This is a genomic window from Geodermatophilus tzadiensis, assembly GCF_003002915.1.
Classification (GTDB): domain Bacteria; phylum Actinomycetota; class Actinomycetes; order Mycobacteriales; family Geodermatophilaceae; genus Geodermatophilus; species Geodermatophilus tzadiensis.
This window is the reverse complement of sequence record NZ_PVTG01000012.1, coordinates 1-57412: the sequence shown is the minus strand read 5'-3', so window position 1 is coordinate 57412 and position 57412 is coordinate 1. Positions and strand designations below refer to the sequence as shown.

The window sequence follows — 57412 nt, the reverse complement described above, 5'->3', positions numbered from 1 at the left end:
TAGCGCTTGTCGGTGTTCCAGGCCAGCACGGCGGCGGGGTTGTGCAGCGCGGTGACCGCCTCCACGCGGCGCGCCCAGGTCAGGAACTCTCCCCGGCGCGGCGCGTAGTCCCAGGTCGAGCGGACGACGACCAGCCGCGCGGCGCCCCAGTCGACGCCGTCGTCGGCCCAGTCGGCGGCCTCGGCGGTGAGACCCTCGGCGGCGAGCGCGGCCACCAGCAGCGGCTCGTCCTCGTCCGCCCCGGCGGCGGGGGCACAGCTGGCGAGGAGCACGTCGGGCACGCGCCGATCCTGCCCGACGGCGTCTGCTGGGATGACGCGGTGCCCCGACCCCTGGTGATCGACACCGACCCCGGCATCGACGACGCGCTGGCGATCCTGCTGGCGCTGGCCAGCCCGGAGGTGGACCTGCAGCTGGTCACCACCGTGCACGGCAACGTGGAGCTGCCGCAGACGACGGACAACGCGCTGCGGGTGCTGCACCTCGCCGGCCGCTCCGACGTCCCGGTGGCCGCCGGCGCCGCCGAGTCGCTGGTGTACCCGCAGCCCGAGCGCGCCGGGCACGTGCACGGGTCGGCGGGCCTGGGCGGGGTGGTGCTGCCGCCGTCGCCCGCCGTCGTCGACCCGCGCCCGGCGGTCGTGGCGCTGGCCGAGCTGCTCGTGGCCGCCGAGCAACCGGTGACGGTGGCCGCGATCGGGCCGTGGACCAACGTCGCGCTGCTGCTGGCCACCTACCCGCAGGCGGCCGAGCGGATCGGCCGGCTGGTCCTCATGGGCGGCTCGGCCTCCCGCGGCGGCAACGTGACGGCGGCCGCGGAGTTCAACGTGTGGGCCGACCCGGAGGCCGCCGCGCGGGTGCTGGGCTCGACGGTGCCCACGGTGCTCGTCGGCCTCGACGTCACCGTGCCGACGGTGCTCGGCGAGGAGGGCATCGCCCGCTTCGCCGCGGCCGGTCCGGTGGGTGCGGCCGCGGCGGCGATCCTGCAGCAGTACGTCGACCACGCGCGCTCCTCGTACGGCGCCACCGGCGTCGTGCTGCACGACGCGCTGGCGCTGACCGAGGCGATCGTCCCCGGGACGCTGGGCACGGTGCGCCGCGACGTCGTCGTCGACACCACCCGCGGCGCGGGGCGCGGGCAGACGCTGGTGGACCGCCGCTCGGTGTCGGACTCCCCCACCGCGGTCGACGTCGCCGAGACCGTCGACAGCCCGGCCGCCGTCGAGTTCCTGGTCAGCCGGCTAGCCGGCCTGGCCGCGCGGGTGGGCTGAGCCGGCTCAGCGCGGCTGCTCGTGGGTGGAGGCGACGACGCCGGCGGCGATGTCGCGCAGCTTGCGGTTGTAGCGCTGGGAGGCGTCGCGCAGCAGGTCGAAGGCGGCCTCGGCGTCGACCCGGCGCTGCGCCATGAGCACCCCCTTGGCCTGCTCGATCACCGCCCGCGACTCCATCGCCCGCTGCATGTTGCGGGCGTGCTCAGTCAGCTGGGCGTGCGCGTCGGCGTTGGCCACCGCGATGGCCACGGCCTCGGCCACCTCGTGGGCCGCCTCGGCCGAGGCGTCGGAGGCGAAGGCCGCCGGCCGGGTCGAGTACATGTTGAGGGCGCCGATCGAGGTGCCCTGGTAGGGCAGCGGCGTGGACAGCGAGCTGCGGACGCCGACCCCGACCACCCGCGCCGTGTAGTCGGGCCACCGCTGCTCGGTGGTCATGTCGTCGACCCGCAGGACGACCCCGGCGCGGCCGGCGTCCAGGCAGGGACCGTAGCCGCGGTCGTACTGCATCTCGTCGGCGGCCAGCGACATGTCGCCGTGGTACGCCGCGGTGACCGCCGTGTCGCCGCGGACGAGGGTGATCGACGTCGACTCCGCGCCGGGGACGTGCTCGTCGGCCAGCCGGGTGATCTCACCGAGGACGTCCTCGAGCTCGCGGTCGGCGAGCCGCAGCCGGCTCAGTGCTCGCCACAGGGCCTCCACGGCTCCAGTCTGCCCAACGGAGCACGCGACGGGGGGGGGGGGCGCCGCCCGCCCCCGAGGGGGCTGCCGCTGCAGCGCCGACGGGCTTCGGTCAGGATGGGTGCGGTCGGCGTGGGTGTCGCGGAGCAGACGCGAGGGGTGGCGATGGGCCAGGAGGCGTGGCCGAGCGTGCCCGTGCCGTCGGTGGCCGGCGACGTCTGGCACTGGCAGCTGGAGGCCATGCACGTCGTGTCCCGGGTCCGGGCCGACCTGCGCGCCCGGATCGCGCACCCCTCGGTGAGCTCGTCGTCCACCGACGACGCCCGCGACGGGTTGCTGCTGGTGTTCGAGGAGCTCGCCTCCAACGCCCTGCGACACGGCGGCGGCGACGTCCGGGCCCTCGTGGTGGCCAGCCCCGCCGGGTGGCTGCTCGACCTCAGCGACGAGGCGCCCGAGAAGCCGCCGGTGCCCGCCGTCGACCGCGACCCCTCCCTGGGCGGGATGGGCCTGCACCTGGTGGCGCAGCTGTCGGTGGACTACGGCTGGGAGCGGCGTCCGGGCCGCAAGCACGTGTGGGCGCAGCTGCCCTCGGGGCTGCAGCCGATCGAGGGCTTCTCCACGCAGGTGCCCGAGCCGCGGGCGCCGGAGCTGCCGGCGGACTGACCGCCCTCAGGCGGAGTCGGCCACCGCCGCGCCGTCGTGCTCGGCGCGGGCGCAGTGCGCGCAGCAGTAGAACTGCCCCTCGACGGTCATCCCGTGGCCGACCACCTTCACGCCGCAGTGCTCGCAGATCGGCGCCATCCGGTGGATCGCGCACTCGAAGCTGTCGAAGGTGTGCGTGGCGCCCTGGGCCACCACCTCGAAGCTCATCGCATAGTCGTTGCCGCAGACCTCGCAGACCGCCATGGCCCCTCCCTTCCCCGGGGAGGGCCGGCGGACACGGGGCGGGGCCCGCGGACACCGCCGCGGGCGGGTCAGCCGTTGCGGCGGGCGCTCCAGGTGGAGACGAAGTCGCGCAGGCTGCGGGTGGGCCGCAGCCACGCGCCGTCGGGCGGCAGCGCGTCGAGCCGGACCCGGTCCAGCGGCGCGGCGAAGGCGCCGGGCACGTCCTCGATGTCGATGAACTCGATGAGCTCCGAGCCGATCGCGTAGCCGGCGACCTCGCTGAACGCGACCACGACGACCTGCGTGCCGGCGCGGGCGAGCTCCTCCAGCGGCTCGGCGAAGTTGCGCCCGTCGCCGGAGAACACGACCAGCCGCCGCAGCCGGTGGCTGTGCGTCCGGACGTCGATGTGGTCGAGCATGGACTGGTCGATGTCGTCGTCGGGCTGCTGCTTGGGCCGGGCGAAGACGGCGTAGCCGAAGCCGCGCAGCGCCTCGACCCAGCCGCGCATGCTGCCCACCACCGGCGGGATGTTGGCGAAGACGCAGGCCTCGACCTCGGGTGCGTCCGGGGCGCCCGGGTCGCCGGCGCCGTCGACGAACCACGCGGCGATCGCGTCGAAGCGCGGCCGGGAGGCGGCGGTGGGCCGCGCGCCGATGACCGTCGACAGGGTCATGTCGATGTTGGGCGCGTCCCAGATGAGCAGGTCCAGCGCCGGCCGGCCGCGGCCGCGGTCGGGGTCGGGGCCGGTGAGGACGGCCGTACCGGTGGTCTCGGTCACGGGGGCAGTCTGCCCGGTCGGCTCCCCGTCCGTGACCGGGGCGGGAACGGTGTCGGGGACGGCCACCGGGAGGTCGGCGGGCGGGTCGGGGGGCGGCCCGCCCGGGGACGACGCCCGGCGGACGGCGCGCCGGCGGACCCGCCCGACCACCTCAGCGCAGCTGCCCGGACAGGGCGAGCGCGCAGGAGTCACCGCCGCCGGCCCGCACCCGGTCGGTCCAGCGGGGGACCTCGCCCGAGGCCATCGGGCGGGCGAGCAGGTAGCCCTGGGCGAGGTCGCAGCCGGCCTCGCGGACCATCCGCAGGTGCTCGGCGGTCTCCACGCCCTCGGCGACCGACCGGATGCCCAGGCTGTGCGCCAGTCCGACGATCGCGCCGAGCACCGCACCGGTGCCCCCCGCGGCCAGCCGCTCGGCCGCGCTGATCAGCGACCGGTCGATCTTCAGGGTGCCGATCGGCAGCGCCATGAGCTGGGCCAGCGACGACCAGCCGGTGCCGAAGTCGTCGATCGCCACCCGGACGCCGAAGCCGCGCAGGATGGCCAGCTGGTCCTCGGCGCGGGTCGGGTCCTCGGCCACCGTCGTCTCGGTCAGCTCGAGCATCAGCTGCTCGGGGGCCAGCCCCGACTCGCGCAGCGCCGTCCGGACGTCGCGGACCAGCGTCTCGGCGGAGAAGTGGCGGGCGCTGATGTTGACCGCCATCCGCAGCGACAGGCCCTCCTGCGCCCACTCCGCGGCCTGCCGGGTGGTCTCGTGCAGCAGCCAGCGGGTGATCGGGATGAGGTGGCCGGTCTCCTCGGCCACGGAGAGGAAGGCGTCGGGGGCGAGCAGCCCGCGCTCGGGGTGCTGCCAGCGCAGCAGCGCCTCCACGCCCTCGACCGCGCCGGTGTCCAGGCGCACCACCGGCTGGTAGTGGACGACGAACTGGTCCAGCGCCCCGTCGCGCAGCCGGGTGGCGACGTCCATCCGCCAGCGGGCGGCGTCGCGCAGGCCGGGGGAGAACAGGTGCACGCGGTCGCGGCCGGCCGCCTTGGCCTCGTACCCGGCGGCGTCGGCGTCGCTGAGCAGCTGGTGGGCGTGCCGCAGGCCGGGCTGGGCGACGGCGACGCCGATGCTCGCCGACACCGGCACCGACAGGCCGCCGGCGACGAACGGGCGGCCGAAGGAGCGCTGCAGCCGGAAGGCCAGCGAGGCGGCCTCGGGGGTGTCGCAGGACCGGGCCAGGACGACGAACTGGTCGCTGCCGAGCCGGCCGACCGCGTCCCCGGGGCGGACCTGCGTGGCGAGCCGGGTGCCGACCTGCCGCAGCAGCTCGTCGCCGACGGCGTGGCCCAGGGAGTCGTTGACGGTCTTGAAGCCGTCGAGGTCGAGGAACAGCAGCGCCGTCCGGCTGCTCTGGTCCTCCAGCGCCTCGCCGATCAGCTGCAGCAGCCGGGCGCGGTTGGGCAGGCCGGTGAGGTCGTCGTGGTTGGCCTGCCAGGCCAGCAGCTCCTCGCCGCGGGCCCGCTCGGTGAGGTCGGTGTGGGTGATGACGACGTGGCCGGTGTCGTCCACGCGGGCCGCCTGCAGCCGCCACCAGGTCGCCTCGTCGCCGAGGCGGTGGGAGTAGTCGTGGGCGAAGGTGCGGGGGAGGCCGTCGTCGGGCTGGGCGCGCAGCTGCCGCAGCCCCGCGGCGATCCGGTCGACGTCCTCCGGCCGCAGGCCCTGGGCGATGCGGGCCAGGTAGTCGTCGCCGACCTCGGCCGGCTCCCAGCCGCTGGCCCGCACCCGGTCGGCGTTGCCCGCCCACACGCGGTTGGCGGTGCGGATCCGGCCGGCCTCGTCGAGCAGCACCGTCGGGGAGGGCAGGGCGTCGAGGACCGCCGCGGTCCGCTGCAGCGCGCGGGCCTGCGCGGCCTGGGCGCGGTGCCGGGAGTCGACGTCGCGCAGGAAGACGACCACGCCGCCCAGCGCGTCGGCCGTCGCCCGCACCTCGAACCAGCGGTCGGCCGGTCCGTAGAGGTACTCGAACACGCGCGGCTCGCCGTCGGCGAGGACGGCGTGCACATGCCGCTGCAGCTCGGAGCCGAGGACGTCGGGGAAGCACTCGCGCACCGGACGGCCGACCAGCCGTTCGGGCGGGCGCCGCAGGAGCCGGGCGAGGGCGGCGTTGACCCACGTGAAGCGCCAGTCGGAGTCCAGACGGCAGACGGCGTCCGGGACGCCGGACAGCAGGTCCGGCGGCGCCGGCAGACCGGCGTGGTGGGTCTGGTGCACGCGTTATCTCTCCCCCTGGCGCCGCACGTCGGGTCCCGTCGGGCAGTCCACCGGCGAACGGACCGGGGCGAGTGGGAAGTCGGTCCGTGCGCGACGCCTACCCGAGGGTAGTGGAGCGCCGGAGGATCAGACAGCCGTGACCGTGGACCGCGCGACGAGACGGGCGGCGGGGACCCCGGCCGGCAGCGTGCCGAGGACGGTGCCCCAGTCCCCGCCCAGGCGGGAGGCGCAGAAGGCGTCGGCGACCTCCGCCGGGGCGTGCCGCAGCAGCAGCGAGCCCTGGAGGCAGAGCGCGAGCCGGCCGGCGACCCGGCGGGCCCGCACCGGCAGGTCGGCGGGGTCGCCGAGCTCGGCGGCGAGGCGCTCCACGGCGTCGTCGAACCGCCGGTCGGCGCCGCGGGCGAGCTCGATCTCGGCGGTGACCGCGGCCAGCGACTCGCTGCTGCGGTGCAGCGCGCGCAGCACGTCGAGGGCGATGACGTTGCCCGAGCCCTCCCAGATGCTGTTGAGCGGCGCCTGGCGGTAGAGACGCGGCAGGCCGGACTCCTCGACGTAGCCGTTGCCGCCGAGGACCTCCACGGCCTCGGCGACGGCGGTCGGCGTGCGCTTGCAGACGAGGAACTTGGCCGCGGCACCGGCCAGCCGGAGGAAGGCGGTCTCGCCGGCGTCGACGGCGGCCGCCAGCCGGACGGCGAGCGCGGTGGCGGCCTCGCTCTCGACGGCGAGGTCGGCGAGGACGTTCTGCATCAGCGGCTGCTCGGCGAGCGGGGCGCCGAAGGCCCGGCGGTGGCGGGCGTGGTGCAGGGCCTGGGTGAGCGCGGCGCGGACGGTGGCCGCCGAGCCGACGACGCAGTCCAGGCGGGTGGCGTTGACCATCTCGAGGATGGCCGGGACGCCGCGGCCGGGTTCCCCGACCAGCCAGCCGGTGGTGCCGTCGAACTCGACCTCGGCAGAGGCGTTGGCGCGGTCGCCGAGCTTGTCCTTGAGGCGCTGGAGGCGGAAGACGTTGCGGCTGCCGTCGGGGAGCACCCGGGGCACGAGGAAGCAGGACACGCCCTCGTCGAGCCGGGCGAGGACGAGGAACAGGTCGCTCATCGGGGCGCTGGTGAACCACTTGTGCCCGGTGAGCGCGTACGTGCCGTCGGCGTCCGCGACCGCGCGGGTGGTGTTGCTGCGGACGTCGGAGCCGCCCTGCTTCTCGGTCATGCCCATGCCGGCGACGAGTCCGGGCTTGGCCGCGGGGTCGGTGAGGCCGAACGCGTAGCCGGTGCCGGTGAGGCCGGGCTCGTAGCGGGCGGCGAGCTCCGGGGCGGCGCGCAGGGCGGGGACGGCGGCGTAGGTCATGGTGACCGGGCAGCCGTGGCCGGCCTCCACCTGCGTCCAGCCGAGGTAGCCGACGGCGCGCCGGACGTGGGCGTGCCGGTCGCCCGCGTCGGCCGCGGCCCAGGGGGCGCCCGCGAGGCCGTGCGCGAACGCCGTCCGCACGAGCTCGTGCCAGGCCGGGTGGAACTCGACCTCGTCGATCCGGTGCCCGTAGCGGTCGTGGGTGCGCAGGACCGGGCGGTGCTCGTCGGCCAGGCGGCCCCACTCGCGGGCCTGCTCGCTGCCGGCGAGGGCGCCGAGTTCGGTCAGTGACGCGAGCGCGGCCTCGTCCGCGTGCCGCAGACACGCCTCGCGCAGTGCGGCGTCGCCGGCGATCGGGTCGTGACCGGCCAGCGGCGGGACCTGGTTGGTGACCTCGTGCGTCGCGCTCACGGCGGGCACCGTACGACCTGGGGCCCGACGGGCAGCCGTGACGCAGCGGTGACGGGGACCCGCTGTACTGGGCTCGCGCACTCCGACCCAGGACCCGGCGGAGCGGCCGCCCGCCGTCCCGCGTCCCGACCCGCTGCGCGGAGGTCCCGATGCCCGTCTTCCACATCACCGCCCACGGGGTCGGCCGCGAGGCGATGGCCGACCTGGTGCGGGTCCACGGCGTGCGGGTCCTCCCGCAGACCCTCCACGAGGACGGCGACAGAGCCCGGGTCGACGCCCTGGCCGACGAGGCCGCCATCGAGCGCCTGGTCGGCGCGGGCTACCAGGTGGACCGGCACGAGGACGTCGACGAGGCCGCCCGGGAGGACGTCTCGCAGGTGGGGCAGGGCAACCGGTTCGCCGCCGAGCTGGCCGCGGCGGTGCAGGCAGGGGCCGGGCAGACGGGCAGCACGCAGGCGGAGGAGGACCGGTCGTGAGCTACCTCAACGTCGCGGAGGTCGAGACCGCCCTCGCGCTGGCCGCGCGGCCGGAGAACGCCGCGTTCACCGAGCTGACCACGCTGCCCCACCGGACGTGGGAGGGGCGGACCTCCTCGGCCCTGCGGATCGGGACGCGCCGGGCCGCGCGCGCCGGGGTTTACCTGCTCGGCGGGGTGCACGCCCGCGAGTGGGGCAGTCCCGACATCCTGGTCAACCTCGCGCGCCTGCTGACCGACGCCTACCGCACCGGCACCGGCATCACCCAGGGCGGGGCGAGCACCACCGCCGCGGAGGTCCGGCGGATCGTGACCACCCTGGACGTGGTCGTCCTCCCCCAGGCCAACCCGGACGGCCGGCACCACTCCATGACCCGCGACCCGATGTGGCGCAAGAACCGCCGCCCGGCCGGTCCCGGGCACCCGCGCTGCCCCGGCGGCGGCGGGCGGGGGCCGGGGGTCGACCTCAACCGCAACCACGACTTCCTCTGGGACCACACCACCGCGTTCAGCCCGCAGGCGCCCGTGGCGACCTCCGCCGACCCCTGCGACGAGGTCTACCGCGGACCCGCGGCCGCCTCCGAGCCGGAGACCGCCAACGTCACCTGGCTGCTCGACCGGTACCCGTCGGTGACCCACTTCGTCGACGTGCACTCCTTCGGCGAGTTGATCCTCTACAACTGGGGCGACGACGACGACCAGACGACCGACCCGTCGATGAACTTCGCCAACCCGGCGTGGAACGGCAAGCGCGGCATCCCGGACGCCACCCCCGGCGGCGACCCGCACCAGTACCGGGAGTACCTGCCGGCTGCCGACCTGGACGAGGCCGTCGCGCTGTCCGGCGTCATGCGCGACGCCATCCGGGCCGCGCACGGCCGGCAGTACTCGGTGAGCAGCGCCGTCGGGCTCTACCCCACCTCGGGCACCTCCGACGACTGGGCCTTCTCCCGCCACTTCACCGACTCGACCGACCGCAGGGTGCTGGGCTTCACGATCGAGTGGGGGCGGCAGCGCTCGTCGATCCCGAAGAGCTTCCACCCCGACTACCCGGACATGGTGCCCGTCATCGAGGAGGTCACCGCCGCGCTGCTGGCCCTGTGCTCCACCGTCGCCGGCCGCGCCGCCGACTCCACGCCGGGCGACAGCGCCCCGGCCGTGCCCGGACAGCGGTCACACGCCGGCACGACAGCGGACACCTCCCTGACGGACACCACCGGTCAGCGCGGGTAGCAGCAGTCCCGAACACCGGAGGCCACCCGCCTGCCCTCCTCTCGTTCCACGTGGAACGGGAGGAGGGACGCGACTCCGGGCCGGGCTCGGTCGGTGGGATCACAGGCGGCGGGTTGCCGCAGCGGTGGTCCGGTGCGGATCTCGGTGCCGTCGGGTCGCCAGGTGCACCAGGTGCCGTCGGGTTGGCGCTCGACCCGGAAGCCGTGGTGCACCTGGGTGTGGTGCCGCTCGCACAGCAGGGCGGAGTTGCTAACGCATCCCTAACGCCCCCTGACCCCCACCGCCAAGCGGTCGGAGCGGCAGTTACGTGGCGTATTCCTGCCGCAGCCCCGCCCCACCATTGCGCGCGCGAGTCGCGATCACGAGCTCCAATTCATCGAACCCCGACGGGTCAAATTCCGCCTCTAGTCGCTCAACGATGGCGGGACGCCCATCGGGAAACAGTGCTCCTGCTCGACGAACGCGCCCTACGGCCGAAAGCACGACATTCGTATCGATGGTCCCACTCACCGTGGCCAAATACGGCCTATCCATATGCATCACCTGAGTCGCCGGGACCTCAACGACCGGCCGCCCGTTGGGCGAAAAGTCGGTGTCACTGCCGACGACTGGCGCCGCGTCATCCGTCAGGGCCAAGGACAGGCCGCTCGTCACTTCGTTGATCATTAGCTTGAAAGCCTCCGGCGTGAGTCCGCCCCTATGGGAGAAATGTGAGCCGAAGACTGCCTTTGCGATGTCGAGGTACATGCGCGCATATCGCAGTTTGGCCTCCGCGACAGCGGACCGAGCGCTCTGGTCCTGTGGGAGGAGAACCCGGCGGCCTGCCTTCCCGTGGAAGGTGGCCGTTCGGATGTTCCGATATAACTCCTGAAAGACGGCGTCGATTGGGTCCGAAGCTGGCGTGGAGAGGTAGTCCGGGAGGTTCACCATCTTCGATGCCCCGGTAAGGGCTCGCCTGAGCCAAACGCCTTCGCCCTCACCTTTTCGCCAGGGCGCTACAGAGTCAAGAATTGACTCAAGCGCCAAGTAAACGTTCCGAAATGCATCGAATAAGTCATCAGTGACCTGTGACATTCGGAAGTAGCGCATGCTCTCTTGCCACGCAGGGGGCGGAGGGGGAGTCGCTTTTCCGCCGCCAAGCCCAACGGTCGTTCCTGTCATCGTTAGGGTCGCCAGGGACCACACGCGAGCCACGCGCGACAGGGCACCCTGCCACCAGGCGATATGGAAGCCGAGGGGATCGTCGATGGCTCCACTCACAAAGCCGCGCATAGCGATGAGGTCCAAGGCTCTATTCGCCATCTCCGGCGCTTCGTCCATGACCGCGTCGGGTCCGGCGCCCGTCAGGCCGCGGACCACGATGAGGCGCTCTCCGGCGAGCACCTCAACTTCTACACCGGGTGCGACAAGCTCCGTCGCGCCTACTTCGGAGCCGTGCCTAAGCAGCATGACAGCTCCCGCCGGACCCCCACCCCCGGCCATGGACACACTGCCGAAGCTAGGCATGCACGGAACCTAGGGGATGGCTCAAAGACTGGCCGCTTTCCTCGGGCAAGTGCGCCGGGCGGCTCGTCAGGCCCTGCTACCGGCCGGGAAGCCAGGTAGACGGCGCTGGCGACTTGTCCGTGAACATGGACAAGCACTGATCGCAGCGGAACACGTCGTCGCGGCGTTGGTCCCGGAGGAAGTGCGGCCCCGGCTTGTCGCAGCGAAGGCAGTCCTCCATCGAGTAGAGGTGGCCGTCCGCTGTCATCCCCCTGGTCACCCTGCCGACCGTAGGGCAGCGGGCTCAGGACTCATGGGGCGTTCACCCGTTGGCATGGGGAGTGACTGACAAAGTGCCAGGTTGGCCAGGTCGGTCTCGCCGCCGTCCAGCCAGTGCACCAGGTGGTGCACCTCCGCCCACCACGACTTCAGTCCGTCGTCCTCGGCGGCCTGCCGGTGCTCCGCGGCCCGCACCCGGCGGGCCAGTGCGGCGTCGATCCGGTTGCGCCCGGCGACCAGCGCGGCGACGTCCCCCAACAGGTCACCGGTCGACCAGCCACCCGGACACGTGTACGAAGTCCGGCCGAGCGGACGGGTCCCGGCACCGTGGATCCGCAGCTCAGCAGCTCGTCCACAGGTGCCGGGAGTGTCGTGACACGGCCGCCACGGCGCTCAGTCGAGCGGGCGGACCAGGCGGCTGATCGCCAGCTGCGCCAGCGGGGCGTAGGCCACCACGACCGGCAGCGGGCCGGTGATCCGCAGCCCGGTGGTGCTGCCGCCGTCCGGACCGTCGGACACCCAGTGCACCAGGTGCAGCCGCACCGGACCGGCCCACACCGTCCACGCCCACCGCCGTGCCGCCTCGTCCACCGACTCGACGACGAAGGGCACCCGCACGCCCAGCGGCCCGCGCACGCGTCCCTCGACGCCGGCGGCCAGTCGCGGCACCGGCACCTGCACGCCGGCGATCTGCGGCGCCCACGTCGGCCACCGTGCGGGCTCGGCGTAGCGCTCCCACGCCTCGGCCGGCGCCAGCGGCCCGCTGGCGTGCAGGGTGACGACGCTCACGCCGGGGACCCGCCGAGCAGCAGCTGGCGCAGCAGGTGCAGCGCCAGGACGACGGAGCGCTCGCGCACCGCCGTCCGCGAGCCGGGGAAGCGCACGGACCTCGCCTGCGTGCCCTCGGGCCCGACGACGCACAGGTGCACGGTGCCCACCGGCTTGTCCGGCGTCCCGCCGCCCGGCCCGGCGATGCCGGTGATGCCGACGCCGACGTCGGCCCCGAACCGCGCCCGCGCCCCCTCGGCCAGCGCCAGCGCCACCTGTGGGCTCACCGCGCCGAACTCGGCGAGCATCTCCCCCGGCACGCCGACGAGCTGCTCCTTGGCCGAGTCGGCGTACGAGGTGATCCCGCCGAGCACCCATGCCGAGGACCCGGCGCGCGCGATGAGCCGGGCCACGAGCAGCCCACCGGTGCACGACTCCGCCGTGGCGATGGTCAGCCCCTGGTCGGACAGCGCGCCGGCCACCAGCTCGTCGAGCGTCGGCCCGGTGGAGAACAGCGTCGCGGCGTACTCCTCGGCGAGCGCCGCGGCCAGCCGGTCGTAGGCGGCCTGGGCGTCGGGTTCGAAGCGGGTGACGATCTCCAGCTCGCCCTCGCGGAGGCAGGTGGTGATCTCCAACCCGCCCAGCCCGGGCTCGAGGTCGCGCAGCGTGGCCGCCAGCTGGGCCTCGAGGGTGCCCCACAGCCGGATCGTCTCCTGCCGGAGCTCGGTGGCTCCGGCGAGCACCTCGCGCACCGGTCCGGCCGCCAGCGCCGCCGGCCACATGCCCTGCAGCTCCGACGGCGGCCCGGGCAGGACGACGACGACCGGCCCGCCGCGCCCGTCGCCCGGCGGGACCACCAGGCCCGGCGCCGTCCCCACCGGCTCGAGCACGGTGGCCCCCGCCGGGACCATCGCCTGCTTGCGGACGCCCGCCGCCGTGGCCTCGGGGTCGGCGCGCCAGCCGCGGCGGGCCATGAGCCGCTCGACGACGGCGGCCACGCGCTGCTCCAGCTCCGGGTCGACGTCGAGCGGCCGGCCCTGCACGTCGCCCACGACGGCCGCGGTGAGGTCGTCGGCGGTGGGCCCGAGCCCGCCGGTGGTGACCACCAGGTCGACGCCGGAGGAGGCGAACCAGCCCAGTGCCCCCCGCACGTCGTCGGGGCGGTCACCCACCACCAGGACCGAGCCGACGTCGACGCCGGCCTGCCGCAGCTGTTCGGCCAGCCAGGGGCCGTTGCGGTCGGCGACCCGGCCGGTCAGCACCTCGGTGCCGGTGACGACGATGCCCGCGCGCGTGCCCACCCGCCCGACACTAGAAGGACCCCGTCCTCCTCACCCCTCGCAGGCTCGGGGCGAGCCTCGGGACGGGGCCGCCCGGCCCGCGCGACGGCAGGACGGACCAATCCGTCTCCGGACCCGCCGCGCACCTCCGGGGTCCCGGCGCGGTCCGCCGCTAGCGTGGCGGGCAGTGACCGGCTCCCCGAGGGCCCACCCCTCCGACGGAGAGGAACGACCGTGACCACCACGCCCCCGGCCGGCCCGCGCACCCAGGAGATCGCCGTCGTCCCGACCGGGTCGACGGCGGCCGGCGCGGCCGAGCAGCACCGGGCCCACCCGGCCGCCCTGCACGACCCGGGGTACGCCGCGCCCCAGCCGCCCGGTGCCGGCAGCACCGCCGTGCAGCCCCGCGTCGAGGACCCGTCCCCCCACGGCACGCCTCTGCAGCCCACCGGCCCGCTGGACTCCTTCTTCGGCCCCCCGCCGACGCCGCACGGCGCGCCCGAGGCCGGGCACGCGGTCGCGCACGGAGCCCCCGCCCCGCACGGGACCCCCGCCCCGCACGGCACGGCCGCGACCAGGCGGGCCCGGGCCCCCCGCAGCCGGACCCCCCGGACCGCCCGCACCCCCCGGGACCGCGCGCTGCTCGTCGGCGCCGGCCTGGTCGCCCTCGCCCTGGTGCTGCTCCAGCTGGGCCTGGCGGTGGCCTGGGGCGGCGACCGGCTGTGGTCGGAGACCCCGCTGTGGTCGGCGTTCGCCACGCTCGCCGTGCTCGCCGGCGCGCTGCCGTTCGTGTCCCGCCTGCGGCTGCCCGGCGGCGCCGCGACGGCGGAGAAGGCGGCGCTGGGCGGGCTGGCCGGCCTGGGCGCGTTCTGGCTGCTGGTCGCGCTGCCCGACGCCGACACCGACCGGGGCTTCCTGCTCACCGCCGCGCTCGCGGCGCTGGGCCTGGCCCAGTGGCTGGTGCCCGGCCGCCGTCGCTGATCGCGGGCGGGACCGCGGGCGCCGGTCAGCCGTCGCGGCCCCGCCCGTTGCCGTTGCCGCCGGCGTTGCCGCTGCCGTTCCCCTGACCGTTGCCGTTGCCGTTCCCGTTGCCCGGGCCGGTCGGTCCCCAGGTCGTGCCGGGCGCCGGGGCGGAGGAGGCGGGCACCTCCGGTGGCCCCCACGAGGTCGCCGGCGCGGGCTCCGACGCCTGGGGCACCACGGTCGGCTGGGCCGGCTCCGTGGTTGTGGCCGGTGCCGCGGGCGCCACGGCGACGGTCAGCGTGACCACCTCCGCCGGAGACAGCCGCCCGACCGGGCCGACCGCCGTCACCGTGCCCGGGACGACGGCCGCCGTCTCCTCGGGAGTCCGCTGCACCCGCAGCCCGGCCGCGACCAGGTCGGCCTCGACGTCGTCGGCCGGGCGGCCCACCAGGGCGGCCCAGCGCACCTCGACCGCGGTCGGCCCGGCGTCGGTGACGGTCGCCGGCGCGTCGACACCCGGCCCGGCGACCTGCAGCACGCCCACGCCGATCGCGGCGCCGGCCACCAGCGTCGCCAGGCCGGCCAGCAGCCGCCCACCCCGGCGCGGGCGCGGGCGCGGTGCGGCGGTGGCGCCGGCCAGCGGCCGGGTGCCCGCCTCGGCGGGCGAGGCCGCGCCCGCGGGCACCGGTGCGGGGATCGTCAGCGGCGCGGTGGCGGGGGCCGGGGCGGGCGGCAGCTCGCGGCCCGCCCGCACGGCCTCCACCGCGTCGCGGAAGGCGGCGCCGTCGGGGAAGCGGGCCGCGGGGTCCTTCACCAGGGCCCGCTCGACCAGCGTGCGCACCGGCGCGGGGACGTCGGCGGGCAGGGGGTCGGGGTCGTCGCGGAGTTGGCGCAGCGCCACCTGCACCGGGTGCTCGCCGTCGAAGGCGCGCCGGCCGGCCAGGCACTCCCACGCCACCATGCCGAGCGCGTACACGTCGCTGGCCGGGCCGGCCTTGCCGCCGCCGGCCTGCTCCGGCGACAGGTAGCTGGCGGTGCCGACCACCTGACCGGTGCGGGTCAGCGGCGCGCTGGCGGCCGACCACGCGATGCCGAAGTCGGTGATCTTCACACTGCCGTCGCGGCCGAGCAGCACGTTGCCGGGCTTGACGTCACGGTGCACCACCCCGGCGGCGTGCGCGGCGGCCAGCGCGGCGGCGGTCTGCCCCACGACGTCGAGCACCCGCTCCGGCGCCAGCCTCGACTCCCGCGCCAGCAGCGCCGACAGCGGCTCGCCGTCCACCAGCTCCATGACCAGGTAGGCGCACAGCTCGCCGTCGTCACTGAGCAGCTCGCCGTAGTCGTGCAGGGCGGCGATGTTGCGGTGCTGCAGCCGGCCGGTGAGCTGGGCCTCGGTGCGGAAGCGGGTGCGGAAGGTCTCGTCGCCGGTGTACTCGCTGCGCAGCACCTTCACGGCGACCTCGCGGCCCAGCCGGGTATCCCACGCCCGCCAGACCTGACCCATGCCACCGGTCGCGATCAGGTCGGTCAGCTCGTAGCGGTCGGCCAGGACACGGCGCACCGGACGCACGGGCTCCCCCTCCCCCCTCGGCGGCGGTGCCCCACGATCCCCCACCGCGGCGCGCAGCGCACCGGGTGGCCCCGCGGACGGGTCAGGGAGCCGTGGGCCCCGCGGCCGACGTCGGGCTCGGGGACGCCGGCCGCGTCCAGCTCGCCGACGGCGTGGTCGGTGACGGGCCGGCCGGCGTCGTCGGCACGTCGGAGGTGGCCGTCTCGCTCGGCGTCCCGGTGGGATCCGGGTCCGGCTCCGTGTCCGGGGACGGAGTCGGGGACGGCGACGGGGTCGGGGTGGTGGTCGGCACCGGCGACGACGTCACCGGGGACGCCGGCGCGGTGGTGCCGGCCGCGGTGTCGGGCGCGGCGGGCAGCGGCTCGGGGTCGGGCAGGGGTGCCCCGCCGCCGGTCACCGAGGAGACCTCACCCCGGTCGTCGTCGCGGTCCCGGGTGCCCGTGTCGCGGCTCGCCGGCGCGACCGCGTAGGTGACGACGACGTCGTCGCCGGGCTCGAGCGACACGCCGGCGGGCGAGATGCCGACCACCAGGCCGGGGACGGCGGAGTCGGTCACCTGCTGGTGGCGCTCCACGCCCAGGCCCAACGCGGACAGCTGGGTGGCGACGTCGTCGACCGGACGGCCGACGTAGTCGCCGGCCTCCAGGACCACGCCCTCCTCCTCGTCGCGGGTCTGCGCGGCGACGACCGGCGGCGGCACGGTGCCGTCGTCGAGGGCGGTGAACACGACGGCGGCGAGGCCCGCGCCGAGCAGCAGCGCGATCAGCGGCACCAGCACGGCGGCGGCCCGGTGGCGTGACGGCGGCGGGCCGCCGCGCCGCGGCGCCCCGGCGGGGGCGGGCGTGGCCTGGGTCGGCGGTCCGGGGTCGACGGCGGACGCCGGGGAGGGCACGGCGACGCCCGCCGGGACCGCGGCGGCCGCCGGCGCGGCGAAGTCGGCGGGCAGCCGGCCGGCACGGGCGTCCTCGACCGCGGCCACGAAGGCGGCACCGTCGGCCATCCGGGCGGCCGGGTCCTTGGCCAGCGCGCGCCGGATGAGCGTGCGGACGTCGCCGGGCAGCGTGTCGGGCAGCGGCTCGGGGTCGGAGCGCAGCTGCTTGAGCGCGATGGTGATCGCGTTGTCGCCGTCGAAGGCCGGGTGGCCGGTCAGGCACTCGTAGCCGACCAGGCCGAGGGCGTAGACGTCGCTGGCCGGGGTGGCCAGGTGGCCCTCGGCCTGCTCCGGCGAGAGGTACTGCGGCGTGCCGATGACCTGCCCGGTCTGGGTGAGCGGCACGCTGCCGGCCGACCAGGCGATGCCGAAGTCGGTGATCTTCACGCTGCCGTCGGGCCGGACGAGGATGTTGCCGGGCTTGACGTCGCGGTGCACCAGGCCGGCGCGGTGGGCCTCGGCGAGCGCGGCGGCGGTCTGCCCGAGCACCGACAGGGTGGTGGCGGTGTCCAGCGACCCCTCCTGCCGCAGCAGCGTCGACAGCGGCTGGCCCTCGACCAGCTCCATCACCAGGTAGGCCAGCTGCTCGCCGGTGTCGGCGGCCTCGGTCTCGCCGTAGTCGTAGACGGCGGCGATGTTCGGGTGGCTGAGCGCGGCGGCGTGCTGGGCCTCGGCGCGGAAGCGGGCGAGGAAGGTGGGGTCGCCGGTGTACTCGCTGCGCAGCACCTTGACCGCGACGGGACGGTGCAGCAACAGGTCGGTGGCCCGCCAGACCTGGCCCATGCCACCGGAGGCGATGAGACCGGAGAGCTCGTAGCGGTCACCGACCATGCGGCGACCCGGTTCCACCACGGGAGCTCTCCGTTTCCTGCCGGCCCTCGGCTCGGCGCCGTTCCACCTGGTCCGGCGCCGCTCCCCTGGCCAGGAGATGCCCGCGCCGTCCCAGGACACACATCATCCCAGGTGTCCCACCCGTTCCGGTACGTCTCACGCGTCACGGCTCGGCATCGACCGGGTGAACGGCGGGTTCGGCAGCCGTGGGACGCGGGGGTGGCGATGATCAGGTGACCTGATCCCGGCGCGTCCCACCCGACGTCCCACCGTCCGGTAGGACGCGCTGCGGTGCGGTAGGACGGCAGCGGACGACGGACGACGGACGACGGACGACGACGAGGGACCAGGAGGGGCGACGATGCCCGAATCGGTGACGCGCGAGGACGCCGACGGCGTCGCGACCATCACGCTGCTGCAGGCGGGACTGACCAGCGCGATGCGGCGCGAGCTGCTCGAGGTGGTGCGCGGGGTGGCCGACGACGGGTCGGTGCGCGCCCTGCTGCTCACCGGCACCGGCCGCGCGTTCTGCGTCGGCCAGGACCTCGCCGAGCACGTCGAGTCGCTGCGCGGGGACGCCGAGCACTCCCTGTCGGTGGTGGAGGGCGAGTACAACCCGCTGGTCCTGGCGCTGTCGGCCCTGCGGGTGCCGGTGGTCGTCGGCATCAACGGCGCGTGCGCCGGCGCCGGCCTCGGGCTGGCCCTGGCCGGCGACCTGCGGGTGGCCGCCGCAGGCGCGAAGTTCACCACGGCGTTCACCGGCATCGGCCTGTCCAGCGACTCGGCGCTGGCCGCCCGCCTGGTGCACAGCGTCGGCGTCGCCCGGGCCACCGAGCTGCTCCTGCTGCCCGACCCGTTCCCGGCCGAGACCGCGCTGCAGTGGGGCCTGGTGCACCGGGTGGTGGACGCCGCGGAGGTGGCGGCCGAGGCCCGCGCCCTGGCCGAGCGGCTGGCCTCGGGCCCGACCGCGGCCTACCGCGCGGTGAAGACGGTGCTGGCCACGGCGGCCACCGACGGCCTCGAGGACACCCTCGCCCTGGAGGCGCGGCTGCAGAACGAGCTGGGCCGGACCGCCGACCACGCCGAGGCGGTCGAGGCGTTCCTCGCCAAGCGCGCTGCGCGGTTCACCGGTCACTGAGCGCGAGCCCCGGGCTGCCGGCCGTGCCGACACGAGCGGTCCCCCGTGACGGCGCCGGGCCCACCGGGCGGGGCGCGCCGGGGCCGGGCGACCCGCGGTGGCAGCCTCCGCTGACCGGCGAGGAGGGGGACACCGTGGACGGAGCACGCAGCGGCGGGACGGCGGAGGCGACGCCGGCCCCGCACCGGCCGGCCGCGGAGCAGCCGCTGCCCCGCCGGCCGGTCACGGACCCGCGGCAGCGCGCCGTCCCGCCGCGGCCACCGGTCACCAGCGACGTCGCGCCGCCCGGCCCGCCGCCGGTGCCCTGCCGGCCGCGCGCCGTCCGCGTCGCGGCCCTGCTCTGCTGGGCGGGCGCGCTGGCGGCCGTGCTCGGGCTGCTGGCCGCGCTGCTCGACCGGGAGGCCCTCGACGCGCGGCTGACCGCGACCGCCTCCTCGGGCGACCCGGCAGCGACGGCCGCGGAGGTCGCCGACGCCGTCGCCGTCACCGTCGCGCTCGTGGTCGGCGCCGTCGGGCTCGGGGTCGCCCTGACCGCGGGCGCGGCGGCGCTCGCGGTGCGCCGCCGGTCCTGGGCGCGGTGGCTGCTGCTGGTGGTCCTGCTACCGACCCTGCTGGCCCTCGACGTCGCGCAGAGCACCGTCGCGGGGGACGCCGACCTCGACCGCGTGGCGCTCGTGGTGGCGGCCGGTTGCCTGCTCCTGGTGCCCGTCCCGCTGTTCCTCCGCTCCGCCCGGGCCTGGTACCGCGCCCGCTGAGTCCCCGTCGAGGGCGGCCAGCACCCCCTCGCAGGACCGGACGACGATCTCGGCGGCGTCCGCGGTCGCGCGGTCGGCGAGCGGGTCGGCGGCCACCTCGCGCCAGCGCCGCAGCGCCAGCCCGGCCGCGCCGCGCAGCGAGGCCACCGGGGTGTCCGCGGGCAGCCCCAGCCGCGCCGCGGGACCGGTGCCGGAGGCTCCGAGCAGCCGCTCCCCCTCGGCCCGCAGCGCCGGCGGCAGCGGCCCGGACGGCGACCGGGTGCGGGCCAGCAGCGCGAGCTCGGCGAGGTCGTCGGACGCCAGCCGGATGCGCTCGACCTCGGCCCGGACGGCGTCCGCGCCGGACACCGGGTGCTCGGCCAGCACGCTCTCCAGCAGCCGCAGCGCCGCCGCCGTGCGCACCGGCCCACCGCGGGCGGTGAACTGCACGGCGAGCAGCCGCTGCAGCTCGGCCAGGCCGCTGAGGCGCAGCAGCTCGTCGGCCAGCGCGACCGCGTCCCCCACGCCGGCCCGCACCAGCGCCACCGACAGCCGCACGCCGAACAGACCCAGCCGGTCCAGCAGCGCCGCCCGGACGTCGGGTGCGAGCGCCACCGGGGTGTCGGGCCGGCAGAACCGGTCGGCGGTGAGCAGCATGCCGGTCACCGTGGCCGGGTCGGCGGTGGCCAGGGTGCGCAGCGCGAGGTGGTCCCCCTGCCGCAGGGTGCGGCCGGCCAGCGCCACCTTCCCGGCCACCGGCACCACCGCCGAGCTCACCGCCCGCAGCTGCGGGTCGGCCGACATCCGGCGGGCCACCTCCTCGGCCGCGTGCATCGCGTCGGGCCGCCCGGCGCCCACCTCGTCGGCCCGCGAGAGCACGGTGATCGTCGAGGTCAGCGTGCCGGCGGCGCCGGTGGCCGCCTGGAAGGTGCGCAGCACCGCCAGGTCGTCGGGCTGCGGCTGGCGGGTCAGGTGGACGACCGCGTCGGCGCCGGCCAGGCCCGCGTCGTCGCCCAGGAAGGCGTGCGTGCGGTCGCTGGTGCCGGCCGACAGCGACCCGGTGCCGGGGGTGTCGACCAGCGTGGCGGCCAGCAGGTCGGCCGACGGCCAGTCGACCACCAGCCGCGCCACCTCCTCCGGCGGGGTGCCGGCCAGCTCCAGCCGCAGCCCGCCGCCGGCCCGGCGCACCGGCAGGTCCCGGACCGCCCCGTCGGTGCCGGTGAGGACGACGCGCGGCGTGTCGCCGTGCCGGTACTCGGTCACCACCCGCGTGCACTCCCCGGCGTCGGTGGGTGCGACCCGGGCGCCGACGAGGGCGTTGAGCAGCGTGGACTTGCCCGCCTTGACCCGCCCGACGATCGCCACGCGCAGCGGCTCGTCGAGCCGGCGCCGGGCGGCGGCCAGCCGCTGCGCCGCGGGCGGCACGTCCGCCCAGCGGGCCAGCGCGTCGTCGAGCAGCCCTCGGACGTCGTCGGCGGCCGGACCCCCCGGAGCCGTCACCGGGCAGGCACCGGGCCGGGCACGGCGGCGGGGGCGGCGGCCGGGGCGCGGTCGAGCCGGCGCACGTCGGCGGCCAGCCGGTCGATCCGGTCGAGGCGGGCCCGCAGGACCCGCACGCGGGCGTCCTGCCCGGCGGTGGCCTCCTTGGTCGAGCGCTGCGCCGCCCGCACGGCGTCGGCGAGGGAGCGGGCCGTCTCGTCGGTGGTGTCGGTGATCAGGTCGCGCAGCGTGCGCTGCACCGTGCGCAGCCGGTCCTTGAGGTGCTTGCCCACCTGGAAGACCACCTCGTCGAGGTGCCGGCGGACCACGGTGCGCGCCTCGGACTCCCGCCGCTGGCGGCGCTGCCGGGCGTCGTCGTTGTACGCCTTGCGGCCGAGCAGGACGCCGGCGGCCAGGGAGAAGGGGTTGATGATCGCCAGCCCGGCCAGGCTGGTGACCAGGCCGGTCATCAGCACGCCGGTGTAGGAGCCGCGCAGTCCGATGAGCACGCGCTCGCGCAGGGTGGTGTCCCCCGGGTCGATGTCGGGCACCTCGACGAGGGCGTCGAGGGCCTCCGCCGCGGCGCCCACCCGCAGCGCCGGGGTGGCGACCCCGCCGTCCCGGGCGAACTGCTCCACGACCCGCTCGGCCAGCCACTGCGAGCGCTGCTCGGCCCACACGTAGCTGTCGGCCACCGCGGCGGCCACCCGCCGGTCGAGCCACTCGGTGATCTCCGGCCAGGCCGGCCCGGGGTCGCGGGCGGTGATGACCTCCTCGGCCTCGCGCACCACCACCCGCGAGCGGTCGCGCAGGTCGTGGTCGATGTCGGCCACCAGGTCGGTGACGCCGTCGGCGAGCACCTGCTGCCACCGCGAGGAGCGGCGGCGCTGCTCGTCGACGGCGGCCCGGGCCTCCTCCAGCTGCTCGAGCAGCGCCTCCCGGGACGAGGGGTCCTCCAGGGTCTGCAGCTCGCTCCGGGTGGCCAGGGCCAGGTGCCCGGTGACGGCGGTGAGGTCGTGCACCAGTGAGCGGCGGGCCAGCGTCGCGGCCCGGCCGGCCACCTGCTCGCGCAGGTGGGTGACGAGGGCGCCGATGCCCGACTCCTCGTGCAGCTCGCGGTCGCGGTGCTGCAGGGCGAGCAGGGCCAGGGTCGAGGAGACGGCGAACAGCGGCACGTCGTGGCCGCGCCGCTGGAGGTGGGCGCGGTCGAGGTCGGCGACCTGCCGCCAGTCGGGGCAGGCGTCGGTCTTGGTCAGGACGCAGACGACGGTCGGGCACAGCGCCGCGGCGTGCTCGAGGACGGCCATCTCCGGCACGGTGAACTCCTGGCTGGCGTCGGAGACCAGCAGCACGGCGTCGGCGGTGGGCAGCAGGTCCACGGTGGTCAGCGAGTGCGCCACGCCGAGCCCGCCGACCCCGGCGGTGTCGACCAGCTCCAGCCCGCCCTCGAGGAGCTTGCGCGGCAGCTCGACCTCGGCCCGCACGAGCCGCTCGGCCCCGGGACCGGAGGTGCGGGCGGCGACGGTCTCGACCGGCACCGGCACCCGCTCGACGGCCTCGTCGTCCCCGCTGCCCGTCGGGCCGGGGCCGACCGGCCGCACCAGCGCGGCCCGGGGGGCGTCACCGGCCCGCACGACGGTCGGGACGACGGTCGCGACGTCGTCGGCCACCGGGCAGACCGGGGCGCCGGCCAGGGCGTTGACCAGCGAGCTCTTGCCCTGCTTGGGCTCGCCGACCACCAGGACCCGCACGCTGGGGGCCGCGTGGCGGCGGCGCACCAGGGTGAGCCGGCGGTGCAGGTCGGGTCGCTCGCACTCCTCGGCGAGCGCGAGTGCCCGGTCCACGAGCTGCTCCGGTGTGAGCACCGCCACCTCCTCGGTCCGGTCGTGCCTACCACTGCCCGGTCCCGGCGTCCGCGGGGGACGCCGGGACCGGACCCGGGTGGGCGGATCAGTGCGGCGCCTCGCCCCAGCCGCCGCCCACCGTGACGGTCTCGTCGACGTCGACCCCGTCGTCGTCGGACAGGTCGTTGGCGTTGAGCGAGTCGTCGATCCCGTCGTCGTCGGAGAGGTCGTTGCCGTTGAGCGACCCGTTGCCCGAGTCGTCGACGCCGTCGTCGTCGGACAGGTCGTTGTCGTCGAAGGAGTCGGTGATCGTGGTGTCCACGGAGTCGTCCGTGGAGTTGTCCACGGAGTTGTCCTGGCCGGAGTTGTCCGACAGGTCGTTGCCGTTGAACGACCCGTTGCCCGAGTCGTCGATCCCGTCGTCGTCGGACAGGTCGTTGCCGTTGAACGAGCCGTTGCCGGAGTCGTCGATGCCGTCGTTGTCCTGGGAGAGGTCGTTGCCGTTGAACGAGCCGTTCACGGAGTTGTCGACGGAGTGGTCGGAGGCGTCGGTGGTGGTGTCGCCCACCTGGCCGCCGCGGTCGGCGACGGTGGTGTCGCCCTCGTTCTCGCTGCCGACCTGGTCGCCGCCGACGACGCTGCCGTCGCCGGTCTCGACGCCCACGGAGTCCTGGACGACCGGGCTGTCGTCGCCGGAGGTGACGACGTTGTCCCGGACGACGGGGTTGAACGAGTCGTTGACCGAGTGGTCGGAGGAGTCGTTGCCCACGTCGTCGAGCTCGACGTCCACGGAGTTGTCGGTGCTCGCGTCGACGGTGACGTCCTCGACGTCGTCGCCGGCGATCACGCCGGTGCCGTCGAGGACGACGTTGTCGTCGCCCCAGATCGCGGTCGCGTCGCCGCTGACCCAGATGCTGTGCGAGGCGTCTATCTGCACGTCCACGTCGGTGTGGCTGTAGGAGACGTTGTGCAGGTGGGTGATCACCACCGTCTCGCCGCCGGCCGCGACGGGTGCGGGGGCGCCGCCGCCGTGGCCGCCGCCGTGGTGGTCGGAGTCGTGACGGGTCGGCCAGTCGTGGTCGTGGTCGTCGTGGTGGTGGGGCGTCTGGGCGACGGGCTGGGTGGTCCCGCCGCCGGGCTCGTCGTCGTCGCAGCGGCCGGCGCCGTGGTGCACCGCGTGCGGGTGGCCGTAGCCGCCGTCGCCGGAGCCGTGCCCGCCCCCGTCGTGCCCACCCCCGCCGCTGCCCGAGCCGCCCCAGCTCACCGGCGCGTACCCGGCGACCATCGGCATCAGGTCGTCGACCTCGGCCGGCTCGGCGTCGACTCCCGCGGCGGCGAGCGCACCGACCGGGTCGGCCGCGTACGCCTCGGCCGCCTCGGGGTCGCGGAGCAGGCCGAGGATGTACTGGATCACCGTGGTGGCCACGTTCGTCATGGCAGGTCCTCCGTGTTTCCGGGCCGTCCGTCGTCGGCCGGCTGGCCCCGGCAGTCCAGCCCGCCACACCCGCCCCGGTCATCGGGACCCGCTCCCCTCGTCCCGTGGCGCGATGGGGGGTGCGCGCTGACTGCGCGTTAGGGGGACCGGGGTGTCGCCCCCCATTCACCGACCGATGTGCCCGGGACACGCGGTGTGACCGAGACAGGTGTGACCCGCGGGACTTACGGTCCGCCGACGCCTCGGTCCAGCACACGGGCCGGCGGCCGGGCACGACTGGGGGAGCCTGTGCGCAACGGCGAGTACGGGTTGGGCATCGACGTCGGCGACCGCACGGTCGCCGCGGCGGTCTGCCGCGAGGAGTCCGCGGAGGCCGAGCCGCTGCCCCTCGGCGGCGCGGGCACCGCCCCCGCCGCGCTGGCGGTCGACGACGACGGCGGCATCCGCCTCGGTGACGACGTCCCCGGCGGGCCGCTGCACCTCCTGGCTCGCGTCGGCGCGGCGACGCCGGTGTGGCTCGGGTCCCGCGCGGTCCCGGCCGCCGCGGTGGTCGCCGCGGTGGTGCAGCGGGTGCGCGCCGCCGCCGCGCGGCGGGAGGGCCGGCCGGACGCGTGGACGGTCGTCACGGTCCCGCCGTCCTGGGGCGGTCACCGCCGGGGCGCGCTGGCCCGCGCGCTGCAGGAGTCCGGCGTGCCGCGCTTCACGCTGGTCTCCACCGCGGTCGCCGCCGCCGCCCGGCTCGTGGCCACCGGCGCGCTGCCCGCCTCGCCGACCGTGGCCGTCTACGACCTCGGGGCCTGCACCCTCGACCTCGCCGTCGTCGGTCCCGACCCCGACGACGCCGCCTCGCCGGTGCTGCGGCACCTGGCCGAGCCCCCGGCCCCGACGCCGTGGGGCGGCCGCGACGTCGACGACGCGCTCCTGGGCCTCGTCCGCCGCTGCGTGGAGACGCCGCTCGACGGGCGGACGGCAGCAGCGCTGCGCGGCGCCTGCGCGGCGGCCAAGGAGGAGCTCTCCGAGCGGACCGCCGTCGGGGTCCGGATCGACCCGCCGGCCGACGGCGCACCCGAGACGGTGCGGGTCACCCGGGAGGAGCTCGACGAACTCGTCACCGCCGCCGTCGAGGACTCGGCCGGCCGGCTGTCGGCCGCGCTCGGGGCGGCCGGCCGCACCGCCGGCGACCTGGACGCGGTCGTGCTCGCTGGGGGCGCGTCGCGGATGCCCGTCGTCGCCGAGGTGCTCTCCGGTGAGCTGGGCCGGCCCCTGGCGCGCGAGCCCGAGCCCGGGCTCACCGCGGCGCTGGGCGCGGCCGGCCTGGCCGCGGCCGCCGTCGCGGACGCCGGCGAGCCCGCCACCGCCCCGGCCACCACCGCGCCGCCGACCGTCGCCGCGGACGCCGGCCGGCGCGCGCCCTCCGCGCGGGCGCGCCGGGCGGCCGGGACGCACCGGCCCGGGCGGCCCGCCTCCCCCGGCGGCACCCCGCGCCGCCGCGCCGGGCGCTCCCTGGTGGTGGCCGGCCTGCTGCTCGCCCTGCTGGTGCTGCCCCCGGTGGTCCTCGGCCTGCTCGACTCGGCGGGCACCTCGACGCCGGCCGGCGAGGGCGTGCCCGTGGCCCGGGGCCAGCAGGTGGAGCCCACGACGGAGGGAGCCGCGCCCCCGGTGGCCGGCAGCCCGCCCCCGGCCACCGGGGGGAGCGGGGACCCCGCCGGGAACCCCTCCCCCGCAGGGGACGGCGCGGTCGCGGCCGCCCGGCCGGGGAGCGCGGACGGGACGGGCACCGCCCCCACCACGACCGGCGGTCCCGCGACCGCCCCGGCGGCCGGGGCCCCCACCGGCACGGGCGCGGCGGGCCGGACCCCCGGGACGGCCGGGGCCCCCTCAGGCACGTCGTCGACGACGGCCGGGGCACCGCCGGCCCGTGGGACGGCCACCACCGGCGCCCCGGGCACGACGCAGCCCGCCGAGGACACCGCGCAGGCCGTCACGCCCACGGCGCCGAGCCCCGTCCGGACGGAGCCGCCGGGGACCCCGGCCCCTCCCACGGAGACGACCACCCCGCCCGCCCCGACCACCGACCCCGAGCCCGACGCGACGACCGGCGACCCGGGGACGGGAACCGGCGACCCGGGCACGGGGACGGCGACGGGGACGGGCACGGCGACGGGGACGGGAGCGGCGACGGACGAGTCGGCCGCCGACGGCACGGACACCGCCCCCGGCACGTCCACCCCGGTGGCCCCGTGACCACGGTCGGCGCGCTCGACGGCGCCCTCCTGCACGGGGCGGTCTACGGGACCGCCCTGGCCGCCGTCGCCGGCCTGCCCGCACCCCGCCCGTCCGGGACGCGGGGCGGCGCCCTGGCCCAGCAAGGTGCACGGGCCCTGGTCGTGCAGGGGCCCGGAGGCACGGGCAAGACCCACCTGCTCGAGGAGGTGGCCGCCGCCCACCGGCGGGCCGGGCTGCCGGTCCTCGACGGCCGCACCGCCGACCCGGCCCGGGTCCCCGACGGGTGCGTCCTCGTCGTGGACGACGGCCACCGGATGACCGCGGAGGTCGCCGAGCGGGTGCGCCGGGCGCTGCTGGGGCCCGCCGGCCGGGTCGTGCTCGCGGCCCGCCCCTGGCCGCGGCCGCCCGCGCTCACCGGGCTGCTCGGCGAGCTCGCCGTCGACCGGCACTCCGTGGTGCTCGGCCACGCCGACCGCGCCGCGGTGGCCGGCTGGACGCGGGAGTACCTGGGGTCGGCCGCGACGCCGGCGCTGGCCGAGGCCGTCCTGGCCGGCACCGGCGGTCTGCCGGCGCTGGTCCACGGCCTGCTGGGCGCGCTCGCCCCCCGCGACGGCCGGGCCGGCCGGACTCCCGGGCGGGCGGTGCTGCCGGGGCTGCCGCCGGTCCCCGAGGAGGTGCTGGCCCGGCTGCACGCCGACCTCGACGCCCTGGACGAGCGGACCCGCCCCCTGCTGCACGCCGTCGCGGCCGGCGCCCCCCTGGACGACGAGGTCCTCGCTGAGCTGCTCGACGTCCCCGAGGCGCAGGTCGCCGAGCTGATCGCCGCGAGCCGGGCCACCGGCTACCTGCTGGCCGGCGGCGAGGTGGTGCCGCTGGTCCGCCAGGTGCTGCTGGCCACGACGCCCGCCGACGTCACCCGGCGCACCCGCCGGCTGCTGCTCGGCGTGCTGGTCGGGCGGGGCGAGGAGCCGGTGGACCTGGCGCGGGGGCTGGCCGCCGAGCGGGTGCGCGACCGCACGGCGGCGGCGCTGCTGGAGCGGCAGGCCGACGTGGCGCTCACCGTGGACCCGGCGCTGGCCGGCGAGCTGCTCGGCGCGGCGGCCGACAGCGGTTCCCCGGTGTCCTGCCTGGCCGCCCGCCGGGCGCACGCCGCGGCCCTGACCGGCGACCTGGACGGGGCGCTGCGCTGGGCCGACGCCGCCCTCGCCGACCCCGGGGCCGACGACCGCCCGCGCGCGGCCGGGGTGGTCGCGGCGGTGCTGGCCCAGCGCGGCCTGCTGGGCCGGGCCGCCGAGGTGTACCGGCTGGCCGGCCGGGACCGCGCCGGGTCGGCGGCGCTGGCGCTGCTGGCCACCGGGGCGCGGGAGGAGGCCGCCGCCGTCCTGGCGGAGGGCCGTCCGTGCGGGACGTCGGTGCTGTCGGTGAGCGAGGAGCTCGCCGCCGAGGGGGTGACCTGCTCGCTGCGCTCGGGGACCGAGGCCGCCGACGGGATCTCCGCCGCGCTGTCCACGCTCACCCGTGCCGCGGCGCTGCTGGAGCCGGTGGGCCGCACCGCGCTGCTGCCCGACACGCCCTCCGCGCTGGCCGCGCTGGTCGCGCTGCACTGCGGCGAGCTGGCGGTGGCCGAGTCGGTCCTGCAGCGGGCGGTCGCCACCGACCTGGGCGGAGTCCCGGCCCGGCCCCGGCACCTGCTGCTGCTGGCCTGGATCGCCATGCTGGCCGGCCGGACCGGCCGCGCCCGGGAGCTGGCGGGCGAGGCGCAGGACGCCGCCCGGGGATCCCTCGAGCCGCGCGACGAGGTGTACCTGCAGGCGCTGGAGGTGGGGCTGGCCCGCCGCAGCAGCGACGTCCCGGGGCTGGTGCGGGCGTGGGTGCGGGCGCGCGAGGCCGTCGTCCGGCACCCGGTGGACCTGTTCACGCTGCTGCCGCTGGGGGAGCTGGTCGTGGCCGCGGCCCGGCTGCGCGACGGCGACCGGCTGCGGTCGCACCTGGCCGAGGCACAGGCCCTGCTGCGCCGGCTGGGCGATCCGCAGCTGTGGGCGGCGCCGCTGCACTGGAGCGGCGCGCAGGCGGCGATCATCACCGACGACCCGGCGGCCCTGCGGCCGCACGCGGCCGCGCTGGTGGCGGCCGCGCGCACCAGCCCCTACGCGGCCACGCTGGCCGAGGCCGGGCGGACCTGGCTGCGGGTGCTCACCGACGAGGTCGACCCGCCGGCCGTGCTGGCCGTCGCCGAGGCGCTGGCCGAGGTCGGGCTGGGCTGGGACGGCTCGCTGCTGGCCGGGCAGGCCGCGGCCCGGGCCGGGGACCCGCGGTCGCGCGCGGCGCTGCTGGCCTGCGCGCGGACGCTGGTCGGCGGCGGGGCACCCGATCCCGTGGCCGAGCCGGGGGACGACGCCGGCCCGGCGACCGTCCCCGGGGCGCTCAGCGACCGGGAGCGGGAGGTGGCCCGGCTGGTGGTGGAGGGGCGGACCTACCGGGAGATCGGGCTGACGCTGTTCATCTCGGCGAAGACCGTGGAGCACCACGTCTCGCGGATGCGCCAGCGGCTGGGTGCCGGGACCCGGTCGGACCTGCTGGCCCGCCTGCGGGCGGAGCTGGCCCAGGACGCCTGAGCGCGTCCCGCCGTCAGCGCGCGGAGGGGCGGCTGAGCACCACGCAGGGGACGCAGACGTCGCGCGCCTCCGTGGGCCAGGGCTCGTCGACGCTGACCCGGGCCAGCGTGCCGCAGAGGGTGAGCTCGCAGGCGCCGTCGACCTCGCCGGCCGGGCGGTGCACCTCGACGGCGTGCCAGAGGGCGGCGGTGGGCCCGTGCGCCCGGCTGCGGGCGGCGGCGAAGGAGGTGGCGGCGAACGGCGTCGGGACGGTGGAGGCGGGAGCGGACGGAGCGGCCATGCAGGGAGGGTCGGCAGCGGCCGACCGGCCCGGGAGGCCCCGCACCGCCCGCTCACCCAAACGGGTGAGGGGGCGCTCCCCCGGACCGGGCGGCAGGATGCGCCCATGGAGCTGACGAAGCACGGGCACGCCTGCGTCGTGATCAGCGACGGCGACCGGCGGCTGGTCGTCGACCCGGGCGGCTACACCGACCCCGCGGTGCTCGACGGCGCCACGGCGGTGCTGGTCACCCACGAGCACGCCGACCACGTGGTGCCCGACCGGCTGCGGGCGGCGCTGGAGGCCGACCCGGCGCTGGAGGTGTGGACGAACCCGTCCGTCGCGCAGCTCTTCGAGGGGCTCGGCTCCCGCGTGCACGCCGTCGGCGACGGCGACACGCTGACCGCGGCCGGCTTCGAGGTGCAGGTGCACGGCGAGTGGCACGCGGTCATCCACCCGGAGCTCCCCCGTGTGCGCAACGTCGGCTTCCTCGTCGAGGGCCTGGTGTTCCACCCCGGCGACGCGCTCACCGTCCCGGGGACACCGGTGCCCACGCTGCTGCTGCCGGTGCACGCGCCCTGGTCGAAGGTGGCCGAGGTGATCGACTACGTGCGGGCGGTCGACGCCGACCAGGCCTTCGCCGTGCACGACGGCCTGCTCAACGACACCGGGCTGGGCCTGGTGGGCGGGCTGCTCGGCGAGCGCGGACCGGGCACGACCACCCCGTACGGCCGGCTGGCCCCCGGGGAGTCGGTCGAGCTCTGACGCCGACCGGCTCCCCGTGGGGGGTCAGCGCCGGACGGAGCGGTTCGAGCGACCCGCGACGCTCTCGGCGACGCCGATGAGCAGCACGGCGGCGACCACGGCGAGGACGAAGCCCAGGACGTTGAGCTCCCAGATGCTGCCGGTGCCGAAGAACTGGGCGATCAGCCCGCCGATGAGGGAGCCGACCACGCCCAGGGCGAGGGTGGCGAGGATGCCCAGGCGCTGCCGGCCCGGGACGATGAGGCGGGCCAGGGCCCCGATGACCAGGCCGGCGACGAGGAATCCGATCACGACTGTCCTCCAGAGGATGCGGCACCGGGCGGGTCGCCGGGTGCTCCGGCCCCTGCTCTACCCGTGCCGGTGGCCCCGACGCGTGTCCCGCGCCACGGTCAGTCGGCGGCGACCTGCTCGACGTGCGCCGGGAGCTTGTCCAGCTCGCCGTCGACGGTGCGCTGCACCACCCGCTGCATCGACGTGCGGGAGAGCCGGTCGGCCAGCCGCACCCGGCGCGGCTCGTGGGTGAGCGTGACGGTGACCAGCGTGCCGCCCGCGGCGCCGTCGGCGAGCTCGATGCGCGTCGTCCAGGTCTCGGGCGTGAGCTGCAGCCGGGTGGCCACGACCCGCTCGGGCTCCCACTCGACGATCTCCCCGCGGGGGGCGCCGGCGCGGGGCTCCTCGTCCTCGCCGAGCCGGCCAGGCACGCAGACGAACCGGGTGCCCGGGCCCGCCGCCGCGCCGTCGACGACGTAGGAGACGTCGCAGACCGCGCAGTAGGGCTCGAGCACGGCCAGCGCCCGCCACACCCGGCCGCGCGGGGCGGCCACCTCCCGACTGCCGCTGGCCGTGGTCACTCCCCGACCGTAACCGGCCCCGGCGCGAGGTCGGTGAGCACCGCCCGGGCCACGGCGTAGCGCTCCTCCCCCACCCGGGCGGCCCACTCCCGCTCGACGGCGGCCAGCCGGTGGCGGACCGCGGCGGTGGCCTCCCGGCCGCGGTCGGTGAGCCGGACCAGCCGGGCGCGCCGGTCGGAGGGGTCGGGCACCACCTCGACGTAGCCGCCGGCCTGCAGCGGGGCCAGCGCCTGGGCCAGCGCCTGCTTGGTCAGCCCGCTGGCCGCGGTCAGCCGGGTCAGCCGCTCGCCCCCCGGCGGGAGGAAGGACAGCAGCCGGTAGTGCCGCGTCCGCAGGCCGGGGAAGGACTCGTCGCTCAGCGCGTAGAGCTCGGCGCGGACCCGGTGCATCGCGTGCTCGAGCAGCACGACGACGAGCGGTTCCCCGTTGACGGGATCGGACACGGTGCCCCACCATCTCCCCGAGTAGACAAGCGGCTTGACCATCCTCCCACGGAGCCCGCGATGACGACCTCCCCTCGTCCGGCGCCCTCCCCGGTGCCCGGCCTCCCCGGCGGCACGGCGGTGGCCGACCTGCTGGCTGGCCTGCGCCGCTGGACCGGCCGGCCCGGCCTCCGCGTGGAGGACGTCGCGTGCACGCCGGTCCGGCACCGCATCTCCGCCCCGACCACCCGCGCGCTCACCCGGGTGGCGGTCACCGCCCGCGACGCGGACGGGCCGGTGACGCTGCGGCTGGTGACCAAGGAGCTGCAGCGCGCCCGGGAGGGCCTGCCGCCGGAGGTGCCGCCGCCGGCGCGGGAGCTCATCGACTCGCTGGTCCCGTGGCGGATCGAGGCCGACGTCTACGCCTCCGCGACGGCGGGCCACCTGCCGCCGGGCCTGCGGATGCCGGACCTCGTGCACGTCGCCGAGGGCCCCGGCGACCGGGTCACCCTGTGGCTGGAGGACGTCGCGGTGACCGCGGAGCCCTGGACGGCCGACGACGTGCGGCGCGCGGCGACGCTGCTGGGCCGGGCCGCGGTGCGCCGCCGGTGCGAGCCGCGGCTGGTGGTGCCCGCCGACTCGTTCCTCGGCAACTACGTCGCCCACCGGCTGGGCGGCCACGCGCTGCCGCTGCTGGCCGCGGACGACACCTGGTCCCACCCGGCGATGCGGCTGGCCGAGGTGGCCGCGCTGCGGACCGACCTGGCCGACCTGGCCGGCCGCGTCCCCGCCCTGGTCACGGAGCTCGGGAGCGTCCCGGAGCTGCCCGCGCACGGGGACGCCACCCCGATGAACCTGCTGCGCCCGGCGGCCGCGCCGGGGACGTTCGTCCTGGTCGACTGGGGCACGTCCACCCCGGCGCCCGCGGGCTTCGACGTCGTCCCGCTGGTCTTCGGCCGCGCCGAGGAGGGCACCGCCCCGCCCGGTGAGGTGCCCGGGCTGCTCGACGTGGCCGTCCGCGCCTACGCGGAGGGGCTGGCCGCCGAGGGACTCGAGGTGCCGGTCGACCGGCTGCTCCGCGCCGTGGTGGCCGCCGCGCTGATCCGGTACCCCTGCACCAGCCTGCCGCTGGACCACCTCGGCGGACCGGTCACCGACGAGCTGCTGGCCCACGCCGTGGAGCGGGCCGCCTTCGTGCGGATGGTGCTCGACCTGCAGCCGGCACTCAGCGGCCGGTGACGGAGACCTCGAACTCGACCTGGCTCACGTCGGGGCGCAGGCGGGAGAAGCTGTGCACCAGCGGGTGCCCGGCGTCGTCGCGGACGGTGGTGCGCACGACCAGCAGCGGCGAGCCCGCGGCGACGCGCAGCAGGTCGGCCTCGTCCGGGGCGGCGGTGCCGACGTCGACGACGATCCGCGCGTGGGCGAGGTCGGCGCCGTACTCGCGGCGCAGGAAGTCGTAGAGGGAGCCCTCGGTGAAGTCCTCCTCGGCGGCGCGCGGGTAGCGCGCGGCGGGCAGGAAGCTGTGCGCGACGTGGTTGGGGGCGCCGTCGACGCTGCGCAGGCGCTCGAGCTCCACGACGTCGGTGGCCACCTCGACGGCGAGCTCGGCGGCCACGGACGGCGACGCCGGGACGACGCGCTGCTGCAGCACCGTCGTGCCGACCTGGGCGCCCTGCTCGGCCATCACCGAGCTCCACCCGGCGATGCGGTGCACGAAGCTCTCGCGGTACTCGTGCCGGATCGCCGGGCGGGTGACGTAGGTGCCGCGGCCCTGCTCGCGCACGAGGTGGCCGTCGGCGACCAGGCCGTCGACGGCGCGGCGCAGGGTGATCCGGCTGACGCCGTACTCGGCGCACAGCGTGGGCTCCGGCGGCAGCAGCGCGCCCTCCGGCATCGCCGCGACCCGGCGCCGGAGGTGCTCCCGGACCGAGAGGTACTTCGGTCCCGCCGTCGCCGCCGTCACGCGCCCCACCCTAGGCGCAGGTAGACGTCTGCGGACGTCATGTCGTATGAGACGTCTGTCGCGGTCACCCGGTCGGTGCGCGCAGCTCGACCACGGTGACCTCCGGGCGGGCCCCGACGCGCATCGGTGGTCCCCAGTAGCCGGCGCCGGCGGTGACGTAGAGCTGGGTGTCGCCGTGCCGGGACAGGCCCTCGACGGCGGGCTGGTCCAGCCGGATCGCGTAGTCGAAGGGCCACAGCTGCCCGCCGTGCGTGTGCCCGGACAGCTGCAGGTCCACGCCGGCGGCCGCGGCCTGCTCCACCATGAACGGCTGGTGGGCCAGCAGCACCACCGGGGTGGCGTCGTCGCGGCCGTCGAGCGCCGCGTCGAGGTCGGCGCCGTGCCCGGGGACGCCGGAGCGCGCGGCCGTCCGGTCGTCGATGCCGGCGAGGTCGAACGACGCCCCGCCGCGGGTGATCGGCACCCGCTCGTTGCGCAGCACCTCCACACCCAGGGTGGGCAGGTGGCGCAACCACGCGCGGGTGTCGACGAAGTACTCGTGGTTGCCGGTGACGAAGTAGACGCCCTGCTCGCTGACCAGGTCGGCCAGCGGGGCGGCCTCCTCGCGCAGCTCGTCGACCTCGCCGTCGACCAGGTCGCCCACGATCGCCACGACGTCGGGGCGCTGGGCGTTGACGATCTCCACCAGCCGCTCGAAGCGCCGTCCGCCGTAGGTGGCCGACAGGTGGCCGTCGGAGAAGGTGACGACCCGCAGCCCGTCGAGGGCCGGGTCCAGCCGCGGCAGGGTGACCGGCACCCGGCGGACGACGGGCGCGGAGTTGGCCAGGTACACGCCGGTGCCGGCGGTGCCCAGCGCCGCCACCCCGGCCGTGACCGCGAGGGAGCGGGCGATGAACAGCCGCCGGGACGGGTCCACCGGCGCGTCGGGCGCCGGCTCGGCGGGCGACTCGGTGGACGGCTCGGTGGACGGCACCGGGGCGGGGCCGCCGACGGGCACGGGCTCGCGGGCGGGCGCCCGACGGCGGTCGAGCAGGCGCAGCGCCGACCGCACCGGTTCCAGGGCCAGCAGGGCCAGGAAGGCGTAGAAGGCGATGCCGAGCCAGGTGAACCCCAACCAGGCCAGCGGGGCCTGTGCCGAGAGCGAGAGGTCCCGCCGCGTCAGCACGGCGACGGCGGGCAGCAGCGCCAGGAGGACGGTGAGCCACGTGAGCCGGCGGCGCAGCCGTCCCGGGCGGGTGGTGCTGCGGACCAGCCGCCACCACAGGTAGCCGTGCAGCAGGGCCACCGCCACCAGGACGACCGTCGCGAACCCCAGCAGACCGATCAGGGACAGCGGAAGGACCTCCTCGCCCCCCACCACTCGCAAGCTCGCGGCGGGGCCCTGCGAGCAGGCCGCCCCCGGGGAGCGGTCGGACCACGGACAGGTTACGCCCGGGCGGCCGCCTTGACCGCGGCGCGCAGGCCCGGCTCGAGGACCCAGAAGGCCTGGTCGGCGTGCTCGGCGCGGGCCTCCTCCAGACTGTGCAGCCGGCCGTAGGTGAAGGTGTCCTCCCCGGCGCCGACGGCAGCGGTGGCCAGGCGCAGGCACCAGGCGCGGGTGACCACGGTGTCCTGGGCCTCGCCGAGCACGTCCTGCACCTGCTTCGTGCAGGTGACCAGCGCCTCGGCGGGCGCACCGAGGACCGGTGCGGCGACCTCCGCGGTGTAGCGGACCCGCTTGGCGGCCTTGCGGGCCTCGTGCAGCGCGTGCTCGGTGTCCTCCTGGTGGGCGCCGGGGTCCACCGCCTCGCGCTCGCGGGCCTCGTCGATGCGCGCGGTCAGCCGCTTGCCGGCGCGCTTGACCGCGTCGGCGAGGACGGCGTGCGCCGGCTCGCCGGCGGCCGCGGCGAGCGGCGGGTCGGCCAGCAGCGCGTCGAGGGAGTCGAGCAGCGCCAGGTGGCGGCGGTCCGACAGCGCCCGGACGGCGGCCTTGCGGCCGCGCTCGACGTCGGCCACCTCGGTGGAGCGCAGCCGGGCGGCCACCGGGCCCCGGACCAGCTCGACCGGCTGCTCGGCGACGACGGCCCGGAGGTGCTCGAGCGCCACCTCGCCGTCCCGGGCGCCGGAGAGCTCCGCGCCGATCCACCGCAGCTCGTCGCGGACCGGGTCGGTGGCGGTGCGGTCGAGGACCGGCCGGAAGGCGGCCAGGATGCTGCGCAGCCGCCGGCAGGCCACGCGCAGGTCGTGCACGCCTTCGGGGTCGCCGGTGCGCACGGCGATGTCAGCGGTCTGCAGGGCGCGGGCCTGGGTCCGCAGCGCGGCGAGGACGACGTCGGCCGCCGTCGGCCCGCCCCGGTCGCGCTTCCTCCCCTTCCCGCCCTTCTTCGCCCTCCTCCCGCCGTCCTCCGCGTCGGGGGCGGGCGGCCGCAGCGGGGCGGGCGCGAGGGCGGCGAGCCGGTCGGCCAGGACGCGGGAGAGCTTCGAGGGGACGTCGGAGGGCCGGATGCCCGCGTCGGCCAGCGCGGCGGTGACCGCGTCGAGCAGCGCCTCGTCGCCCTCGACGAGCTCCACCTCCACCTCCCGCCAGGTGGTGGTCGTCGCGGCCCCGCCGTCCTCGGCGGCCAGGGCGGTGCCGGTGACGGTGTCGGCGGCGACCTCGGCCAGCACCCGGCCGCCGTCGTCGAGCAGCGGTGTCACCTGCCGGGTGGTCCGCAGGGTGGCGACCGGTCCCGGCCGCACGCCGCGCAGGACGGCGGTGACCGGCTCGGTCACCGCGCGCGGCACCTGGGTGCGCCGGACGCCCAGCGGGGCGTGGATCTCCCGGCGCGAACCCGCGGCGGCGGTGGGCAGCTTGAGGTGCCAGCCGGCGTCGGTGCCGCCGGTGCGGCGGCGCAGCGTCACCCGTGCGCGGGCCAGCCGGAGGTCGGGGGTGTCCCAGTAGGTGGCGTCGAGGTCGTGGGTGACGACGTCGCCCACCGCGGCGACCCCGCCGACGCCGGTGAGGTCGGGCAGGACCACGTCCGGCCCCGCCTCGAACTTGCGTTCCACCTCGAGCTGTCCGCTGGTCACGACGTCCTCCTCCGACCTGGGCTGCCGTTCCCGACGGTAGGTGCCGGACGGGTGTCGGGGCACGTCAGAGCGGGCACTGTCCCGCCCGAGCGACGCCAGAGCGGGCGTTCCGAGGAGGCGAGCAGCGTGTTGAGCGAGCGAGACCTGTCGGCGGCCATCGGCAGCACCGCGCAGGGTCCGGACGGCGAGAAGATCGGCACCGTCGAGAGCTTCTTCGTCGACGACCGCACCGGCGCACCCACCTGGGTGGCCGTCGCCACCGGCCTGTTCGGCACCCGCCACTCGATCGTGCCCGCGACGCAGGCCTCCTTCACCGACGGCGTGCTGCGCGTGCCGGTGGGCAAGGAGGCGGTCCGCTCCGCGCCCCACCTGCGCGGGGACCACCTGGGCCCCGACGAGGAGGACCAGCTGCGCCGGCACTACGGCCTCACCACACCGGGGCCGGACGCCGCCGCGCCGGCCGCCGCGGCCGCCCCGGGCACCGGCACGTGGTCGCACAGCGACACGGGCCTGTCCCCCGCGGGTGCCGGGCCGGCCGACGACCCGTCCGCCGTGCGGGACGCGGGGGCGACAGCACCCACGACGGCACCTGGGGCGGCGGCCGCGGCGGCACCCGCGGCCGCGACGCAGCGCGTGGCCCCCGTGGGCGCGGCCGGCGGCGTACCGGCCGCCGTCCCGCCGCAGACCGCACCGCAGGCCGCGGTGCCGGCCGAGGTGCCGGCCGCGGCCCAGGACGCGCCGCCCCGGCAGGCGTCCGACGGGTCGATGGTGCGCAGCGAGGAGCAGCTGCGGGTGGGCACCGAGCAGGTGGCGGCCACCCGCGTCCGGCTGGTCAAGTACGTCGTCACCGAGGAGGTGCAGGTGACCGTGCCGATCCGCCGCGAGGAGATCCGGGTCGAGCACGTGCCCCTCGACGCCCCCGACGTGCCCGGCGAGTCGCTGGCGCCCGCGGGCACCGGCGCGCCCGCCCCGGCCGGCGGTCCCGTCGGGCTCGGCGCCGGCCTGCCCGAGGAGATCGTGCTGCACGCCGAGCGCCCGGTGGTGGGCGTCGAGGTGGTGCCGGTCGAGCGGGTGCGGCTGCGCACCGAGCTGGTCGAGGGCCAGGAGCGCGTCACCGAGCAGGTGCAGCGCGAGCAGATCGCCGTCGACCAGACGCCGGCGCCGCCGCGCTGAGCCCCTAGCTGCGGCGGTCGGCGAGGAAGGCGAAGCGCTCGCGGGTGGCGGCGACCTCGGCGGCGTCGACGTCGGCGAGCACCAGGGTCTCGCCGCCCGCGGCGCTGGCCAGCACCTCGCCCATCGGGCTGATCACCTGGCTGTCGCCGGCGTGCTCGATGCCGTCGCCGCCGGTGCCGACGCGGTTGCAGGCGACCACGTAGGCCTGGTTCTCGATGGCGCGCGCCCGCAGCAGCGTCGTCCAGTGGTGCCGGCGGGAGGCCGGCCAGTTCGCCGTCACGAGGTAGACGTCGGTGGTCGGGCCCGCCGTCCAGAACACGTCGCCGAAGCGCAGGTCGTAGCAGACGAACGGGGTGACCCGCAGGCCGCCGACGGTCAGGCTCACCGGCGCGTCGCCGGCCAGGTAGCGCTCGGCCTCGCCGCCGTGGGTGAACGGGTGCAGCTTGCGGTAGCGGTGCACCGCGCCGTCGGGGGCGGCGAGCACCAGCGAGTTGTACGGCAGCCGCTCGCCCGGGGCGACCTCCGGGCAGCTGCCGGCCACCCACACGCCGTGCTCGGCGGCCTGCTCGCACAGGAACTGCGCCGACGGCCCGTCCTGGGGCTCGCCGATGCCCGGCGTCATGGAGAAGCCGGTGGAGAACGTCTCGCTGAGCAGCACGAACTCCGCCCCGGCCGCGGCCGCCCGGGCCACCTGCGGCGCCAGCCGGGCGTAGTTGGCCTCGCGGTCCTCCCAGACGATGTCGTGCTGGACCACGGCGAACCTCACAGCTGACCTCCCGGTCCGGACCTCATGCCGCCATCCTCCCCAGCCGGGCAACCGCCTCGGTCAGCACCTCGTCGCGCTTGCAGAAGGCGAAGCGCACCAGCGAGCGGCCCAGGTCGGCGTGCTCGCGGGTGTAGAAGACCCCCGAGGGGACGGCGACCACCCCGGCCCGGGTGGGCAGCTCGCGGCAGAACGCCAGACCGTCGCCGTCGGGCCGCACGTCGCGGACGTCGACGGTGGCGAAGTAGGTCGCCTGCGGACTGATGGTCGGCAGTCCCGCCTCCCGCAGTCCCGCGACCAGCACGTCCCGCCGCCGCTCGAGGTCGGCGGCGATGCCGGTGAAGAAGGCGTCGGGCAGCGCGAGCCCCGCCGCGATCGCCGGCTGGAACGGCCCGCCGTTGACGTAGGTGAGGAACTGCTTGGCGGTGCGGACGGCGGCCACCAGCGGTGCCGGGCCGCAGATCCAGCCGATCTTCCAGCCGGTCGTGTTGAACGTCTTGCCGCCGCTGCCGACCACCAGCGTGCGCTCGCGCATGCCCGGCAGGGTGGCCGCCGAGACGTGCTCGGCGCCGCCGAAGACCAGGTGCTCGTAGACCTCGTCGGTGAGCACCAGCAGCCCGGCCCCGAGCGCCACCTCGGCCACCTCGGCGAGCTCGGCGCGGTCGAGCACGGTGCCGGTGGGGTTGTGCGGGGAGTTCAGCAGCAGCAGCCGGGCGCGCGGGGTGATCGCGGCACGGAGGTCGGCGGGGTCGAACGTCCAGTGGCCACCGTCGGTGCCGGGCGGCGGCGGGGTGAGCGGCACCGGGCGGACGACGCCGCCGGCCATGGCGATCGCCGCCGCGTAGCTGTCGTACATCGGCTCGAGCAGCACCACCTCGTCGCCGGGCTCGACGAGCGCCAGCAGCGCGGCGGTGAGCGCCTCGGTGGCGCCGGCGGTGACGAGCACCTCGGTGTCGGGGTCGTAGGTCAGGCCGCGGAAGCGCTCGAGGTGCGCGGCGACGGCGGCCCGCAGCTCCGGCGTCCCGGGGCCGGGCGGGTACTGGTCGGCGGGCGTGCCGATGGCGGCCCGGGCGACGTCGAGCACCTCGGCGGGACCGGGGGTGTCGGGGAAGCCCTGACCCAGGTTGATCGACCCGGTGGCCACCGCGAGCGCGCTCATCTCGGCGAACACCGTCGTCCCGAAGCCCTGCAGCCTCCCGGCCAGGTACGGCTCGCGCATCAGTCCTCCACCACCGTGAACCGCACCGACCGCCGGGCGACGTCGGCCTCGACCAGCCGCACCCGCACCCGGGAGCCGGGCTCCAGGCCGGTCCCGCCGCAGCGGGCGCGGATGGCCGGCTCGGCGATCACGACGGTGCCCCGATCGTCGTCCACGTCCACCACCACCGCGTCGAACTCCTCTCCCGTGCGGCCGGCCAGCAACCAGGCCTCCGTGGCGTCGACGGCGGCCCGCTCCACCGCGCGGGTGCGCCGGTCGGAGGCGGCCATGGCCGCCGGCAGCTCCGGCAGCGCGGCGCGGACGGCGGGGTCGGGCTCGCGGCCGGCCGCCAGCGCCAGGCACACCTCGGTGGCGAACCGGTCGACCAGCCGGCGCAGCGGCGCGGTGACGTGCGCGTACGGCGCGCCCACCCCGGCGTGCCCGGTCTGCTCGGGCGCGGCGCCGTCGAAGGCGGTGTAGGCCGCGCCGCGCAGCAGGGTGGCCGCCTCCTCCCGGAAGGCCGCGTGCCGCGGGTCGCCGCCGTCGAGACCGGCGAGCACCTCCCCGGCGCCGGCGCCGGCGGGCCACTCGACACCCAGCGCGGGCGCCAGCCGGCGCAGCCGGGCGACGTCCTCCGCCCGGGCGGGCGGCAGCGTGCGCAGCAGGCCCACGCCGGCGTCGAGCATCAGCGCCGCGGCGACCCGGCCGGTGAGCAGCGAGACCTGCGCGTTCCACCGCTCGACGGGCAGGTCGCTGCGGGCGACCAGCGTCCAGCCGCCCGCCTCGGTGCGCACCACCTGCTGCTCGGGGGTGCCCAGCTCGATGGCGCCGCGGGCGGCAGCGGCCTGCTCGAGCAGCCGCCCCAGCTCGGGCAGCAGCGCGATCGGCTCCGGGAGGGTGCCGGCGTCGGCGCGCGCCTGGACGTCGGGGTAGGCCAGCTGTGCGCGGCTGCGGACGCGGGCGCGGCGCACGTCGACCGCGCGCACCGCGGCGTCGGCGTCGAGCCGGACGGTCCACAGCGCCGCGGCCCGCTCCTGGCCGGCGAGCAGGCTGGCGGCGCCCTCGCTGAGCTCCGGCGGGTACAGCGGCGTGCGCCGGTCGGGGCTGTAGAGCGTCTGGCCGCGGCGGCGGGCCTCGACGTCGAGCGCGCCGCCCGGCCGGACCACCGCGCCGACGTCGGCGATCGCGTAGCGGACCAGCCAGCCGTCGCCGTCCCGCTGCAGGTGCACGGCCTGGTCGAGGTCCCGGCTGCCCGGCGGGTCCACGGTCACCAGCTCGACGTCGGTGGCGTCCTCGTCGGGGAGCACCGGCGGGCGCGCGGCCTCCGCGAGCGCCTCGGGCGGGAAGTCCTCGGGGACGTCGAACTCGGCCCGGATGCCGGCGAAGTCGGGTCCCGGCGGGGCGTCGTCCGGCCACCGGGGCACGACCGGGTCCCAGACGCCGGCCCGCCGCCCGATCCACGGCGCCGCCTCGTTCCACGTGGAACTCACGTGACGCGCACGTCCTCGGCGCCCTCGACGGAGACGACGTCGCCACGGCGGACCTGCCGGCCGCGACGGTCCTCGGGCTCGCCGTTGACCCGCACCGCGCCGGTGACCAGCACGTCCTTCACCTGCGCGCCGGTGGGGACGGCGTCGACCAGCTTGAGCAGCTGGCCGAGACGGATGGTGTCCTCACCGGGACGGAGCTCGACGGTGCGCACGCCCGCATCCTCACGCGGGGACGAGCTCGTCGCCGACCGCCACCCGGCCGGGCACCGGCACCAGGGCACCGACCGCCAGCGTGCTGGCCCGCTCGCGGTGGATGGTCTTGAGGATCCCGTTGTCGCGGGCGATGCCGCCGGGCTGGGGCCGGGTGACCATGACGCAGCGGCTGACCGGCTTGAGCACGTCGAGCACGGCGGTGCCCAGCCGGACGGTGCTGCCCACCAGGGCGTCCTCGCCGGCGCCGTCGAGCAGCACGTTGGCGCGGAACCGCCGCCGGTCCCAGGTGCCGAGCGTGCCGGTGGAGACCAGCGAGACCCGGATGCGCGAGCTGTCGTGGAAGGCGCCCGAGGCTCCCTCGAAGGCGTCCCAGACGTCCTCGTCGTCGTCGGGGGCCTCGTAGTGCCGCGGCCCGCGGTCGGTCTCCGCGGCACGCAGCGTCACCGCGCGGCCCAGCCAGTCGGAGAGGACGCCGTCGTCGGTGGTCACCGTGCCGTCGGGCAGCACCACCTCCACGCCGCCGTCGGCGCGCAGCCGGGCGGCGGCGAAGAGCAGGTCGGGGACCCGGCGCGCGGTCAGCCCGTAGCCGGTCGAGCGGTCGAACAGCGCCCACTGCCGGTCGCCGGTGACCCCCTCCGGGCCGACGTCGACGGCGTCGAGGCGTTCGCCCTGCAGCGACTTGACGGGGTAGCGCCACAGCTCCTGCACGCGCACGTCAGGCTCCCGTCCAGGTGAGGGTCCACGTGCCCGACCAGGTCTCCCCCGGGTCGAGGACGACGAGGTCGACGCCGTCGGCGAGCGCGTTGGGCGGGCAGGTCATGGGCTCGACGGCGAGGCTGCGGCGGCGCTGGCCCTCCGGGAGCGTCTCGCCGCTGTAGACCTGCAGCCACGGCCACGCGCCGTCGACGGCGAGCTCGAGGGTCCCCGCGCTGCCGCGGAGGAGGACGCGGGCCCAGCCGTCGCCGTCGCGGTCGAGGTCGGTGACGGCGTCGTCCAGGGCCCGGTCGCCGATCCGGCCGACCGCCCCGTCGAAGGGCCGGCGGCTGCCGGTGGGCAGGCCGCCGTCGAGGTCGAGCGCGGTCCGGGCGGGGACGGTCAGCTCGGCGTCGCCGATGCCGCCGTCGGCCGTGGCGCCCACCGACAGGTAGGGGTGCATGCCGGCGCCGAAGGGCGCCGGGCGGTCGCCGGCGTTGCGGACCCGGACGGTGACCGTGAGCCCCGTCCCGGTCAGGTGCGTGTCGACGGCGGCGGCGAGGCGGAACGGGTAGCCCGGCCGCGCCTCGACGACGGTGCCCACGGTGAGCGCGTCGGAGTGGCGGGCCAGCACCGACCACTGCTGCCAGGTGACCAGCCCGTGTGCGGCGGGCTTGCCGGGGCCGGCGGTGTCGAGCTGGAGCTGCTGCCCCTCCCAGGTCCACCGCCCGTCGCGCAGCCGGTTGGGCCAGGGCAGCAGCACGCCGCCGCGGCGCCCCACGGGCACCGTGCCGGCCGGGTAGCCGTCGAGGACGGCCCAGTCGCCCACCGTGAGCGCGCGCAGCCCGCCGCCGCGCAGGTCGACGGCGAGCCGCGCGTCCCCGCTGACCAGCTCGACCTCGGTCGGCTCGGTGGGCGGCCAGGCGGTCATCGGCGGGGCGCTCATGCCCGGGAGCCCACCACACCGTGTGCTCCTCGGCCCAGCGGGTCCTGGCCGTCGCGGAGCAGCGCGACCCGCGGCGGCGAGGCGGGCGGGTCGTCGTCGCCCATGAGGCCGACCAGATCGTGCCGGTCGTTCGGCAGGCCGACGCAGCGCCCGCTGTCGAGGACCCGCTCGTAGACGTACCGCCGCACCCACGGCCGCACCGCCTGGGGCCTCGCGGTGGCGGGCCGCCGCGCCGGTGGCCGGATGTCCAGGAGTCCTGCCGCAGGCGCGGCGTTCGGCCGGCGTCGCCGTCGTTCTCCCGGGCTGACCGATGTTGGTGACGCGGCCCCCGGTCTGGGTGTCGACACCTCCCCTGCATCTGTGGACAGGCCGCTGAGCTGGGGATTCGTCCTGCGATGAGCGCGCCGAGGCGATAGACTTCGCACGTGTGTTCGGGTCGGTGGGAGGCGTCGTGGCCGAGGTGCTGGCGGCGGTCGACGCCCTCGCCGAGGACGACCTGACCGCGATGTCCGGGCCGCAGCTCAACGAGCGGGTGCGGCTGCTGCTGGTCGCCACCAACAAGCTGGCCGCGCACCTGGCCCGTGCGGTGCAGCAGGGGGAGCTGGCGCAGGCCGCCGAGCACGACGGCGCCAAGACGATGGGGTCGTGGCTGCGCGGGCACGGGCACCTCTCGCCTGCGGCGGCCGCGCGGCTGGTCGCGACGGGGCGGGCGTGTGAGCAGTTGCCCGCGGTGCAGGCCGCGTTCCTCGCCGGGGCGGTCACCGGTGAACAGGTCGCGGCGATCGCACCCATCGTCTCGGCCGAGAACATCGCCCGCGCCGCCGCGCAGGGCGTCGACCTGGGCGAGGTCGACGCCGCGATGGCGGTCCTCGCGGCGGGAAAGCCGCACCGGGAGCTGACCGACGTGGTCGCGGGCTATCTGGCGCGGCTGGATCCCGACGGGAGCGAGCCCGATCCGACCGAGGGACGGCGGCTGCACCTATCGCGGCATGCCGACGGGTCGCTGTCCTTCCGCGGGGAGCTCGACGCCGTGGGCGGGGAGAAGCTGCAGGCCGCCCTGGAATCCCTGGTGCAGGCCGGGCGGTGCGCCGGCGACGAGCGCACCTGCGGCCAGCGACAGGCCGACGCCCTCGTGCAGCTGTGCGACACCGCCCTGGCCGCCGGCTCGCTGCCGGTCCTGCGCACCGTCAAGCCGCACGTCGCCGTGGTCATCGACCTCGAGGACCTCGCCGACCCCGCGACCGGCCCGGCCACCGCGACCATGGGCTTCGGTGCGGTCATCTCCGCCGCGCGGGCCCGCTGGATCGCCTGCGACAGCACCGTCTCCCGCGTCGTGTTCGGCCCCGACGGCGCACCCATCGACCTGGGCCGCGAACAGCGCGTCGCCGACCGTTACCTGCGCCGCGCGGTCGAGCTGCGCGACGGCGGCTGCGTGTTCACCGGCTGCGGAGCCCCCACTCACTGGTGCGACGTCCACCATCTCGTGCACTGGCTCGACGGCGGCGAGACCGACCTCACCAACTCCGCGCTGCTGTGCGAGCGGCACCACACGAAGGTCCACCACGGGTTCCGGGTGGAACCTCACCAGGATGGCCGATGGCGCACCTGGCGCCCCGACGGCTCCGAGATCCGCACCGGACCACCCCTGCTGCAACCCGCCGCCTGACTTACCCCGCGACCGGGCACGGCCGCCGCTGACCCAGCGGACGGCCGTGCCCGTCGTGCGCGCGGTCCGCGCCTCGCAGTCAGGAGCGGCCTCGGGCGCCCCGGCCGCGGCCTCAGCGGCTGATGCCGTGCAGCAGCAGGGCGGCCAGCTCCCGGTAGGCGGCGGCGTCGTCGAGGCCGGTGGCCCGCGCGGTGTCCCCGCGGCCGATCCGCAGCATCAGCGTGGTCACCGTGTCGGCCACCAGCGCGGGGTGGACCTCGCGGAACCGGCCCGCGGCGACCCCGTCGGCGATCAGCGCGGTCACCCGCTCCGCGGCCACGGCGGTGTTGTGCTCGTAGACCGCCCGAGCCGGCGGGAAGGCCTCCAGGTCGCGGTGGAAGGCCCGCGACGCGGGGGTCAGCGCCCGCGCCACCGCCTCGAGGTAGGCGGTCACCCGCCGCGCCGGGTCGCCCTCCCCCGCCGTCCGCGCCTCCACCTCCGCGGTGGCCCGCCGGAAGAAGTGCCGCACCACCCGGACGGCGAGCTGCTCCTTGCTGTCGGCCAGCGCGTACAGCGTCGTCTTCGAGCAGCGCAGCCGGACGGCGAGGTCCTCGAGGGTGAACCCCGCGAAGCCCTCCGCGAGGAACAGCTCCTCGAGCTGGTCGAGCAGCTGGGCCTGCCGGGCGGTCAACCGCCGCTCCCCGGTGTCCGTCGTCGTCACCGCACCTCCCGGCCGACCAGTACACGCCTGGACCGGTGACAGTACTGCGGTACCGTTCGCAGTACTGCCGACCCGTCCGACGAGGGGGACCTTCGTGGCCGTCGATCGAGAGCTGCCCACCCAGGAGGCCCACGACCTGATCGCGCTCACCCGCGACCTGGCCGACGCCGAGCTGGCGCCGCGGGCGGCGGAGTACGAGCGGGAGGAGCGCTTCCCGCGGGAGGTGTTCGCCGAGCTGGGCGAGGTCGGCCTGCTCGGGCTGCCCTTCGGCGAGGACGTCGGCGGTGGCGGCCAGCCCTACGCCGTCTACCTGCAGGTGGTCGAGGAGCTGGCGATGCGCTGGGCCAGCGTGGCCCTGGGCGTCAGCGTGCACACCCTGGCCTGCGGGCCGGTCGACCGCTTCGGCACTCCCGAGCAGCGCGAGCAGTGGCTGCCCGAGATGGTCGGCGGCCGGTTGCTGGGCGCCTACTGCCTGTCGGAGGCGCACGCCGGCTCCGACCCCGCCGCGATGCGCGCCCGCGCCGTCCGCGACGGCGAGGGCTGGGTGGCCTCCGGCGAGAAGGCGTGGGTCACCCACGGCGGGCACGCCGACTTCTACTCGACCTTCCTGCGCACCCCCGACGACGGCGACCGCGCGATCTCCTGCTTCCACCTCACGCCCGACCTCCCCGGGTTCGCCGCCGCCCCGCCCGAGCAGAAGATGGGCCTCACCGGCTCCACCACCGCCGCCATGCGCCTCGACGACGTCGCCGTCCCGGCCGGGCGGATGGTCGGCGAGCCCGGCCGCGGTCTGGCCATCGCGCTGTCCGCGCTGGACTCCGGGCGCCTGGGCGTCAGCGCCGTCGCCGTCGGCCTGGCGCAGTCCGCGCTCGACGTCGCCGTCGCCTACGCGCTCAAGCGGGAGGCCTTCGGACGGCGGATCGTCGACCACCAGGGCGTGGCCTTCCTGCTCGCCGACATGGCCGCCGCCGTGGAGTCCGCCCGTGCCACCTACCTGGTCGCGGCCCGCCGCAAGGACGCCGGGCTGCCCTACTCGCGGCAGGCCAGCATCGCCAAGCTCGTGTCCACCGACGCGGCGATGAAGGTGACCACCGACGCCGTCCAGGTGCTCGGCGGCGCCGGCTACACCCGCGACCACCCCGCCGAGCGCTACATGCGCGAGGCGAAGGTCATGCAGATCTTCGAGGGCACCAACCAGATCCAGCGCATGGTCATCGGCAAGCACCTGGCCAGGGAGGCCACCCCGGCCAACGGCTGAGGGTGCAGGACGCACGGCGGATCCGTGACGTCTGTCAATGGTGGCCGGCAGGACCGCGGGAAAGACTCGGAGCACACCGCCTGACGAGGAGCCCGAGATGCCCGAGCCGCACCTGCTCGCCGCCGACGCCGACCGCGCCGCCGTCGTCACCCGCCTGGACGCCTCGCTCGCCGACGGCCGGCTGACCCTTCCCGAGTACGAGGACCGCGCCGCCCGGGCGCACGGAGCGCGCACCTACGGCGAGCTGGCCGAGCTGACCACCGACCTGCCGGACCCGGTCCCGACCCCGGCCCGCACCCGGCCGCAGCGCTCCGCCGTCCACCAGGCCGTCCACCAGGCCGTCCACGGCGGCGCCTGGCACGGCGCCTGGGACCGCGACCTGCGGACCGCGTGGACGGGGTGGGCGGCCACCGCGGTGCTCGTCGTCGGGATCTGGCTGGTGTCGGTGCTGGCCACCGGCGACCTGCAGTACCCCTGGCCGGTCTGGGTCGTCGGACCGTGGGGCGCGGTCCTGCTCGCCCGCACCGTCGGCGAGCACCGCCGGCGGGAGCTGAGCACCTGAGATCCGGTGCGGGTGCGTCCGCACCGGCCCGGGTAGCCCTGCGGGGACCGCAGACGACATCCCGGGAGGACCCCGTGCACTCGCTCACCGAGCGCTTCACCGACGCCCTGCACCACCTCGACGCCACCGGCGACGCGCAGCCGATGGTCGACCTGACGGGCGAGGACGCCCAGCTGATGAAGCTCAACCAGGACCACGAGACCCGCGGGCCCGAGGGCGCGCGGCGGTTCTGGGAGGACTACCGCAACGTCTTCGGCGAGCTGGAGACGACGTTCACGAACAGCGCCGTCGGCGAGCGGACGGCCGCGCTGGAGTGGGAGTCGACCGGCACGCTGCGCAGCGGGAAGCCGTTCAGCTACCGCGGCGTGACCGTCATCGAGAGCGACGGCTCCGACGACGGCCCGCTCACCGGCGTCCGCACCTACTACGACTCGGCCGCCTTCATCCAGGAGACGGCCGGCACGGCCTGACGGCCTCCCGACACGAACGGCCCCCGGGCATCCCCGGGGGCCGTGTCGTCGGTGTGGGTGGGCAAGGGGGGAGTTGAACCCCCACGTCCTCTCGGACACACGGACCTGAACCGTGCGCGTCTGCCATTCCGCCACTTGCCCTGGCGAGGACCGACAGTAGCAGCCCGCCGCCGCGGCCCCGCGGAGGGGTGGACGGGTGCCGACGGGGGTCACCCGGCCGGGTGTGCCGGACGGGCCCGCCGCGGCTCGCGACGTCGGGCGTCGCTGCCCGGACGGGCACCCCTCGCCCGGCTACGATCACCCGGAGGACATCCGACCGGGCGAGCGTGGAGGAGCGACTGTGGGCGTGCTGCAGCGCTTCGAGCGACGACTCGAGGGCATGGTCGGCTTCGCCTTCGCGCGCATCTTCAAGGGCAAGGTCCACCCGGCCGAGATCGCCAAGGCGCTGCAGCGGGAGGCCGACGAGCAGCGCTCGGTGCTGGGCGAGGGCCGGGTGCTGGCGCCCAACGTCTACGACGTCCGCCTCGGCCGCACCGACTACGACAACCTCGCCGAGTGGTCCGACCAGCTGGCCGCCCAGCTCGCCGACATGGTCTCCGAGCACATCGACGACGAGGGCTGGCAGGTCTTCGGCGAGGTGCAGGTCCGCCTCGAGCGCGACGACGAGCTGCCCACCGGCGTGTTCGAGGTCAGCTCGCACGTGGCCGACCCCGCGCGGCCGGGCACCCGGGGCGACGCCCCGTCGGCCAAGCCGTCCCCGCCACCCCCGCCGCTCCCCACGCCGATGACCGGCTCCGGCGCGGTCCCCCCGCTGCCGCCGCTGCGCGGGCGGATCCCCACCGACACCGGCAAGCAGCACCCGTCGGTCGTCGGGCGGGCGGGCAGCAGGCCCGGGGTCACGCACGTGCTCGTCGTCGACGGGCCGGGCACCCGCCACGAGCTGACCACCGGCCGCAACGTCATCGGCCGCGGCACCGAGGCCGACATCCGGCTGCCCGACACCGGCGTCAGCCGCAAGCACGTCGACGTCGTCCTCGACAACGGCACCGCCTTCGCCGAGGACCTCGGCTCCACCAACGGCACGCTGGTCAACGGCCGCAAGATCACCCGCCAGGCGCTCGCCGACGGCGACGTGATCCGCATCGGCCACTCGGTGCTGGTCTACCGGCAGGACGGCACGTGAGCGCGCTCCCGCACGCACGGACGGGCACCGGCAGGGGGCGCCGGCCGTGACCGCCGAGATCGTCCTGCAGGTCTTCCGCTTCGGGTTCCTGCTGCTGCTCTGGCTGTTCATCTTCGCCGCGTTCCGCGTGGTCCGCGCCGACCTCTTCGGCGGGCGCGCCGGGCGGGTGGCCTCGGTGCCGCCCCGCGCGGCCGCCCCGGGGAGGAAGCGCGGGCGCGGGCCGCGCACCCTGGTGGTCACCGCCGGTCCGCTGTCCGGGACCAAGATCACCCTCGGCGAGCAGCCGATCCTCATCGGCCGCGCCGACGACTCCACGCTCGTCCTCACCGACGACTTCGCCAGCTCCCGGCACGCGCGGCTGACCAACCGTGGGGGACAGTGGTACGTCGAGGACCTCGGTTCCACCAACGGGACCTACCTCGACCAGCAGCGGGTGCAGGGCCCGCTGCTCGTGGCCCCGGGCCAGCCGATCCGCATCGGCCAGACCGCCCTGGAGCTGCGTTGACGACGACCAGGGGGAGCGGCAGGGCAGACGTGAGCAGGGTCCGATGAGTCTCGCGCTGCGCTACGCCGCCCGCTCCGACCGCGGCCTGGTCCGCGGCAACAACCAGGACTCGGTCTACGCCGGGCCCCGGCTGCTGGCCGTGGCCGACGGCATGGGCGGGCACGCCGCCGGTGACGTCGCCAGCAAGGTCGTCATCGCCGCACTCGAGCACCTCGACGAGGACGCCCCCAGCGGCGACATGCTGCAGGCGCTGCGCGAGGCGGTCTTCGACGGCAGCGAGCACCTGCGCGAGGTGATCCGCGAGTCACCGCAGCTGGAGGGCATGGGCACCACGCTCACCGCCGTCCTGTTCGCCGGCGGCCGGCTGGCGCTGTGCCACGTCGGCGACTCGCGCGCCTACCTGCTGCGCGACGGCGTCTTCACCCAGATCACCCACGACGACACGTTCGTGCAGACGCTCATCGACGACGGCCGGATCACGCCCGAAGAGGCCAACCACCACCCGCAGCGCTCCCTGCTGCTGCGGGCGCTCAACGGCCAGGACGTCGACCCCGACCTGTCCATGCGCGAGGCCCGCGCGGGCGACCGCTACCTGCTGTGCTCCGACGGGCTGTCCGGGGTGGTCAGCGAGGAGACCCTCGCCGAGGCGCTCAAGGACCCCGACCCGCAGTCGACCGCCGACCGGCTCGTCGAGCTCGCGCTGCGCAGCGGCGGCCCGGACAACATCACCGTGATCGTCGCCGACGTCGTCGAGGACACCGGCACGGGCACGTCCATGGAGCCGGTGGTCGACGGGGCGGCCGGCGACAACCGCGGGCAGCGCGAGGTGGACCCCCGGTCGGCCGCCGGGAGGGCCGCGCTGGCCGACCCGCCGCCCGCTCCCCCACCACCGCCGACAGCACCCACGGCCGCCGCACCCCCCGACCGCCGCCGCCCTCGGCGGCGGCTGTTCCTCGTCGTGGGGACGGTGCTGGTCCTGGTGGTCGGCGCGATCGCCACCTGGCTGTGGGTGCTCACCCACTGGTTCGTCGGCGTCGAGGCCGCCGACGGCGAGCGCGTGGCCGTCTTCCGCGGGTTCAACACCGACCTGCTCGGACTCGACCTCTACCGGGTCGACGACGTCACCGACATCACCCTCGACGACCTGAGCTCCTACGACCAGAACAGCGTGCGCCGGGGCATCGAGGCCGGTGACGCCGCCGACGCCCAGCGGATCGTCGACGAGCTGCGGACGATGGCGCTGCCCGCCTGCCCCTCCTCGCCGGCCGCCGGCAGCTCGGCCTCGGCCGCCCCCACCTCCGAGCCCCTGCCGCTGCCGGAGGCCGCGCCCGGGACCGGCGCCGCGCCGAGCACCCCGGCGACGCCGACGACCACCTCCCCCACGACGACCTCGTCCGCCCCGACGTCGACGCCCGAGCCGGGAGTGGACTGCCGGGAGGCCGAGTGACCGCCGGCCCCTCCACCGACCCGCGCGCGGCCGCGCCCAGCACGCCCACCCCCACCCGGCGCAACACCGAGCTGGCGCTGCTGGGCTTCGCCGTCCTCATCACGCTCGCCGCCCAGAGCATCGTCGACCTCACCGTCACCGGGTCGCTGCGCGCGGAGCTGGCCGGCTTCGGCGCCTGGTTCGCCGGCATCTGGGCGGTGCTGCACCTCGTGGTCCGCACGCTCGCGCCCTACGCCGACCCGCTGCTGCTGCCCGCGGTGGCGCTGCTGTCCGGCCTCGGGCTGACCATGATCCACCGGCTCGACCTGGCCGACGAGCAGGTCGACGGCGCCTCCGGCGGGGACGCCCCGGTGCAGCTGCTGTGGGCGACCGTGGGCGCGGGCCTGTTCATCGCCGTCCTGGTGATCCTGCGCGACCACCGGCTGCTGGCCCGCTTCGCCTACACCCTCGCCCTGGTCGGGCTGGTGCTGCTGGCCCTGCCGGCCGTGCTGCCCGCCTCGGTCTCCGAGGTCTACGGCGCCAAGATCTGGATCCGCGTCGCCGGCTTCAGCATCCAGCCCGGCGAGTTCGCCAAGATCTGCCTGATCGTCTTCTTCGCGTCCTACCTGGTCGACAAGCGCGACGTGCTGGCGCTGGCCAGCCGCCGGGTGATGGGCCTGGAGATCCCGCGGGCCCGCGACCTCGGTCCGGTGCTCGTGGCCTGGGCGCTGTCGATCCTGGTGCTCGTCTTCGAGCGCGACCTGGGCAGCTCGCTGCTGCTGTTCGGCATCTTCGTGGTGATGCTCTACGTCGCCACCGAGCGCTCGAGCTGGCTGCTCATCGGCCTGGGCCTCTTCGCCGCCGGCGCGTTCATCGCCTACCAGCTGTTCGGGCACGTGCGGGTGCGCGTGGACACCTGGCTGGACCCCTTCGCCTACCGCGACGAGGGCGGCTACCAGCTGGTCCAGTCGCTGTTCGGCCTGGGCACCGGCGGGCTGTTCGGCGCCGGGCTGGGCGGCGGGCGCCCCGACCAGGTGCCGGTGGCCAAGAGCGACTTCATCGCCGCCGCGCTGGGCGAGGAGCTGGGCCTGTTCGGCCTGGTCGCGCTCATCGTGGTCTACCTGATCCTGGTCGAGCGCGGCCTGCGCACCTCGCTGGTCGTGCGCGACGCGTTCGGCAAGCTGCTGGCCGGGGGGCTGGCGTTCGCCGTCGCCTGGCAGCTGTTCGTCGTCCTCGGCGGGGTCACCGGCCTGCTGCCGCTGACCGGGCTGACGACGCCGTTCGTCGCCTACGGCGGCTCCTCGCTGGTGGCCAACTTCGGACTGGTCGCCATCCTGGTGCGGATCAGCGACGCCGCGCGCCGCCCGGCCGCCCCGCCGGCGCCGCCCAAGCCGGCCATCGGCGAGGCGCCCACCGAGGTCGTGACGCCGTGAACGCACCCCTGCGCCGGGTGGCGATCAGCGTGCTCGTGCTGTTCACGCTGCTCATCGTCAACGTCAACTACATCCAGGTCGTGCGCTCCGACGAGCTGCGCGAGGACTCGGGCAACACCCGCGTGCTCACCGAGGAGTACTCCCGCGAGCGCGGCTCGATCGTCGTCGACGGGACCGAGGTGGCGCTGTCGACGCCCACCGACGACACGCTGGAGTACCTGCGCGAGTACCCGCAGGGCCCGGTCTACGCCCCGGTCACCGGCTACTACTCGCTGCTCTACGGCGGCTGGCAGGTGGAGCGCGCGGAGAACGACGTGCTCGCCGGCTCCGACGACCGGCTGGCGCTGCGCCGGCTGGCCGACCTGTTCACCGGCCGCGACCCGGCCGGCGGCGACGTCGTCCTCACCCTGGACGCCGCCGTCCAGGAGACCGCGATGGCGCAGCTCGACGGCGTCACCGGCGCGGTCGTGGCGCTCGACCCGGCCACCGGCGCGGTGCTCGGCATGGCCAGCACGCCCACCTACGACCCGGCGCAGCTGTCCAGCCACGACCCCGCCGCGATCCGCGCCTACGCCGCCGAGCTCGACGCGATGGACACCGACCCGCGGCTGAACCGGGCGGTCCAGGACAACTACCCCCCGGGCTCGGTCTTCAAGGTCATCGTCTCCGCGGCGGCCCTCGCGAGCGGCGGGTACACGCCGGACACCGTCATCCCCGCGCCGGACACCCTCACCCTGCCGGGCACCTCGACGCAGCTGCGCAACTTCGGCAACTCCTCGTGCAGCAGCAGCCAGGAGCAGTCGCTCATCGACGCGCTGACCATCTCCTGCAACACCGCCTTCGCCCAGCTGGGCATCGACCTCGGCGAGGACGCGGTGCGCGAGATGGCCGAGGGCTTCGGGATGACCGGCGAGCCCCTGGAGATCCCGATCGAGACCGCCGGGAGCAGCGTCGGCGACATCGAGAGCGAGGCCGCCCTGGGCCAGAGCTCGATCGGCCAGCGCGACGTCCGGATGACCCCGCTGCAGGCGGCGATGGTCGCCGCCGCCGTGGGCAACGACGGGACCCTCATGACGCCCTACCTGGTCGACCAGGTGCGCGCCCCCGACCTGACGGTCATCGACCGGGCCGACCCGGAGGAGCTCTCCGAGCCGGTCACCCCCGAGGTCGCCGACCAGCTGCAGGAGATGATGGAGAGCGTCGTGGCCAACGGCAGCGGCCGCGCCGCCCGGGTCCCCGGCGTGACGGTCGCCGGCAAGACGGGCACCGCGCAGGTCGCCGAGGACGTGCCCGACCACAACTGGTTCATCGGTTTCGCCCCGGCCGACGACCCCCAGATCGCCGTCGCGGTGTTCGTCGCGAACGGCGGGGGTACCGGCGGCGACACCTCCGCCCCGATCGCCCGACAGGTGATCGAGGCCTACCTCGAAGGGCAGGGGGGCTGATGGCCCTGTCCACCGGCACGGTGCTGGCGGGCCGCTACGAGATCACCGAGCCGATCGCCACCGGCGGCATGGGTGAGGTCTGGCGCGCCCGCGACCGGGTCCTCGACCGCGTGGTGGCCGCGAAGGTGCTGCGCAGCGAGTTCACCGGCGACCCGAGCTTCGTGGCGCGCTTCCGCAACGAGGCCCGGCACACCGCGGCCCTGTCGCACCCGAACATCGCCTCGGTCTACGACTACGGCGAGACCGACGACGAGCGCGGCCACCAGCTGGCGTTCCTCGTCATGGAGCTGGTCGAGGGCAAGCCGCTGGTCACGATCCTGCACGAGGAGGGGCGGCTGCCGGTCGACTGGACGCTGCACGTCCTCGGCCAGGCCGCCGACGGGCTCTCGGCCGCCCACGCCGCCGGCGTCGTGCACCGCGACATCAAGCCCGGCAACCTCATCGTGCGGCCCGACGGCGTGGTCAAGCTGACCGACTTCGGCATCGCCCGCACCCGGGACGCCACGCCGCTCACCCGCACCGGCATGGTCGTGGGCACCGCGCAGTACCTCTCCCCCGAGCAGGCGCAGGGGATGGAGGTCACCGCGGCCTCCGACGTCTACTCCCTCGGCGTCGTCGGCTACGAGTGCCTCACCGGCGGGCGGCCCTTCGACGGCACCTCGCAGGTCGCCATCGCCCTGGCGCACATCAACCGGCCCCCGCCGCCGCTGCCCGCCGACGTCCCGGTGGGCGTGCGGCGGCTCATCGAGCGCGCGCTGGCCAAGGACCCCGCCGACCGGTTCACCGACGGCGCCGACTTCGCCGCCGCCGTCCGCACGGTGGCCGCCGGCGGCACGCCGGTCTCCCCCGCCACCGGGCTGGCCGCGGCCGCCGCCACCGAGGTGATCCCCGAGGTCGCCGACGACGGCACCCGCGTCCTCGGCGCGGCCGCCGGCGGAGCCGCCGCGGGTGCCGCGGCCGGTGCGGCCGCCGCGGCGGCCGGGCCGCGCACCGGCGGGCGGCACGCGGCCGACGCGCGCACCATGCCGCCGCTGCAGGGCCCGCCGGTCGGCGACGAGGACGACCGGCGCTGGGACGACGAGCCCGCCGCCCGTCGCTCCGGCAACCGCCGGGGGGTGTGGATCGCGGTCGGGCTGGTGCTCCTCGCCGGCCTGCTCACCGGCGCCTTCCTGCTCCTGGGCGGGGACGGGGACGACGGCGCCACCGCCGACCCGACCCGCACCAGCGCGCCGACGTCCGCGGCGACCACCTCGGCGGCCGCCGCGCAGGTGGCGGTGCCGGCCGCCGCCGACCTCATCGGCGAGGACGCCGACGACGTCGAGGCCGACCTGGTCGAGGCGGGCCTGCAGGTGTCCCGGGTCGAGGCCACCGGCGCGCAGCTGGCCGCCCTCGGCCGCGACCTGGCCCCGAACGACGTCGCCGGCGTCGACCCGGCGGGCACCACCGTGGACGCGGGCACCGTCATCACCCTCACCGTCGCCTCCGAGGGCTACACGGTCGAGGAGGAGGACACCGGCGACGACGGCGGGGGCGCCGAGCCGACCGAGGACGGCGACCAGGGCGAGGGCGACGGCGGCAACGGCGGGGGTGGCACCACGCCGGCGCCGGCGCCGACCACCACCGCCCCGGCCCCCGCGCCGACCACCACCGCCCCGGCCCCCGCACCGTCCAGCACCGCCCCGGCGCCTGGTCCGTCGTCCAGCCCCGCGGCCGGCAGCTCGGCGCCGCCCGCGGTGACCACCACCTCGCCGTCCGCGGGGGGCAACGGGAGCGTCAACCAGGCGCCCGTCGGGCAGCAGGGCCCGGGTGCCGTCGGCGCGGACGAGGACCGGCCCGAGTGACACGGCTCCCCCGCGGTGCCCGGGAACCGGGCGTCCCGGCGGTTACGCTGCCCGCCGGGACGGGGCCCGTCCCCGGCGCTCCCCTGCGCCCGCGCCCGCCCGCGCGCTCCCGCACCGCCCGAGAGGATCCCCGATGACCACCCCCCAGGTGCTGGGCGAGCGGTACGAGATCGGCGGGGTGCTCGGCCGCGGCGGCATGGCGGAGGTGCACCTGGGCCGCGACCTCCGGCTGGGCCGCGAGGTCGCCGTGAAGGTGCTGCGCAGCGACCTCGCCCGCGACCCGTCCTTCCAGGTGCGGTTCCGCCGCGAGGCGCAGGCCGCGGCCTCGCTCAACCACCCGGCCATCGTCGCCGTCTACGACACCGGCGAGGACCGGACGACGAGCGGCGCGACGCCCTACATCGTCATGGAGTACGTCGAGGGCGAGACGCTGCGCGACGTGCTGCGCCGCGACGGCGTGCTGCAGCCGGAGCGGGCGATGAGCCTGACCGCCGACATCTGCGCCGCGCTGGACTTCAGCCACCGCAACGGCATCGTGCACCGCGACGTGAAGCCCGGGAACGTGATGATCACGCCCGAGGGCACCGTCAAGGTGATGGACTTCGGCATCGCCCGCGCGGTCTCGGACTCCGCCGCGACGATGACCTCCACCGCCGCGGTCATCGGCACCGCCCAGTACCTCTCCCCCGAGCAGGCCCGCGGCGAGGCCGTGGACGCCCGCTCCGACGTCTACTCGGTCGGCTGCCTGCTCTTCGAGCTGGTCACCGGTGCACCGCCGTTCACCGGCGACTCGCCCGTGTCGGTGGCCTACCAGCACGTGCGCGAGGACCCGAGGCTGCCGTCGTCGGTGAACCCGGCCGTGCCGCCGGAGCTCGACGCGATCGTGCTCAAGTCGCTGAGCAAGAACCCGGCCAACCGCTACCAGTCGGCCGCGGAGATGCGCAACGACCTGCTCCGGGCGCTGGCCGGTCAGCGGGTCGAGGCGACGCCGGTCATGGGGGACGCGGAGAAGACCACCATCCTCGGGGCGACCCCCGGCTTCCCCGGCGGCGGGGACGACTGGGACGACGACGAGGCGGCCCGCCGGCGCCGGCGCAACCGCGTGGTCGCGCTGGTCGTCGGGGCGCTCGTGCTCGTCGGCGCCGTCGTCGGCATCGCGCTGCTCGTGAACTCCGGCGACGACCCGCAGCAGCCGCAGGCCGCCGCGCGGGTGGCCGTGCCGGCGGACCTGGTCGGGCAGCCCGAGGCGCAGGCCCGGGCCGCCATCGAGGGTGCCGGGCTGACCGTCGCCGACGAGGTGACCCAGCAGCAGGTCCAGGACGAGGCGCAGGTGGGCACGGTGCTCGCCACCGACCCGGCCAGCGGCGCGCAGGTCGAGGAGGGGACCGAGGTCGCGCTGACCGTCGGCGTGGCCCCCGACACGGTCCGGGTCCCCCAGGTCGTCGACCTCGACGAGGACCGGGCGCGGACGGCGCTGGAGGACGCCGGGTTCACCGGCAACGTCAACTCCGACCAGACCGACTCCCTGGCGGAGGAGGGCACCGTCGTCGCGGTCGACCCCGAGGAAGGCGCCGCGGTCGCCCCCGACACCACCGTGACGCTGTCGGTGTCCGACGGCACGGCCGAAATCCCGGACGTCGCCGCCCAGGACGAGGCCACCGCCCGCGATACGCTCAACACGGCCGGCTTCACCCGGGTGAGCACCGAGGACGTGGACTCCGACCAACCGGCCGGCACCGTCGTCGTCACCAGCCCGGCCGCCGGCACGCAGGCCGCCGCGGACGAGCAGATCACCCTGCAGGTGTCCAGCGGGCCGGCGCCCATCGAGGTCCCCGACGTGGTCGGCGAGACGCAGGCCGCCGCTCAGCAGCAGCTGCAGGCCGCCGGCCTCACCAACATCACGGTGACGACGTCTCCCGCCAGTGACCCCGGCGATGTCGGGGTCGTCCTCGTCGTCTCGCCCGAGCCGGGCACCGAGGTGCCGGCCGGCCAGGCCATCACGATCACCGTCGGGCAGGCTCCGGCCGACACTGGAAACGGCGGGGCCGACAACGACCCGAACACACCGCAGTAGCCCGTCGGACGCGAGAAGGGCCCCTCCCGAGCCGGGAAGGGCCCTTCTCGCGTCCGGGCGACCTAGACGAGTAAGTCCGAAGTCCGGTCAATGGTCGTAGGCGATCAGGGATCGGGTGATCGGCTGGCCGGTGGCCCGGTTGTGCCAGATCGCGGCG

52 protein-coding genes and 1 tRNA gene (1 of these 53 cut by a window edge) are annotated in these 57412 nt (G+C 76.5%); 22 read left to right on the top strand and 31 right to left on the bottom strand.

Annotated features, from left to right (window positions below; all coding sequences use genetic code 11):
- Positions 1-281, bottom strand: partial view of an ATP-grasp domain-containing protein gene (locus tag LY71_RS15595; RefSeq protein ID WP_106279254.1) — the 5' portion only. Its footprint begins 634 nt before the window's first position; only the first 281 of its 915 coding nucleotides appear in the window; the start codon lies at positions 279-281; its stop codon lies beyond the left edge, outside the window.
- A 39-nt stretch (positions 282-320) separates the two neighbouring features.
- Between LY71_RS15595 and LY71_RS15590 the strand changes: the two genes are divergently transcribed.
- Complete coding sequence (locus LY71_RS15590) at positions 321-1268, top strand: nucleoside hydrolase (RefSeq protein WP_106279252.1); 948 nt, start codon at positions 321-323, stop codon at positions 1266-1268.
- Between the two features lie 6 nt (positions 1269-1274).
- On the opposite strand, the gene LY71_RS15585 is transcribed toward LY71_RS15590, so the two are convergent.
- Positions 1275-1967: a GAF and ANTAR domain-containing protein gene (locus tag LY71_RS15585; protein ID WP_106279249.1), complete on the bottom strand. Its 693-nt coding sequence runs from the start codon at positions 1965-1967 to the stop codon at positions 1275-1277.
- 168 nt (positions 1968-2135) lie between these two features.
- On the opposite strand from LY71_RS15585, the gene LY71_RS15580 reads away from it, so the two are divergent.
- Positions 2136-2609 (top strand): ATP-binding protein, encoded by a 474-nt coding sequence (locus tag LY71_RS15580; RefSeq protein ID WP_342748015.1) that lies wholly within the window; start codon positions 2136-2138, stop codon positions 2607-2609.
- A 6-nt stretch (positions 2610-2615) separates the two neighbouring features.
- On the opposite strand, the gene LY71_RS15575 is transcribed toward LY71_RS15580, so the two are convergent.
- From LY71_RS15575 to LY71_RS15560, 4 genes are all read right to left on the bottom strand, one after another.
- Entirely contained in the window at positions 2616-2852 is a 237-nt protein-coding gene (locus LY71_RS15575; RefSeq protein WP_091113237.1) for a hypothetical protein, read from the bottom strand.
- A 68-nt stretch (positions 2853-2920) separates the two neighbouring features.
- A complete protein-coding gene (locus LY71_RS15570; RefSeq protein WP_245887933.1) occupies positions 2921-3610 on the bottom strand; it encodes an NYN domain-containing protein in 690 nt (229 codons plus the stop codon).
- Positions 3611-3761: 151 nt separating this feature from the next.
- Positions 3762-5864 carry a putative bifunctional diguanylate cyclase/phosphodiesterase gene (locus tag LY71_RS15565; RefSeq protein WP_106279243.1) on the bottom strand — a complete coding sequence of 701 codons (2103 nt, stop codon included), beginning with the start codon at positions 5862-5864 and terminating at the stop codon, positions 3762-3764.
- 126 nt (positions 5865-5990) lie between these two features.
- Positions 5991-7619: an acyl-CoA dehydrogenase family protein gene (locus LY71_RS15560; RefSeq protein ID WP_106279478.1), complete on the bottom strand. Its 1629-nt coding sequence runs from the start codon at positions 7617-7619 to the stop codon at positions 5991-5993.
- 149 nt (positions 7620-7768) lie between these two features.
- Here LY71_RS15560 and LY71_RS23525 point away from each other — a divergent pair, with 149 nt between their 5' ends.
- A complete protein-coding gene (locus LY71_RS23525) occupies positions 7769-8095 on the top strand; it encodes a hypothetical protein (RefSeq protein WP_106279241.1) in 327 nt (108 codons plus the stop codon).
- Positions 8092-9327: a M14 family metallopeptidase gene (locus LY71_RS15550; RefSeq protein WP_106279239.1), complete on the top strand. Its 1236-nt coding sequence runs from the start codon at positions 8092-8094 to the stop codon at positions 9325-9327. Before LY71_RS23525 ends, LY71_RS15550 begins: the two co-directional genes overlap by 4 nt.
- A 303-nt stretch (positions 9328-9630) precedes the next feature.
- Here the strand turns inward: LY71_RS15550 and LY71_RS15540 are convergent, their stop codons facing one another.
- The 4 genes from LY71_RS15540 to LY71_RS15520 form a co-directional block, all read right to left on the bottom strand.
- Entirely contained in the window at positions 9631-10776 is a 1146-nt protein-coding gene (locus LY71_RS15540; protein ID WP_106279237.1) for a hypothetical protein, read from the bottom strand.
- Positions 10777-11088: 312 nt separating this feature from the next.
- Positions 11089-11349 (bottom strand): HNH endonuclease, encoded by a 261-nt coding sequence (locus tag LY71_RS15530; protein WP_106279233.1) that lies wholly within the window; start codon positions 11347-11349, stop codon positions 11089-11091.
- Between the two features lie 135 nt (positions 11350-11484).
- Positions 11485-11880, bottom strand: coding sequence for an SRPBCC family protein (locus tag LY71_RS15525; protein WP_106279231.1), 396 nt, complete (start codon positions 11878-11880; stop codon positions 11485-11487).
- Positions 11877-13160: a competence/damage-inducible protein A gene (locus LY71_RS15520; protein ID WP_106279229.1), complete on the bottom strand. Its 1284-nt coding sequence runs from the start codon at positions 13158-13160 to the stop codon at positions 11877-11879. The genes LY71_RS15525 and LY71_RS15520 overlap by 4 nt, the downstream gene beginning before the upstream one ends.
- Positions 13161-13373: 213 nt before the next feature.
- Here LY71_RS15520 and LY71_RS15515 point away from each other — a divergent pair, with 213 nt between their 5' ends.
- Positions 13374-14120, top strand: coding sequence for a hypothetical protein (locus LY71_RS15515; protein WP_106279227.1), 747 nt, complete (start codon positions 13374-13376; stop codon positions 14118-14120).
- A 25-nt stretch (positions 14121-14145) separates the two neighbouring features.
- Here LY71_RS15515 and LY71_RS15510 read toward each other — a convergent pair whose 3' ends face one another.
- Complete coding sequence (locus LY71_RS15510) at positions 14146-15663, bottom strand: serine/threonine-protein kinase (protein WP_245887932.1); 1518 nt, start codon at positions 15661-15663, stop codon at positions 14146-14148.
- A gap of 91 nt (positions 15664-15754) precedes the next feature.
- Positions 15755-17434, bottom strand: coding sequence for a protein kinase domain-containing protein (locus tag LY71_RS15505; protein WP_245887931.1), 1680 nt, complete (start codon positions 17432-17434; stop codon positions 15755-15757).
- A 361-nt stretch (positions 17435-17795) separates the two neighbouring features.
- Here LY71_RS15505 and LY71_RS15500 point away from each other — a divergent pair, with 361 nt between their 5' ends.
- Positions 17796-18572 (top strand): enoyl-CoA hydratase-related protein, encoded by a 777-nt coding sequence (locus tag LY71_RS15500; RefSeq protein WP_106279223.1) that lies wholly within the window; start codon positions 17796-17798, stop codon positions 18570-18572.
- Positions 18573-19171: 599 nt separating this feature from the next.
- Here LY71_RS15500 and LY71_RS15490 read toward each other — a convergent pair.
- The 3 genes from LY71_RS15490 to LY71_RS15480 all read right to left on the bottom strand — a co-directional run bounded on the left by LY71_RS15490 (position 19172) and on the right by LY71_RS15480 (position 24064).
- Entirely contained in the window at positions 19172-20806 is a 1635-nt protein-coding gene (locus LY71_RS15490) for a dynamin family protein (RefSeq protein ID WP_106279219.1), read from the bottom strand.
- A complete protein-coding gene (locus LY71_RS15485; protein ID WP_106279474.1) occupies positions 20803-22650 on the bottom strand; it encodes a dynamin family protein in 1848 nt (615 codons plus the stop codon). The genes LY71_RS15490 and LY71_RS15485 overlap by 4 nt, the downstream gene beginning before the upstream one ends.
- Positions 22651-22735: 85 nt before the next feature.
- Complete coding sequence (locus tag LY71_RS15480) at positions 22736-24064, bottom strand: IniB N-terminal domain-containing protein (RefSeq protein WP_106279217.1); 1329 nt, start codon at positions 24062-24064, stop codon at positions 22736-22738.
- A 288-nt stretch (positions 24065-24352) separates the two neighbouring features.
- Here LY71_RS15480 and LY71_RS24500 point away from each other — a divergent pair, with 288 nt between their 5' ends.
- Complete coding sequence (locus LY71_RS24500) at positions 24353-26308, top strand: Hsp70 family protein (protein WP_170121380.1); 1956 nt, start codon at positions 24353-24355, stop codon at positions 26306-26308.
- A complete protein-coding gene (locus LY71_RS15470) occupies positions 26305-28905 on the top strand; it encodes a helix-turn-helix transcriptional regulator (protein WP_245887940.1) in 2601 nt (866 codons plus the stop codon). The genes LY71_RS24500 and LY71_RS15470 overlap by 4 nt, the downstream gene beginning before the upstream one ends.
- Positions 28906-28918: 13 nt before the next feature.
- On the opposite strand, the gene LY71_RS15465 is transcribed toward LY71_RS15470, so the two are convergent.
- Positions 28919-29185: a hypothetical protein gene (locus LY71_RS15465; protein WP_106279213.1), complete on the bottom strand. Its 267-nt coding sequence runs from the start codon at positions 29183-29185 to the stop codon at positions 28919-28921.
- A 105-nt stretch (positions 29186-29290) separates the two neighbouring features.
- On the opposite strand from LY71_RS15465, the gene LY71_RS15460 reads away from it, so the two are divergent.
- The gene (locus LY71_RS15460) at positions 29291-29929 is read left to right on the top strand and encodes an MBL fold metallo-hydrolase (protein WP_106279211.1); all 639 of its coding nucleotides are present in this window, start codon (positions 29291-29293) and stop codon (positions 29927-29929) included.
- A 24-nt stretch (positions 29930-29953) separates the two neighbouring features.
- On the opposite strand, the gene LY71_RS15455 is transcribed toward LY71_RS15460, so the two are convergent.
- The 3 genes from LY71_RS15455 to LY71_RS15445 form a co-directional block, all read right to left on the bottom strand.
- Positions 29954-30220: a GlsB/YeaQ/YmgE family stress response membrane protein gene (locus LY71_RS15455; protein WP_106279209.1), complete on the bottom strand. Its 267-nt coding sequence runs from the start codon at positions 30218-30220 to the stop codon at positions 29954-29956.
- 98 nt (positions 30221-30318) lie between these two features.
- Positions 30319-30780 (bottom strand): SRPBCC family protein, encoded by a 462-nt coding sequence (locus LY71_RS15450; RefSeq protein ID WP_106279207.1) that lies wholly within the window; start codon positions 30778-30780, stop codon positions 30319-30321.
- Positions 30777-31223 (bottom strand): MarR family winged helix-turn-helix transcriptional regulator, encoded by a 447-nt coding sequence (locus tag LY71_RS15445; RefSeq protein ID WP_170121379.1) that lies wholly within the window; start codon positions 31221-31223, stop codon positions 30777-30779. Before LY71_RS15445 ends, LY71_RS15450 begins: the two co-directional genes overlap by 4 nt.
- Positions 31224-31283: 60 nt before the next feature.
- Here LY71_RS15445 and LY71_RS15440 point away from each other — a divergent pair, with 60 nt between their 5' ends.
- Positions 31284-32441 (top strand): phosphotransferase, encoded by a 1158-nt coding sequence (locus tag LY71_RS15440; RefSeq protein WP_146146158.1) that lies wholly within the window; start codon positions 31284-31286, stop codon positions 32439-32441.
- Here LY71_RS15440 and LY71_RS15435 read toward each other — a convergent pair.
- The 3 genes from LY71_RS15435 to LY71_RS15425 form a co-directional block, all read right to left on the bottom strand.
- Complete coding sequence (locus tag LY71_RS15435) at positions 32428-33168, bottom strand: GntR family transcriptional regulator (protein WP_106279201.1); 741 nt, start codon at positions 33166-33168, stop codon at positions 32428-32430. The two genes, LY71_RS15440 and LY71_RS15435, sit on opposite strands and share 14 nt — an antisense overlap.
- Positions 33169-33232: 64 nt before the next feature.
- Positions 33233-34525 carry a metallophosphoesterase gene (locus LY71_RS15430; protein ID WP_245887930.1) on the bottom strand — a complete coding sequence of 431 codons (1293 nt, stop codon included), beginning with the start codon at positions 34523-34525 and terminating at the stop codon, positions 33233-33235.
- A 68-nt stretch (positions 34526-34593) separates the two neighbouring features.
- Positions 34594-36216, bottom strand: coding sequence for a CYTH and CHAD domain-containing protein (locus LY71_RS15425; RefSeq protein WP_106279199.1), 1623 nt, complete (start codon positions 36214-36216; stop codon positions 34594-34596).
- 126 nt (positions 36217-36342) lie between these two features.
- Here LY71_RS15425 and LY71_RS15420 point away from each other — a divergent pair, with 126 nt between their 5' ends.
- Positions 36343-37389: a PRC and DUF2382 domain-containing protein gene (locus tag LY71_RS15420; protein WP_106279197.1), complete on the top strand. Its 1047-nt coding sequence runs from the start codon at positions 36343-36345 to the stop codon at positions 37387-37389.
- A gap of 4 nt (positions 37390-37393) precedes the next feature.
- Here LY71_RS15420 and LY71_RS15415 read toward each other — a convergent pair whose 3' ends face one another.
- The 7 genes from LY71_RS15415 to LY71_RS15385 are packed head-to-tail and all read right to left on the bottom strand — an operon-like array spanning position 37394 to position 42880.
- The gene (locus tag LY71_RS15415; RefSeq protein WP_106279194.1) at positions 37394-38155 is read right to left on the bottom strand and encodes a nitrilase-related carbon-nitrogen hydrolase; all 762 of its coding nucleotides are present in this window, start codon (positions 38153-38155) and stop codon (positions 37394-37396) included.
- A gap of 22 nt (positions 38156-38177) precedes the next feature.
- Positions 38178-39371, bottom strand: a complete 1194-nt coding sequence (locus tag LY71_RS15410) for a pyridoxal phosphate-dependent aminotransferase (protein WP_106279192.1) — start codon at positions 39369-39371, stop codon at positions 38178-38180.
- Positions 39371-40840, bottom strand: coding sequence for an RNB domain-containing ribonuclease (locus LY71_RS15405; protein ID WP_245887929.1), 1470 nt, complete (start codon positions 40838-40840; stop codon positions 39371-39373). The genes LY71_RS15410 and LY71_RS15405 overlap by 1 nt, the downstream gene beginning before the upstream one ends.
- Positions 40837-41052 carry an RNA-binding S4 domain-containing protein gene (locus LY71_RS15400; RefSeq protein WP_106279191.1) on the bottom strand — a complete coding sequence of 72 codons (216 nt, stop codon included), beginning with the start codon at positions 41050-41052 and terminating at the stop codon, positions 40837-40839. Before LY71_RS15400 ends, LY71_RS15405 begins: the two co-directional genes overlap by 4 nt.
- A 10-nt stretch (positions 41053-41062) precedes the next feature.
- On the bottom strand, positions 41063-41767 hold the full coding sequence (locus LY71_RS15395) for an MOSC domain-containing protein (RefSeq protein WP_106279189.1): 705 nt from the start codon (positions 41765-41767) through the stop codon (positions 41063-41065).
- Between the two features lies 1 nt (position 41768).
- Complete coding sequence (locus LY71_RS15390) at positions 41769-42692, bottom strand: aldose epimerase family protein (protein ID WP_245887928.1); 924 nt, start codon at positions 42690-42692, stop codon at positions 41769-41771.
- Entirely contained in the window at positions 42689-42880 is a 192-nt protein-coding gene (locus LY71_RS15385) for a hypothetical protein (protein ID WP_146146157.1), read from the bottom strand. Before LY71_RS15385 ends, LY71_RS15390 begins: the two co-directional genes overlap by 4 nt.
- A 263-nt stretch (positions 42881-43143) precedes the next feature.
- Here LY71_RS15385 and LY71_RS15380 point away from each other — a divergent pair, with 263 nt between their 5' ends.
- Positions 43144-44358, top strand: coding sequence for an HNH endonuclease signature motif containing protein (locus LY71_RS15380; protein WP_106279464.1), 1215 nt, complete (start codon positions 43144-43146; stop codon positions 44356-44358).
- Between the two features lie 112 nt (positions 44359-44470).
- On the opposite strand, the gene LY71_RS15375 is transcribed toward LY71_RS15380, so the two are convergent.
- Positions 44471-45058 carry a TetR/AcrR family transcriptional regulator gene (locus tag LY71_RS15375; protein ID WP_106279184.1) on the bottom strand — a complete coding sequence of 196 codons (588 nt, stop codon included), beginning with the start codon at positions 45056-45058 and terminating at the stop codon, positions 44471-44473.
- A 94-nt stretch (positions 45059-45152) separates the two neighbouring features.
- Between LY71_RS15375 and LY71_RS15370 the strand changes: the two genes are divergently transcribed.
- The 3 genes from LY71_RS15370 (at position 45153) to LY71_RS23520 (ending at position 47348) form a co-directional block, all read left to right on the top strand.
- The gene (locus tag LY71_RS15370; protein ID WP_106279181.1) at positions 45153-46316 is read left to right on the top strand and encodes an acyl-CoA dehydrogenase family protein; all 1164 of its coding nucleotides are present in this window, start codon (positions 45153-45155) and stop codon (positions 46314-46316) included.
- 97 nt (positions 46317-46413) lie between these two features.
- On the top strand, positions 46414-46878 hold the full coding sequence (locus tag LY71_RS15365) for a DUF1707 SHOCT-like domain-containing protein (protein ID WP_106279179.1): 465 nt from the start codon (positions 46414-46416) through the stop codon (positions 46876-46878).
- A 74-nt stretch (positions 46879-46952) separates the two neighbouring features.
- Entirely contained in the window at positions 46953-47348 is a 396-nt protein-coding gene (locus tag LY71_RS23520) for a nuclear transport factor 2 family protein (RefSeq protein ID WP_170121378.1), read from the top strand.
- A 58-nt stretch (positions 47349-47406) separates the two neighbouring features.
- Here the strand turns inward: LY71_RS23520 and LY71_RS15355 are convergent.
- Positions 47407-47489 (bottom strand) — tRNA-Leu (locus tag LY71_RS15355).
- Between the two features lie 199 nt (positions 47490-47688).
- Here LY71_RS15355 and LY71_RS15350 point away from each other — a divergent pair.
- From LY71_RS15350 to pknB, 7 genes are all read left to right on the top strand, one after another.
- The gene (locus LY71_RS15350) at positions 47689-48531 is read left to right on the top strand and encodes an FHA domain-containing protein (protein WP_106279174.1); all 843 of its coding nucleotides are present in this window, start codon (positions 47689-47691) and stop codon (positions 48529-48531) included.
- A gap of 46 nt (positions 48532-48577) precedes the next feature.
- Positions 48578-49036 (top strand): FHA domain-containing protein FhaB/FipA, encoded by a 459-nt coding sequence (locus LY71_RS15345; RefSeq protein WP_106279171.1) that lies wholly within the window; start codon positions 48578-48580, stop codon positions 49034-49036.
- 43 nt (positions 49037-49079) lie between these two features.
- Positions 49080-50483, top strand: coding sequence for a PP2C family protein-serine/threonine phosphatase (locus LY71_RS15340; RefSeq protein ID WP_106279168.1), 1404 nt, complete (start codon positions 49080-49082; stop codon positions 50481-50483).
- A complete protein-coding gene (locus LY71_RS15335) occupies positions 50480-51895 on the top strand; it encodes an FtsW/RodA/SpoVE family cell cycle protein (protein WP_106279166.1) in 1416 nt (471 codons plus the stop codon). The genes LY71_RS15340 and LY71_RS15335 overlap by 4 nt, the downstream gene beginning before the upstream one ends.
- Positions 51892-53340, top strand: a complete 1449-nt coding sequence (locus LY71_RS15330) for a peptidoglycan D,D-transpeptidase FtsI family protein (protein WP_106279164.1) — start codon at positions 51892-51894, stop codon at positions 53338-53340. The genes LY71_RS15335 and LY71_RS15330 overlap by 4 nt, the downstream gene beginning before the upstream one ends.
- Positions 53340-55181, top strand: a complete 1842-nt coding sequence (locus LY71_RS15325; protein ID WP_106279162.1) for a serine/threonine-protein kinase — start codon at positions 53340-53342, stop codon at positions 55179-55181. Before LY71_RS15330 ends, LY71_RS15325 begins: the two co-directional genes overlap by 1 nt.
- A 133-nt stretch (positions 55182-55314) precedes the next feature.
- Positions 55315-57255, top strand: a complete 1941-nt coding sequence (gene pknB, locus LY71_RS15320) for a Stk1 family PASTA domain-containing Ser/Thr kinase (RefSeq protein WP_106279160.1) — start codon at positions 55315-55317, stop codon at positions 57253-57255.
- The last annotated feature ends 157 nt before the right edge of the window (positions 57256-57412 follow it).

What these genes read in the sequence shown, in the direction of transcription:
- LY71_RS15465 (WP_106279213.1), bottom strand. Translation starts at nt 29,185, where the DNA reads ATGGCCGCTCCGTCCGCTCCCGCCTCCACCGTCCCGACGCCGTTCGCC.
- LY71_RS15390 (WP_245887928.1), bottom strand. Translation starts at nt 42,692, where the DNA reads ATGAGCGCCCCGCCGATGACCGCCTGGCCGCCCACCGAGCCGACCGAG.
- LY71_RS15440 (WP_146146158.1), top strand. Translation starts at nt 31,284, where the DNA reads ATGACGACCTCCCCTCGTCCGGCGCCCTCCCCGGTGCCCGGCCTCCCC.
- LY71_RS15410 (WP_106279192.1), bottom strand. Translation starts at nt 39,371, where the DNA reads ATGCGCGAGCCGTACCTGGCCGGGAGGCTGCAGGGCTTCGGGACGACG.
- LY71_RS15460 (WP_106279211.1), top strand. Translation starts at nt 29,291, where the DNA reads ATGGAGCTGACGAAGCACGGGCACGCCTGCGTCGTGATCAGCGACGGC.
- LY71_RS15340 (WP_106279168.1), top strand. Translation starts at nt 49,080, where the DNA reads ATGAGTCTCGCGCTGCGCTACGCCGCCCGCTCCGACCGCGGCCTGGTC.
- pknB (WP_106279160.1), top strand. Translation starts at nt 55,315, where the DNA reads ATGACCACCCCCCAGGTGCTGGGCGAGCGGTACGAGATCGGCGGGGTG.
- LY71_RS15505 (WP_245887931.1), bottom strand. Translation starts at nt 17,434, where the DNA reads ATGGTCGGTGACCGCTACGAGCTCTCCGGTCTCATCGCCTCCGGTGGC.
- LY71_RS15480 (WP_106279217.1), bottom strand. Translation starts at nt 24,064, where the DNA reads ATGACGAACGTGGCCACCACGGTGATCCAGTACATCCTCGGCCTGCTC.
- LY71_RS15365 (WP_106279179.1), top strand. Translation starts at nt 46,414, where the DNA reads ATGCCCGAGCCGCACCTGCTCGCCGCCGACGCCGACCGCGCCGCCGTC.
- LY71_RS15575 (WP_091113237.1), bottom strand. Translation starts at nt 2,852, where the DNA reads ATGGCGGTCTGCGAGGTCTGCGGCAACGACTATGCGATGAGCTTCGAG.
- LY71_RS15500 (WP_106279223.1), top strand. Translation starts at nt 17,796, where the DNA reads ATGCCCGAATCGGTGACGCGCGAGGACGCCGACGGCGTCGCGACCATC.
- LY71_RS23525 (WP_106279241.1), top strand. Translation starts at nt 7,769, where the DNA reads ATGCCCGTCTTCCACATCACCGCCCACGGGGTCGGCCGCGAGGCGATG.
- LY71_RS15540 (WP_106279237.1), bottom strand. Translation starts at nt 10,776, where the DNA reads ATGCTGCTTAGGCACGGCTCCGAAGTAGGCGCGACGGAGCTTGTCGCA.
- LY71_RS15325 (WP_106279162.1), top strand. Translation starts at nt 53,340, where the DNA reads ATGGCCCTGTCCACCGGCACGGTGCTGGCGGGCCGCTACGAGATCACC.